The sequence below is a fragment of the Mesorhizobium sp. M0174 genome, from assembly GCF_040322275.1.
In the GTDB taxonomy this organism is placed as follows: Bacteria; Pseudomonadota; Alphaproteobacteria; order Rhizobiales; family Rhizobiaceae; genus Mesorhizobium.
The window spans coordinates 1-57,553 of the sequence record NZ_JAMYTB010000006.1 but is presented as its reverse complement, the minus strand read 5'-3'; the positions used below and the strand labels follow the sequence as shown (position 1 = coordinate 57,553).

The window sequence follows — 57,553 nt, the reverse complement described above, 5'->3', positions numbered from 1 at the left end:
CGCCAGGATGTCGCGGTTCTGGCTCTGTCCGAAAAGGCCGTGGGGGGTGGTCGGCATGACAGCCCTCGTCGTAATCGCGCACAGGCGCAAGCCATCGCCGATTTGAGCCGAAGCCGGAATTGGCGGTATGCTAAACGAACGGTTAACCGCGAGCGCGGTAGTTCTGAATGACAGGCAGGTGGAGGTCCGGAGGGATGACGGGCGCACATTGCAAGCTGACGCGGGCAGCCGCGCTGCTCGGCGTCCTGCTACTGTGCGGCATTGCCGTCACTCAGTCGCAGGCCGCTTCGCGCCTCTGCCGCCAGCTTGAAGCCGATCTTGCCGCCGCTTCTCGTGGTGGCGGCGGCAAGCCGGCCCTGCTCAGGAAATATGACGACGCGATCGTCCGGCAGCGCCAGCAGATTTCAAAAGCCGTCAGCCAGTCCAGCAGCGCCGGCTGCGGCTTCTCGCTGTCTCGCCGCAACGCCAACGCATGCGCGGCACTCGACGCCACCATCGATCGCATGGCTGCCAATCTCGACGCCTTGCAGGCCAAGCGCACTGAGCTTGCCGGCGGTGGTTCGCGACGCGATCGCGCGCGCATATTGGCCTCGCTTGACGCCAATGGCTGCCGCGATGATGCGGCGTCGACGCCCACACCGGTCCGCGAAGCCAGCCGTGAAAACGGCAACCGAAGCCTGCTCGACCAGCTTTTGGGCAGTGAACCTGGTGCGCCCGACCAGCCCGAAGAGCTCGACCAGGCTGAAGAGCTAAGTCAGCCGCGCAACATCCGCAGCATCCTCAACAACGCCGACGAGTTGGGCCAGCCGCGACGCGAATTCCGCACCATGTGCGTGCGGACCTGCGACGGCTATTTCTTCCCGATGTCGAATGCTGCCTCGCTGGGCGATTTCGAGCGCGACCAGAAGAATTGCGAATCGAGCTGCCCCGGCACCGAGATGCAGGTTTTCTACACGCGCGGCATGAACGACGATTCGGCGTCGATGACGTCTTCAGTGACCGGCAGGCCTTATATCGAACTGTCGACGGCCTACCTCTACAAGCAATCCGACACGCCCCGGCCGCCGACCTGCGGCTGCAATGCCGTGCAGAATTTCCAGATTATCGCCGGCAACCCGCCAACCCCGGCACAATCCGAGGCGAGCGTGGAGACCACCCCGTTCATTCCGCTGCCGGTTGCCAAGCCTGATCCGGGCGCCGACCCGGAGACCTTGGCCAATTCGCAAGGCGGCCTCGACCGTGAGGCGATCAGACGGCTTGCCGCCAAACCTGTGCCCTCGCCGACATCGCTGCCGCCGCCGGAGCAGCGCAAGGTCAGGGTCGTCGGGCCAACGTTCCTTCCCGACCCAGCAGCGGCAACAGATCTGCAAGCTCCGGACCGGAAGACTGTCCCGTAAGCGCCAGCCTGAGCGGCATGAACAGGGCCTTGCCCTTGCGGCCGCTCGCCGCTCGGATCTTGCCCGTCCAGTCCTTCCAGACGGTGCCGTTCCAAGGCTCTTCCGGCAGCAGCTCGAATGCCTGGCGAAGAAAGTCGCGGTCCTCGTCGGAAAACTCCGCCGGCTCCTCTGGACCGTCTCGAAGCGTACGCCACCAGATCGCCGCATCGGCCAGTCTGTCGAGATTGCCGCGCACCGCCAGCCAGAAAGGCTCGGCCTGTTCGCCGGAGATGCCGAGCACGATCAGCCGGTCGCGCGCCTCTGAAAACGGCATGTGGTGCAGCAGCGTGCGGTTGAGCACGAAGAGCTCGTCTGAGTCGAATTTGGCGGCGGATTTCGATGTTGCAGCCGGATCGAAGCGCTCGGCTAGCTCGGCCATCGTTGGCACCGCTACGACGTTTTCCGAGGTACCGACGAGCACCGCCAGCGAAGCCACCGCTATCGGCTCGATGCCGCTCTCACGCAGGCTCTGAATGGACAGCGCGCCGGTGCGCTTCGAAAGTCCCTCGCCTGATGCCGTTGTCAGGAGATTGTGGTGGCCGAACGCCGGCGGCTCCGCGCCAAGTGCTTGGAACAGGGCTATCTGGACGCCGGTATTGGTGACGTGGTCGTCGCCGCGAATGACATGGCTGACGCCCATGTCGATGTCGTCGACGACCGAAGGTAATGTATAGAGGTAGGTGCCGTCCTCACGCCGCAGAACCGGGTCTGAAAGCGAGGCGAGGTCGACGGTTTCTTCGCCGCGCACCAGGTCGTTCCAGTGGATTTCGGTGCGCTCCGGCTGCAGCGGATCACTGGTGAAGTTGGGCAGCAGAAAGCGCCAGTGCGGCCGCCGCCCATCGGCCTCATATTCCGCCACCTGCTCAGCTGTCAGCGTCAACGCCTCACGGCCATAGACTGGCGGCAGGCCACGCGTGCGGCGCACCTTGCGCCTCAGGTCGAGCTCTTCGGGCGTCTCATAGCAAGCATAGACGAGGCGCGCCTCCTTCAGCTTCTCCAGTGCGGCATCGTAGATTTCCACGCGCCGCGACTGGTACTCCGTGGCGTCGGGGAAGATGCCCAGCCAATGCAGGTCATACAGGATAGCGTCGGAAAACTCCTGCGTCGAACGGGCAACGTCGGTGTCGTCGAAGCGCTGGATGAAGCGGCCTTTGTTCTTGATGGCGAACAGCCAATTGAACAAAGCGGTGCGCGCATTGCCGATATGGATGCGGCCGGTCGGTGATGGGGCGAAACGGACGGTAACTGTCATGAGCGGGGCGTACCGGATGGTTTTGCTGTTGACAAGACGCGCCCCCGCGCTCGGCGGCAGACATAGAACATGACAAAGGCGAAGAAAAGACTGCAGCGCTGCACGTCTATCAAGACGTGCGGCGCCGTAACCGTCAGATCACCAGGCCTTTGGTCAGTTCAAGCGCCTGGCGTTCGAACAGCCGGCGGTAGATGCCGCCTTGCAGCCGGATCAGCTGGTCATGCGAGCCCTCTTCGACGATGCGGCCGCGATCGAACACCAAAAGCCTGTCCAGCGCCCGCACCGTCGACAGCCGGTGGGCAATTACCAGCGTCGTGCGGCCGACCATCAAGCGCTCCATCGCCTGCTGGATCAGCACCTCCGATTCCGAATCGAGGCTCGACGTTGCCTCATCCAGGATGAGAATGCGCGCATCGGCAAGGAAGGCGCGTGCGATTGCAACACGCTGACGCTCGCCGCCCGACAGCTTTACGCCGCGCTCGCCGACCAGCGTGCCATAGCCTTTCGGCAAATTGGCGATGAAGTCATGCGCGCTGGCCAACCGCGCCGCGTGCTCGATCTCGGCCTGCGTGGCGGCCGGCCGGGCATAGGCGATGTTTTCGGCCAGCGACCGGTGAAACAGGATCGGCTCCTGCTGGACGATTGCGATCTGTGCGCGCAGCGACGCCTGCGCCACCTTGGCAATATCCTGGCCGTCGATCAGGATATTGCCCGCAGTCACGTCGTAGAGGCGCTGGATCAGCTTGACGAATGTCGTCTTGCCGGAGCCCGAATGGCCAACCAGCCCAACCCGTTCGCCCGGCGCGATGTCCACCGAAAAGTCGCGATAGAGCGGCAGGCGGTGGCTGCCATAATGGAACGTTACATTGTCGAAGGTGATACGGCCATCGGTGATCCGGATCGGTTTGGCTCCGGGCCGATCCTCGATGCCGAGTGGTACGGACTGGAAGTCGACCAGTTCCTCCATGTCGTTGATCGAGCGCTGCAGATTGCGGATATGCGTGCCGATGTCGCGCAGATAGCCTTGCAGCACGAAGAATGAGGTCAGCACGAAGGCGACATCGCCGGCGCTCGCCTGCCCCCACGACCACAAAAGCAGGGAGAAGCCGATGACCGCTGCCCTCAAAAGCAGCAGCATCGTCCCTTGCGTGGTGCCGTTGACGGTGCCGCGCATCCAGGTGCGGCGCGTGCGACCGCGCCATTTGGCGACGACCTCGGCAAGCCGCGTCTCCTCGCGTTCCTCGGCGCCAAAACCCTTGACCACGGCGTTGCAGCTCACCGCATCGGCCAGCGAGCCGCCAAGCCGTGTATCCCACGCATTTGCAAGCCTTGCCGCGGGCGCGACATAGCCAAGCGACAGCATCGTCGTCACCGCGATGAACAGAACCGAACCGATGGCGACGATCGCGCCCATCAGCGGCCAGAACCAGCCAAGCAGCAGCGTCGAGCCGACGAGCATGACGACCGACGGCAGCAGCGCGATCAGGATCGTGTCGTTGAGCAGGTCGAGCGCCCACATGCCGCGTGTTATCTTGCGCACCGTCGATCCGGCGAAGCTGTTGGCGTGCCAATCGGTGGAGAAGCGCTGGACGCGGTGGAAGGCGTCGGCGGCGATATCTGCCATCATCTTCAACGTCAGCTCGACAATGGCCATGAAGGCGAGATTGCGCAGCACGACACCGGTGAGCGCCAGGGCAACCAACATCGAAAAGGCCGCCATCGCCGCGTTCCACGCAACATCGTCGGCCGCAGCACTGCTGGCGACGGCATCCACCAGCCGGCCGGAATAGAGCGGCGTCAGCACGTCGGCCAAGGTCGACAGCAGGAACGTGCCCATAATGCCGGCAAGCCGCCACGGCTGACGCCGCCAATGGCTGAGCGTGAAGCCAAGAACGCTGCGAAAGGCGCCCGCGCGCAAATCTATTCGAAAACGAGCCATGATGTCATTCGGGCACAAACGAGCCCGATCCCACGAAAGTAGAAATTGAAAAACCGCGTTGGCGCCGTTTGGCGCCCGGAGATGCGGAGGTTTGGCGTATTTGGCGGCCCTGTAGAGGGCGGCGACCGGCAGCGGCAAAATACCTGCCTTGGTTCAGCCTTGCCGCGAGGCTATGTCGCGGCGCACTGACCAAGACTAGGCTTCGCGGCCTCGCATAACGATCTCAAATCCTGGCATTCGGTTCCTCCTGAAGGGGAATCGCGGAGAGGCGTTTATAGAGACGCCTCAACGCCGCGCCAAGTCAGTAGATAGCCCAAAGCACATCTGGTCCAAGCAGTGAGACGATTTTGCAACAACGGCCGGTTGTACGCCGCGTCTGTTCAAATTGCCGGCATACGGTCGAGGCGCATATAGCGGCCGTCGGTGGACGGCCTGAAGCCGAGCTTCTCGTAAACCGCATGGGCGTCGTTGGTCGACAGGCTCCAATGCGTGACAGTCTTGCAATCCGGATGATCGATAAGCGCCTGGACAAGCCGGGTTCCGATGCCTTGCCCGCGATACCCTGGCAGACAATGATGTCGGCGAGATAGGCAAATACCGTACGGTCGGTGATCGCCCGACCAAAGCCGACCTGATTGCCGCCGACATAGGCGCCGACGCACAGTGAATTGGCAAAGGCGCGGCGGTGCAGTTCATCGCTGCGGCCGCTGCCCCAATAACTCTCCTTCAAAATGTCGGATGTCGCCCGGAAGTCGATCTGCGACATGTCAAAGCTGATCTCATAGTTGGCCATGGCTAAACCGTTATGCAGCCAATCGCCTACCCGCCATCCCTGAACCGGTTGGTGATGGGATAGCGGCGGTCGCGGCCAAAATTCTTCCTGGTGATCTTCACGCCGGGCGCCGCCTGCCGGCGCTTGTATTCGGCGACGTAAAGCAGGTGCTCGACGCGCGTCACCGTCGCCCGCTCATGGCCGCGCGCAACGATCTCGTCGACGCCCATCTCGTTCTCGACCAGGCACTCCAATATGTCATCGAGCACCGGATAGGGCGGCAGCGAATCCTGGTCGGTCTGGTTCTCTCGCAGTTCCGCCGAGGGCGCCTTGTCGATGATATTATTCGGGATCACCTCGCCGGACGGACCGAGCGCACCCGGCGGCACATGCGCGTTGCGCCAGCGCGCCAGCGCATAGACCTGCATCTTGTAGAGGTCCTTTATCGGGTTGAAGCCGCCATTCATGTCGCCATAGAGCGTAGCGTAGCCGACCGACATCTCGCTCTTGTTGCCGGTAGTGACCACCATCGAACCGAACTTGTTGGAAATCGCCATCAGGATGGTGCCGCGGGCGCGGCTCTGCAGGTTTTCCTCGGTGATGCCTTCCTTGGTGCCCTCGAAAAGCTGCGTCAGTGTGTGCAGGAAGCCCTCGACCGGCTCGAAGATCGGCACGATATCGTAGCGGCAGCCGAGCGCGCGGGCGCAGTCCTCGGCGTCCTTGAGCGAGTCCTTCGAAGTGTAGCGGTAAGGCATCATCACGGCGCGCAGCCGTTCCTCGCCCAGCGCATCGACGGCAAGTGCCGCGCAGATCGCCGAATCGATGCCGCCGGAAAGGCCGAGCACGACATTCTTGAAGCCGTTCTTGTTGACGTAGTCGCGCAAGCCCAACATGCAGGCGCGATAGTCGGCCTCCTCCTTTTCAGGGATTTTCGACATCGGTCCGTCATAGCAGACCCAGATGTCATTCTTTCGCTTCCAGGTGGTGACGTTGACCGTCTCCTCGAACTGGCTCATCTGGAAGGCCAGCGTCTTGTCAGAACCTATGGCAAACGATGCGCCGTCGAAGACCAGTTCGTCCTGGCCGCCAAGCTGGTTGGCATAGATGATCGGCAGTCCGCATTCGATGACCTGGCGGATGACGATCTGGTGGCGGACATCGACCTTGCCGCGATAGTAGGGCGAGCCGTTGGGCACCAGCAGGATTTCCGCGCCGCTTTCGGCCAGCGTCTCGCAGACGGCAACTTCGCCCCAGATGTCTTCGCAGATAGGCACTCCCACGCGCACGCCGCGGAAATTGACCGGCCCCTGGATCTCGGGGCCGGCCTGGAAGACGCGCTTCTCGTCGAACTCACCGTAATTCGGCAGATCGAGCTTGTAGCGTTCGGCAAGGATTTTGCCACCATCAGCAAAGATGATCGAATTGTGCGTGCCGGTCTTGCGCTTCAACGGCGTGCCGATGATGAAGCCCGGGCCGCCGTCGGCGGTATCGCCGGCGAAATCCTCCGCCGCCCGCTCGCAGGCCTTCAGGAATGCCGGCTTCAACACCAGATCCTCAGGCGGATAGCCGGCAAGGAAAAGCTCGGTGAACAGCACGAGGTCGGCGCCTTGGCGGGCGGCATCCGCCCTCGCCTCGCGCGCCTTGGCGAGATTGCCGGCGACGTCGCCGACCGTCGGATTGAGCTGGGCGACGGCGATGCGCAATATGTCTGGAGCGGTCCTGTCTGTCATGCCCGTGGGTTTAGCGCGGCAAAATTCGTCGGGCAATGGCGTTCGTTTGGACCAAACAGTCGATCCTATTCGCTCATATATTCGCGCAAGGCTTCCGGCGGATGGTTCTCGCCGATCGACATTGCCAGAATGCGCGAAATGTGTCGGCGCGGCAGCCCGGTTTCCGCCGCCCAGGCGTTGATCTGCGCCTGGATCCTGCCCAAATCCCTCTTCGAGGTCGGGCTCTCCGCGATGTTGAGTCCAGCATCGCGCAGTGCGGCCGCCATATCGGCCGAGACAACAAAAGCGTCCCACTCAAGCCAGCGCAGAAAATACTGGCCGGTATTGCCGCCGAGCCGGCTGCCGTGCTTGCCGAGATAGGCCATCAACCCGACCTGGTCATCCGCCGGCCAATCGGCCAGGAACTTGCCGAAGCCGCCGTGCTCCTTCGACACACGCTCGACGAAGGCCGCGTTGTCGCGTACGGATTTGATCTTCTGCGGATTGCGCACGATGCGCTTGTCGGCGGTGAGATCGTGCCAGAAATCGTCAGGCTGGAACAGCAGCCGCTTCGGTTCGAAGCCAAGAAATGCTTCCTCGAAACCCGGCCATTTCTGCTCGATGACGCGCCAGACGAAGCCGGCGGCAAAGACCCGCTCGGCCATGGTCGACAGGATCCGGTCATCCGCAATCTTTGCCACCGCGGCATTGTCAGGCATTGGACCCAGCAGCGACGTAAGGGCTGCCTCACCGCCTTTGCGTTTCGCTGCACGGGCGCGAATTTTCTGAAAATCCACCATTGTTTCCTGACCCCATCGCGTCAATCTACCACTTCTCGTATGAACCGGCAGCTTCTACCTCATCGCTGACGACGGAGGCGACGATGAACAAAACGATCGAGGACCTGGCAAGCCGCTGGCTGAAGCGAAAGCCGGACGGCCTCAGCGCGCTCGAAAGCCGGGTACTGCAATCTACGCTCGAGCGCACCACGATTTCCAAGGACACCAACAAGGCCGTCGCCTTTCACCAGACGTTTGGAGATCGCCTGGCCGACACCATCGCCCGGATCGGCGGCTCGTGGTCCTTCATCCTGGCATTCATTGGCTTCCTGATCCTGTGGACGGCAGGCAATGTCTGGCTCTTGTCGAGCGCCGCCTTCGATCCCTATCCATTCATCTTCCTCAATCTCGTGCTTTCCATGGTTGCCGCCCTGCAGGCGCCAGTGATCATGATGGCGCAGAACCGCCAGACCGAGCGCGATCGAATCGACGCCGCCCACGACTATGAGGTTAACCTCAAGGCCGAGATCGAGATCATGGCGTTACACGAAAAGCTCGACGAACTGCGCCACAGCCAGATCATCGGCATGCGAGACGAGATCGCCCGGCTGGCCGAGCAGGTGAAGCGCATCGACGGCATTCTGTCGAAGCAGCGAACGTCTTCATGACGGAAGCCATCCATCGTCTCATTGAGCAATATGGGTTGGTCGCGGTTTTCCTGGGCTGCGTGGCCGAAGGCGAAAGCGCCGCCATCCTTGGCGGTTTCTTCGCGCATCAGCATGTTTTCGTCCTGTGGCAGGCTTTCCTCGCGGCAGCGCTCGGCGCTTTCGGTGGCGACACGTTCTTCTTCATCTTGGGGCGGAGCTTCGCCGACCATAAATTCGTGATCAGGCTCCGTGCCCGGCCGGGCTTCAGCCACGCCTATCGCCTCGTCACCTCTCATCCCAACATCTTCGTGCTGTCGAACCGCTACATCTATGGCCTGCGCCTGGTCGGTGGTATCGCGGCGGGGCTGTCCGGCATCGCCGCGGCGCGTTTCGTCATCCTCAATGCCATCTCATCGGTGGTCTGGGCGGCGCTGTTCTGCACGGTCGGTTATGTGTTCGGGCTGGGCGCCGAGCGCATCGTCGGCCAGACGCTGGCCCGCCACGAGCGGCTGCTGATCGCTCTGGCAATTGGCCTCGTCGTGGCTATCCTCGGCTGGCTGGCGTCGCACTTCCTCGCCAAGAAGGAGCTTCGCAAGGGAAGCTGATCGTCAATCTATGCCGAGCGCACGGTCGCCCTTTTCCAGGATCAGCGGGATGATCAGGTCTTCCTCGTCGGCAAGATGCCTGGTCAGCATGGCGATCAGCCGGCTGTTCTCGTCGGCATAGGTGTCGGCGGCGAAGCGCTGCTTGACCTCGCTCTCCTGAAGCGTGCGGATGAAGGCATTTGCCACCTCGGCATTGCGCTCCAGTCCCTCATGGATTGTGCGGTGATCGGCATCGAGAATCTCGAAGCCGCGCTTCAGACGGGTCTCGGCCCTGGCGAAGACCGGGAAATAATGATGGTCCTCGACATTGTGATGGCCGTCGAGATTGCCGAGGAAATGGTTGAGGCGCGGCGCGAACCAGCGCGCGAATTCCGGCGCGTTCAGCCTACCTTCTCGATAATCGCCGATACCACTGGTGAGCTTGTCGCCAAGCTCGCGGAACATATTGTGCCGCTGCAGCCACATATTGGCCACGCCGTGGACGTTGGCATGCGCCTGCCAGATCTCGCGCGGATATTTTTCGGCCAGCCAGCGCAGATCGTCCGGCAGGCCCTCACGTTCAAGCAGCAGAAATCCGGCGGTATCGGTCATGTCGGTCCCCTCAGACCATGATCCCGAAAAGTGGTACCGGTTTTTCGGAAAAGATCATGGTCAAAACGAGAAGTGCAGTGACGGCATGTAATGTTTGAAACGTCAGATCGGTACCCCGAGGATCCGCTCGACGATGGCGACGCCCCAGACGCCTGCAGCGATTACCACCGAAATAAGCACCGCCAGCGAACCGCAATCCTTGGCCAGCTGGATATCGATGTTGAATTCACGGCTGAACGCGTCGCATGCCGCCTCGATGCCGGTGTTCAGCACCTCGGTCATAATCATAAGCAGCACCGCGCCGATCAGCAGCGCATAGCCGCGCCACGATTCCGAAAGGAACCAGCCGAGCGGCAAGGCAAGCACAAGCAGCGTCAGCTCCAGCTGGAAGGCCTCCTCGCTGGCGGCCAGTTTGCGAAATGCCCGCACCGAGTTGTAAAAAGCGTCGATCAGCCGCTGCATGCCAAAACCCTTCGGAATCACCGGCAGGGGATTAGCGCAATGGCTGGACCAAGGGAATAAGGCGACCTCTTCAAAAATCAGTCGCCTGCCACCTTGATCGACGGCGTTGACTTCTCGAATTGCGGCAGCCCGTCGTCGACCTCGTAATAGTCGCCCTTGTCGCCGACGAAGATGTGACATTCCCCTCGAAGTCCGGTTGGCGCGTCAAACAGCCCGGCCAGGACTGAAACATAGCCATCATCTGTCGGCTTCCAGAACAGCAGCGAGCCGCATGTCTTGCAAAAACCCCGTCTGGCAAACGAAGATGCCTCGTACCAGGTGATGCTGTCCGCGCCCGTGATCGTGATGTCGCGGTCGGCAACATTGGTCGCCGCATAAAAATGCCCGCTCTGCTTCCGGCACTGCGAGCAATGGCAGTAGATAACACCGCGCAGCGGTCCTCGTGTCTGGAACCGCACTGCCCCGCACAAGCATGATCCGGTGTGACTGTCAGCCATATCGGCCTCCCGATGCAATTGCCGTCGCTTCGCAGGATTCCAGTTTTGCGTGCGTTAGGCACGAGCAAATGCGACACCCGCCGGACGCGTTTCGCTGACCACCTCGATGATCGAATACGTTCTAATCAGCCGTTGACGGCCTGCTTGTGCTGGACCGGATGGCTCTTCTTGAGCAGATCGGACACCAGGAACGCCAATTCGATCGCCTGGTCGGCGTTGAGCCGCGGATCGCAATGGGTGTGGTAGCGATCCTGCAATTCTTCGGCGGTGATGGCGCGGGCACCACCGGTGCATTCGGTGACGTTCTTGCCTGTCATCTCGATGTGTATGCCGCCGGGATGCGTGCCTTCGGCGCGGTGCACCTCGAAGAACGTCTGCACCTCCTTCAGGATGCGGTCAAACGGCCGTGTCTTGTAGCCGGCGGCCTCGATCGTATTGCCATGCATCGGATCGGAAGACCACACCACACTGCGGCCTTCCTTCTGTACCGCTCGCACCAGCCTCGGCAGATGGTCGGCAACCTTATCGGAGCCGAAACGAGCGATCAGCGTCAGCCGGCCGGGCTCGTTCTCCGGATTGAGCAGATCGATGAGTTGCAACAGGCCGTCCGGCGTCAGCGACGGCCCGCATTTCAGCCCCAGCGGGTTCTTGATGCCGCGGCAATATTCGACATGCGCATGGTCGGGTTGGCGCGTGCGATCGCCGATCCAGATCATGTGGCCAGAGGTGGCGTACCAGTCGCCCGAGGTCGAATCGACGCGGGTCAGCGCCTCTTCATAACCGAGCAGCAGCGCCTCATGGCTGGTATAGAAATCGGTCTCGCGCAGCGCATAATTGGTCTCCGAGGTGATGCCGACGGCCTTCATGAAGTCCATCGTCTCGGTGATGCGGTTGGCGAGCGACTCGTATTTCTCGCCCTGCGGGCTGTCGGAGACGAACCCGAGCATCCATTGATGCACGTTCTCCAGGCTGGCGTAGCCGCCCTGGGCGAAGGCGCGCAAAAGGTTGAGCGTCGCCGCCGACTGGCGGTACGCCATCTCCTGTCTTGCAGGATCGGGAATGCGCGACTTGGCATCGAACTCGATGCCGTTGATGATGTCGCCGCGATAGCTGGGCAGCGTCACACCGCCCTTGGTCTCATTGTCGGACGAGCGCGGCTTGGCGAACTGGCCGGCGACACGGCCGACCTTCACCACCGGTTGAGCGCCAGCGAAGGTCAGCACCACCGACATCTGCAGGAAGACGCGGAAGAAGTCGCGGATATTGTCCGCGCCATGTTCGGCGAAGCTCTCGGCGCAATCGCCACCTTGCAGAAGGAATGCGTCACCGGCAGCGACGGCTGCAAGCTGCTTCTTCAGCTTGCGTGCCTCACCTGCAAAAACCAGCGGCGGAAAGGTGGCGAGCTGGGCTTCCGTGTTCCTCAGCGCGGCAAGGTCCGGATAGGCAGGAACCTGCTGGATCGGCTTAGCTCTCCACGAATTCGGCGACCATTTCGTCATCGAAGCACCTAACGCTCTTTTCACGCGGACGCCATCGCCCGCCAATCCGCCCCATATGGGGTCGCGGCTGCATACACGAAGCCGATTTCCTATTCTAGACCGGAATCTCAGCGCTGGCGAATGGCACGGCAGGGCGAAAGTACCAGCGCCGTCATGGTCCAGAGCACCAGCGATACCCTGCTACGCCGCCGCCTTCTCCACCAGCCGTGCCAGCTGCGTCATGACAACCGCTGAGCCTGCCAGCCGCTTTTCGGGCGTCGGCCAGTCGCGGCTGAAGACGACGCTCTGGTCCGGCCGGATCTTGGCCAGCGAACCCTGTTCGCCGATGAGCTTGACCAGCCCGACCGGATTGGGGAATTCGCGCTTGCGGAAATGGATGACGACGCCTTTCGGTCCGGCATCGAGTTTTTCGACATTGGCCTTGCGGCAAAGTGCCTTGATGAAGACGATCTTCAATAAATGCTTCACCTCTTCCGGCAGCGGCCCGAAACGGTCGATAAGCTCGGCGCCAAAAGCGTCGATCTCTTCAGTGTTTTCGAGATCGCCAAGGCGGCGATAGAGCGCCAACCTGAGCTGCAGATCCGGGACATAGCTTTCCGGGATCATCACCGCTGTGCCGACGGCGATCTGCGGCGACCAGCCGCCGTCCTGCACCTCGCCGGAATCCTTCACTTCGGCCACTGCCTCCTCCAGCATCTGCTGGTAGAGCTCGAAGCCGACCTCCTTGATGTGGCCCGACTGCTCTTCGCCAAGCAGATTGCCGGCGCCGCGAATGTCGAGGTCGTGGCTGGCCAGCTGGAAACCGGCGCCTAGCGTATCGAGCGACTGCAGCACTTTCAGCCGGCGCTCGGCTGTATCGGTGAGCTTGCGGTTGGCGGGCAGCGTGAACAGCGCGTAGGCGCGCACCTTAGAGCGGCCGACGCGCCCGCGCAGCTGATAGAGCTGAGACAGGCCGAACATATCGGCGCGGTGTACGATCAGCGTATTGGCAGTCGGAATATCGAGGCCGGATTCGACGATTGTGGTCGACAAAAGCACATCGTACTGGCCGTCATAGAAGGCGTTCATGATGTCGTCGAGTTCGCCGGGCGGCATCTGACCATGGGCCACGGCCACTTTCAGCTCAGGCACGGATTCGCGCAGGAAATCATGGATTTCCGCGAGATCGCTGATGCGCGGTACGACATAGAAAGAATGGCCGCCACGGTAGCGCTCGCGCAGCAGCGTCTCGCGGATGACCAGCGGATCGAAAGGGGAGATGAAGGTGCGCACGGCCATGCGATCGACCGGCGGCGTGGCGATCAGCGACAACTCACGCACCCCGGTCAAGGCAAGCTGCAGCGTTCGCGGGATCGGCGTCGCCGATAGCGTCAGAACGTGGACGTCGGTCTTGAGATCCTTCAGCCGCTCCTTGTGCTTGACGCCGAAATGCTGCTCCTCGTCGATGATCAGCAGGCCGAGATTCTTGAACGAGATCGAGGAGCCGAGCAGTGCGTGCGTGCCGATGACAATGTCGACTTGGCCTTCGGCGACGCCCTTCTTGGTCTCGGCCAGTTCCTTGGCGCCGACCAGCCGCGAGGCCTGGGCGACGCGGATCGGCAGGCCGGAGAAGCGCTGCGAGAAGGTCTTGAAATGCTGGCGCGACAACAATGTCGTCGGCACCACCACCGCGACCTGAAAGCCTTCCATCGCCGCGATGAAGGCAGCACGAAGCGCGACTTCGGTCTTGCCGAAGCCGACATCGCCGCAGATCAGCCGGTCCATCGGCTTTCCAGCGCCCAGATCATCCCTGACCGAATCGATCGCCGTTTGCTGGTCGTCGGTTTCCTCATAGGGGAAACGCGCTGCAAACTCGCCATAGAGGCCTTCCGCCGGCAGCAGCGCCGGTGCGGCCCGCATTTGTCGCTCGGCGGCGATGCGGATCAACTGCCCGGCCATGTCGAGCAGGCGTTTCTTCAGCCGTGCCTTGCGCGACTGCCAGGCGCCGCCGCCAAGCTTGTCGAGTGTCGCCTCGGCCGAATCCGAGCCATAGCGCGACAGCAACTCGATGTTTTCCACCGGCAAGAACAGCCGATCGTCGCCGGCATAGTGGATTTCGAGGCAATCGTGCGGCGCACCGAGCGCCTCGATGGTGCGCAGCCCGATGAAGCGGCCAATGCCATGGTCGGCATGGACGACGATATCGCCTGAGGACAATGCCGAAGCCTCGGCGATGAAGTCGGACGCGCGCTTCTTGCGCTTCGAACGCCGGATCAGTCGGTCGCCGAGAATGTCCTGCTCGGCGATGACGACCAGTTTCTCCGTCTCGAAGCCGGATTCGAGCGGCAGCACGGCCAGTCCCGCTTGCCCAGGCTCAAGCTTTTCGGCTTCGGCAAGCGTCGCCACCGGTTTCAGATTGCCAAGATGATGCTCGGCCAGGATTTGGCCGAGCCGGTCGAGCGAACCTTCAGTCCAGCCGGCGACGAGGACACGGCGGCCTACAGCGCGCTCGTCGGAAATGTGTTTTACGACGACGTCGAAGACGTTGGCGTTAGGGTCGGCGCGCTCCTCGACGAAGCTGCGACCATGGCGCGAGCCAGCATGGAAAACCTTTTTCGCACCGGCATCGGGCGCATCGAAGGACGTGAAGTCTATCGCTTCGCGTGGGCCAAGCGAGGCAATCAGGTTTTCGGGCGACAGATAAAGCAAATCCGGCGACACCGGCTTGTAGGGCACGGCATCCTTCAAGGCGCCGTCGGCCTGTTTTTTGCGCGCCTCATAATGATCGAGGATCAGCGCATGGCGCTCGGCCAGTGCCTCATGCGCCAGATGATCAAACACCACCGGCGCATCCGGCAAATAATCGAACACGGTTTCCAACCGCTCATAGAAGAACGGCAGCCAGTGCTCCATGCCGGCAAACCGCCTGCCCTCGCTGACCGCCGCATAGAGTCCATCTTCGCGCGAGGGCGCGCCAAAGGCTTCGATGTAGGCGCGGCGGAAGCGGCTGATCGTCTCTGGCGTCAGCGCCACCTCGCTCATCGCCTGTAGCGCCATCGACTTGCGCTGGCCGGTGGTGCGCTGTGTTGCGGTATCGAAGACGCGGATCGATTCCAGCGTATCGCCGAAGAAATCGAGGCGCAGCGCCTCAGTCCAGCCGGGCGCGAGGAGATCGAGAATGCCGCCGCGCACCGCGAATTCGCCGATACCGCGCACCGTCGGCACTCGCTCGAAGCCGGAATTCTCCAGCCGCGACACCAGCACGTTCATGTCTATCTGGTTGCCCGGTTTGGCGTGGAAGATCTGCGCCTCGACGAGTTCAGCCGGCGGAATGCGTTGCAACAGCGCATTCGCGGTGGTGAGGACGACGGCGCGGTGGGGCTTCTTCGCCAGCGCAATCATTGCAGCCAGTGCATCGAGCCGCCTTGCGGCGGCATCGGCGCCGGGCGAGACACGGTCATAAGGCAGGCAATCCCAGGCCGGCAGTTCCAGCACCGGGAGGCCCGGCGCGGCAAAGGCAAGCGCCTCGACGATCGCCGGCAGGCGCTGGCCGTCGCGGGCCACGAACAGCACCGGCTTGTCGGGGGCGATCTCGTGCGCAGCCTGCACCAGGGCAAAGGCTTCGTAGCCGTCGGCGACGCCATCGACAATGAACTGGCCGGCGCGGCCTTTCGGCAGACCGATCGTAGGGATAAGGCTCATGGCTACACGTTGTTCAGAAGGTCATCTCCCGGCGCGAAGCCAGGATTTTTTGCAGGACGGCACAGTCGACATCCGCCGGAACCGGGCGTTCGCCAGTGACGAGAGGCAGGAATTCGGTGTCGGGAATATCGAGGAGCCTCTCATATTGGTCGATTTCGTCGCCGGTCAAGGCGCCGATCTCGGCGTCGGCGAAGCTGCCGAGTATAAGGTCCATCTCGCGCATGCCGCGGTGCCACGAACGAAACAAAAGCTTGCGGCGGCGGGCATCGAGGCCCTCGCTTGATCGTTTCGTTCCGGTCATCTTGCAACATCCTTGCCTAGGCGGCGCATATAGCGTGGATAGAAGGCGGTGTCAGCCTTGCGCTACAGTCGCCGCAACATAAGCTGACATCATGCGTCCTTCCCTCCTCGATCCGCTGTTTGTCCCGATCACCTCGCTTGCCGGCGTCGGGCCGAAAGTTGGCGCCCTGATCGAAAAAGTCGTAGCAGCCGACCTCGGCGACCGGGCCGCGCGCGCCGGCGACCTCTTGTTCGTGCTGCCGCATACTGTCATCGACCGCCGCAACCGCCCGGGCATCGCCGGTTCGGCCGAGGGCGCCATTGTCACACTCGACGTACGCATCGACCGCCACCAGCCGCCGCCACGCGGCAACAGGTCGGTCCCGTACCGGGTCTACGCCCATGACGACACCGGCGAGATCGCGCTGACCTTCTTCCATGCCCATGCTGCCTATCTCGAAAAAGCAATGCCCGTAGGCGAGCATGTCGTCGTCTCAGGCCGCATGGAATGGTTCAACGGCCGCCCGACCATGGTTCACCCCGACCATATCGCACTTGCCGGCGACGCGGAAAACCTGCCGCTGGTCGAGCCGGTCTATCCGCTGACCGCCGGGCTCTCGGGCAAGGTGCTGCGCCGGGCCATCGGCCAGGCGCTGGCCCGCCTGCCGGTGCTGCCCGAATGGCAGGACGGCGAGTTCCGGCGCCGCCATGCCTTTCCTGCTTTCACCGATGCGCTCAACCGCATCCACAATCCTGCCGACCCGATCGACGTCTCGGTCGACGGCGCAGCATGGCGGCGCCTTGCCTATGACGAGTTCTTGGCCGGCCAGGTATCGCTGGCGCTGGTGCGGGCCAAGGTCCGCCGATTATCGGGCCGGCCACTCGTCGGCGACGGCCGCATAGTCGAGCAACTTCGCGTGGCACTACCCTATTCGCTGACCATGTCGCAGGAAATGGCGCTTGCCGAAATCAACGCCGATCTCGGCGACCCCGAACGCATGCTGCGCCTTTTGCAGGGCGATGTCGGCTCCGGCAAGACGGTGATCGCGCTGCTTGCCATGGCGCGTGCCGTCGAGGCCGGCGGCCAGGCGGCATTGATGGCACCGACCGAAATCCTGGCGCGCCAGCATCTTGCAACGATTGCGCCGTTGGCGGAACGGGCCGGGCTGCGTGTCGCCGTCCTCACCGGTCGCGAAAAGGGCCGCGAGCGTGCCGACACGCTGACCGGGCTGGCCAATGGTGACATCGACATCGTCGTCGGCACTCATGCGCTGTTCCAGGAAACGGTTACGTTCCATGACCTCGTGTTCGCCGTCGTCGACGAGCAGCACCGTTTCGGCGTCCACCAGCGCCTTGCGATCACCGCCAAGGGCGACGCGCCCGACATGCTGGTGATGACGGCAACGCCGATACCGCGAACGCTGGTGCTGACTGCATTCGGCGACATGGATGTGTCGAAGCTGACGGAAAAGCCGGCCGGCCGCCAGCCAATCCGCACCGTCACCTTGCCGCTTGAACGGCTCGACGAACTGATCGGACGCATGCTCGACGCCGTCGCCGATGACCAGAAAATCTACTGGATCTGTCCGCTGGTCGAGGAATCCGAGGAAATCAAACTGATGTCGGCCGAGGACCGTTTTGCCTCGCTGAAGCCACTGTTCGGCGACCGCATTGGCCTGGTGCACGGCCGCATGAAAGGCACCGACAAAGACGAGGCGATGCGCGCCTTTAAACAGGGCGACACCCGTATCCTGATCGCCACCACCGTCATCGAGGTCGGCGTCGATGTGCCTGATGCGACGATCATGGTCATCGAGCATGCCGAGCGCTTTGGCCTCGCCCAGTTGCACCAATTGCGCGGCCGGGTCGGGCGTGGCGACAAGCCTTCATCCTGCGTGCTGCTCTACAAGGACCCGCTTGGCGAGACGGCAAAACGCCGTTTGTCGGTGATGCGGGAGACCGAGGACGGTTTCCGTATCGCCGAAGAGGATCTGAAGCTACGCGGCGAAGGCGAGTTGCTCGGCACCCGCCAGTCCGGCACGCCGGGCTTCCAGGTGGCGCGCATCGAGGTGCATGCCGACCTGCTCGAGGCCGCTCGCGACGATGCGCGGCTGATCCTGTCGCGCGATCCGGAACTGCAGTCCGAACGCGGCACGGCGCTACGCCTGTTGCTCTATCTGTTCGGCCGCGACGAGGCCGTGCGGCTCCTGCGTGCCGGCTGAGGCATCGTGTCGAGCGGAGGATTGGCAAGCGCGCCGTGGATCTGCTCGCCGTTCACCGTCATCATTTTGACAGCTGGCGCCACCAGGCCGGCCGACACGATCAGCTTGGCTCCGTCCTCGATCGTCATGTCGAGCGATACGATGTCGGATTTCGGCACATACATCAGAAAGCCTGTCGTCGGGTTGGGCGTACACGGCATGAACACGGCAATCAGCGGATCGCCTTCCCGGTCGAGCTTCTGGTTGATCTCGGTTTCCTTCTCGCTGGCGACGAAGACAAGCGACCAGACCCCTTTGCGCGGATATTCTACCAACCCGACCTGGCGGAACATGTCGCCCTTGTTCGACAGCACCGTCTCGAAAATCTGCTTCAGCGAACGGTAGATGCCGCGCACCAGCGGCATGCGACCAAGCAGGCGCTCGCCGAAGTTGACGATGGCGCGGCCAACGATATTGGCGGTCATAAAGCCGATGAAAGTGATGAGGATCAGGGCAACGATCAGCCCAAAACCCGGCACTGGAAACGGCAGGTAGGTGTCCGGATTGTAGCGTACCGGAATGTAGGGTTTGACCCAGGAATCGACCCAGCCGATAAGCGACCAGGCAATGTAGGCGGTAATCGCGAGCGGCGCGCAAACGACGAAGCCGGTCAGGAAATAGTTTCTCAGCCGGGTCATGCCTGAGGTCTTGAGAGCGTCCGACATGGTTCACCGCAGCGTGTGTTTGCAGCGCGACACTACTGAACCGGAAGGCGCTTTGGAATGGCGAAGTTTTTAAACGAGACCTATTCCACCGTTACCGATTTCGCCAGGTTGCGAGGCTGGTCGACGTCCGTACCCATGAACACGGCGGTGAAGTAGGCGAGCATCTGGATCGGCAGCGCGTAGATGATCGGCGAGATGATTTCCGGCACGTCCGGCAAAACGATCGTCTCCATCGTCTTCACCGTAGCGTGCGCCGCGCCCTTGCCGTCAGTGATCAGGATGATCTTGCCGCCGCGCGCGGCCACCTCCTGCATGTTCGACACGGTCTTTTCGAAGATGCGGTCATGCGGGGCGATGACGATGACGGGCATGTTCTCGTCGATCAGCGCGATCGGGCCGTGTTTCAGCTCGCCGGCAGCATAGCCTTCGGCATGGATATAGGAGATCTCCTTGAGCTTCAGCGCACCTTCCATGGCCAGCGGAAAATTGGTGTCCCGGCCGAGATAAAGCACATTCTTGTAGTGCGAGAGGTCGCGCGCGATCTTTTCGATCTGCCCGTCGAGCTTTAGCACCTGGTTCGCATAACGCGGCGCTTCCGACAGCTCGCGTATCAGCGTTTTCTCGTGCTCATGCGAAATCGTTCCGCGCGCCACGCCGGCCCGCACCGCCAGCGAGGCCAGCACGGAAAGTTGGCAGGTGAACGCCTTGGTCGAGGCAACGCCGATCTCCGGGCCGGCCAATGTCGGCAGGATGACGTCGGATTCGCGCGCCATGGTCGATTCGCGCACATTGACGACCGCGCCGATCTTCATGCCAGCCTTGCGGCAGTAGCGCAGCGATGCCAGCGTGTCGGCGGTCTCACCCGATTGCGAGATGAAGAAAGCGGCATCGTTCTTCGACAGCGGCATCTCGCGGTAGCGGAACTCCGAAGCGACATCGATGTCGACCGGCAGCCGCGCATAGCGCTCGAACCAGTATTTGCTGATCAGCCCGGCGAGATAGGCGGTGCCGCAGGCCGAAATCGCCAGCCGGTCGATCTTGGCGAAATCGAACGGCAGAGCGAGCGGCTTCGAGGCGCCACCGACGAAATCGACATAATGCGCCAGCGTGTGCGAGATCACTTCCGGCTGCTCATGGATTTCCTTTTCCATGAAATGGCGGCGGTTGCCTTTGTCGACCATGAAGCTCGTGCTGAGCGACTGTTGGCGTTTGCGGTCGACCTTGTTGCCGCCCATGTCGAAAATATCGACCTCGTTGCGGCGCACTACCGCCCAGTCGCCGTCTTCCAGATAGGTGATCGAATTGGTGAACGGGGCAAGCGCGATGGCGTCGGAGCCAAGGAACATCTGGCCGTCGCCGTGACCGACGGCGAGCGGCGGGCCATTGCGCGCGCCGACGATCAAATCCTCGTCGCCCTTGAACATGATGGCGAGCGCAAAGGCGCCTTCTAGCCGCTTCAGCGCCTTATGCGCCGCCTCGACCGGCTTCAGCCCCCTGGCCAGTTCGCGCGCCACCAGATGCGCGACGACTTCGGTATCGGTCTGTGAGGCGAAGCTGTAGCCGTCGCGCATCAGCTCGTCGCGCAATTCGGCGAAATTCTCGATTATGCCGTTATGGACGATTGCGACGCCGTCGGAAAAATGCGGATGCGCATTGCTCTCGTTCGGAACGCCATGCGTGGCCCAGCGCGTGTGGCCGATGCCGATCATGCCGTCGAGCGGTTCATCCTTCAGCCGGCGCTCGAGATTGACCAGCTTGCCCTCGGCGCGGCGGCGGTCAAGCCTGCCGTGCTCGATCGTGGCGACGCCGGCCGAGTCATAGCCGCGATATTCGAGCCTTTTCAACGCATCGACGATAAGCGGCGCGACCGGCGAGTTACCGACAATTCCAACGATACCGCACATCGCGCCTGCCCCCGATTCCGACCTCAAACCCGGCGCCATTTAGAGACTGCCGGGCTGTCGCGAAAAATCACATTCCATTTCGTCCGGTATCAGCCGGACTATCCTGCACAGATGCACCATGACAGGGCGCACTTGCAATCCGGTTACTGCAATTGCTCAGTTTCTCCGCTTCTGTATCCTATCTCGGCCCAACGGCTCCAGAAATCAGTCAAAGACATGATCCCGCTCGTCGCGCCTACCCTTTTTTGCGGGCCGCCGCGGCCGAAGCAAACCGTTCGCGCAACTCCTTGCCCTTGCCGGGTAGAGTCCGCTGACGGGCGCGACCGAAGGCCAGCGCATCGTCGGGTACGCTTTCGGTGATGACGCTGCCTGAGGCGATGTAGCCGTCCTTGCCGATCGACACCGGTGCCACCAGCGAGGAGTTCGAGCCGATGAAGGCACCCTCGCCGATATCGGTGAAGAATTTCGAATAACCGTCATAATTGCACGTGATGGTGCCGGCGCCAATATTGGCGCCTGCGCCGATGCGGGCATCGCCGATATAGGTCAGATGGTTGACCTTGGCGCCCTCCTCGACGATCGCCTGCTTCACCTCGCAGAAATTGCCGACCTTGGCTTTGTTTCTCAGATCGGCCCCGGGCCGCAGCCGCGCGAACGGCCCGACATCGCAATTCGACGCGATAGTGGCGCCTTCGATATGGCTGAAGGCATGGATCTTGGCGCCCGTCGCGATTTTCACGCCTGGGCCGAACCAAACATTGGGCTCGACAATCGTGTCGGCGCCGATCTCGGTGTCGTGCGAGAAGAACACGGTTTCGGGCGCAACCAGTGTCACCCCGGAAAGCATCGCTTCCTGCCGTCGACGCGCCTGCCAGATACCTTCCGCCTGGGCAAGCTCGGCACGGTTGTTGATGCCGAGCGCATTCTCGAAACTGGCTTCGGTGGCTACGACATCAAGTCCCTGCGCAGCGGCGATCTCGACGATGTCGGTGAGATAATACTCACCCTTGGCGTTCTTGCTGCCGACTTGATCGAGCAGCTTCAGCGCGTGCCTGCCGGCGACCGCCATCAGCCCGCCATTGCAGAAGGTGATTTTCTTCTCCTCGTCCGAGCAGTCCTTCTCCTCGCGGATGGCCACGAGCTTGCCGGCCTTTTCGATAAGCCGGCCGTAGCCCGAAGGATTTTCCGTACGGAAGCCGACCACGACGACGGCCGTACCTTCGGCCAGCTTCAGCCGCGCCGCCGCGAGCGCTTCTGGATCGATCAACGGCGTGTCGCCAAACATCACCAGGATGTCGTCATACCCCTTTGATATTGCTGCGCGCGCGGCAAGCACGGCGTGCGCGGTGCCAAGACGTTTCTCCTGGACGAAAGCTTCGGCCTTGGGCGCAAACTTGAGTGCGGCCTTGCGCATGTCATCGGCGCCATGGCCGATCACCAGCGCCACATCGCCGCTGCCGGCGGCTTCGGCCGCCTTGACGACATGGGCAACCATTGGCAGGCCGGCGATTGTGTGCAGCACTTTCGGCACGGCACTCTTCATGCGCGTGCCTTCGCCGGCAGCGAGGATGATGGACAGGCAGGATCTCTGGCTCATGGGGACAGCAACCGTTGAAAGGGATCTGGAATCGGAGCGTTAGTAGCACCGGCGCCATGCTGCACCAATGCGGTTAAATTCCGGTGAGACGGTGGAACCTCCAACCCGCGGCACGCTCAGGCCGATCGGCTCAGGCGGCTTCCGCCTCGTTGCGTGATGCGAAGCTGGGGGCTCGGCCACGGCCGTATTGCCGTGGCGAACAGTTCATGACCCGCTTGAAAGCAGTGCTGAAGGCGCTTTCGGATTCGTAGCCGAGCGACAGCGCGATGACGGCGACGGGATCGCTGGAATTCGTCAGCCGATCCCCGGCCAGCAGCATTCGCCAGCGCGTCAAATAGTCCATCGGCGACGCGCCGACCGTCTCCTTGAATCTGAGCGCAAAGGTCGATCGCGACATGCCGGCCCGTTCCGCCAGTTCCTGTAACGTCCAGCCATGCGCCGGATTCTCATGCATGGCGCTGATCGCCGCGCCCATCTGTTTGTCCGAGAGGGCAAAGAGCCAGCCGACGCCACCTTTCAATCCTTCTGAAAGATGCAGCCGCAACGCCTGAACCAGCATCATGTGAGCAAGGTGCTGGATCACCAGAAAGCCGCCCGGTTGTGGCTCGCGCAGCTCCTGCATCATCCGCTCCACCGACCAGCGCAGGGCCGACTTGTCCGACTCTTTGCGGATATGCACAATGGCTGGCAGCATCCGCAACAGGATGCCGGCATGATTGCCGCCAAGCGCGAAGCGGCTGCTGACCAGAAAGAAATCACCGCCGCCATTGTGGGTCACAACACCGCCGGCTCGCGCAGGCGGAAAAATCTTGACGGCTTCAACAGGCGACAAACTCATGTCGCTTGCAAGGCGGAAAGGCCGCCCACTCGGCAACAGGAAGCAGTCCCCCGTCTCAAGGCGCACTGCGTCGGCAACGCCCTCTACTGACAGCCAGCACCGGCCGGAGACCACCGCTCCGGTCTTAATGCTTTGCTGCTGGTCGGGGAACTGGATCGACCATTCACCACCTGCATCGAAGCCGGCCGACATATAGTTTCGCGGCTTCAGCAGCGAGAGCACATCTGAAAGAGGATCCACGTGTCATTCCGGACGATTGCGAAGATAATTCGGACTTACCGCATAGATCGTATTTTCTCAAGCGCCTATCACGACGTCACCGGGCCGCGAAAATGGTCGTGGTCAGAAACGAACAAGGACAAGTCGTGATGCGTGTTTTCGTTACCGGAGCGACCGGATTCGTCGGTTCTGCCGTCGTTCAAGAACTCATCGGCGCCGGCCATCAGGTGCTCGGCCTCGCCCGCTCGGAGGCATCGGCCAAGTCGCTCGCCGCCACTGGAGCCGAGGTGCATCGAGGCGACCTCGAAGACGTGGAGAGCCTGCGCAGGGGCGCGGCAGCCGCCGATGCGGTTATCCACACCGGGTTCAACCATGACTTCTCGAAGTTCGCGCAAAACTGCGAGATGGACCGGCGTGCCATCGAGGTGATGGGCGGAGCGCTCGAAGGCTCCGAGCGCCTCCTGCTCGTCACCTCGGGGACCGCGCTCCAGGCGCGGGCCCGTATCGCGACGGAGCAAGATGCGCCTGTCCCCTCGTCCGCTTCCTATCCCCGCGCCTCCGAAGCGACAGCCGCCGCGCTGGCGGCACGCGGGGTGCGCGCATCGGTTGTCCGCCTTCCTCCGTCGGTCCATGGCCAGGGCGACCACGCCTTTGTTCCTATTCTCATCGACCTCGCTCGTAGGAAGGGCGTGTCGGCCTATATCGGCGAAGGGCTCAATCGCTGGCCTGCCGTGCATCGGTTCGATGCCGCCCGCGTCTACCGGCTTGCGCTCGAGCATGGAGCCGGTGGCGGGCGATATCACGCGATCGCCGAAGAAGGCGTGCCGTTCAAGGACATCGCCGGCGTGATCGGCCGGCGCCTGAACGTGCCGGTCCTCGCCAAGTCTGCGGAAGAAGCCGCCGATCATTTTGGCTGGTTCGCGATGTTCGCGGCGATGGATGTCCCGACCTCGAGCGAACGGACTCGCGCGCTGCTGGGGTGGCAGCCGAGCGGACCTGGGCTGATCGCTGATATCGACCAGCCGGGCTATTTCGAAGGCTGAACAGACCACGTCGGGCTACAAACCTAGCCCAATTGCCCCAGCACCGGAAAATTCTCGAGCAGCCAATATGACATCGTCTGCACGCCGCCGGTCAGGAAAAACACGCCGGCGACCACCAGCAGCGCGCCGATGGCTTTTTCGACGCGGCCGAGATGGAGGCGGAATTTCGAGAGAAAGCGCATGAAGGCGCCGGAAAACAGCGCAGCGATCAGGAACGGAATACCGAGGCCGAGCGAGTAGGCGGCAAGCAGCAACGCGCCCTCGCCCACCGTCTCGCGGCCGCCGGCAAGCGTCAGGATCGGCCCCAGCACCGGGCCGATACAGGGTGTCCAGCCAAAGGCGAAGGCCAAGCCCATGACGTAAGCGGCGATCAAGCTGGCCGGCTTGCCTTGCGACTGGAAGCGCGCCTCGCGTGAAAGCAAAGGGATACGCAGTACGCCGAGGAAATTCAGCCCCATCAGGATGATCAGCACACCGGCCACCATTGCCAGCGGCTCCTGCCAGACCCGTAACAAATGGCCGATGGTCGAGGCGCCAGCGCCAAGCGCGACGAAGACGGTCGAGAAGCCGAGCACGAAGGCGATGGAGGAATTAACCAGCGCGCCTCGCACACCGGCCTTTGCCGTAATGCCGGCTTCGCCGCGGAAATCGTCGACGGACACGCCGGCCATATAGCACAGGTAAGGCGGCACCAGTGGCAGCACGCAGGGGGACAGGAACGAAATTGCTCCCGCCCCGATCGCACTGACATAGCCGACGTCCAACGCCATTTCCATCTCCAGATGACTGCGCAGCCATATAGCCGCGACAACGTCCGTCCGCCAATCACCATCGCGTGGCCCCCATCAGATTGGGTAGCAAGTCGACGCCGTCGCCTGGATCAATGGAGAACAGCGCGGGAAGAAAGGGCAGCCGGGCAGCGTTGATCAGAAGAAGTCGCGGTTCCGCGCGCTTTTCGAACATTCAGGGAGAAGTCCATGAAAACGATCGCAATTGGCATGGCGGCGCTTTTGCTCGGCACTGCCGGATCCTTAGCCGCCGAGGCGTGGAAGGAAGCGGAGGTCGGCGGCACCAAGATCTACACCGACGCCAGCGGCATGACGCTCTACACCTACGACAAGGACGAGGCCGGCAAGTCGAACTGTTACGACAAATGCGCCGCCAATTGGCCGCCGCTGAAGGCTGACGCCAACGCCAAGGCCGAGGGCGAATGGACGATCGTCGACCGCACCGACGGCACCAGGATGTGGGCCTACGAAGGCAAGCCGCTCTACACGTTCATCAAGGACAAGAAGGCCGGCGACGTCACCGGCGAGGGCGTCGGCGGCGTCTGGCATATCGCCAAGGCCGACTAAGCCTTGAGCTTCTGATCCGCTGTAACAGGCGGTAACACGGCTGGTCGCTGGGAGCTTGACCCAACCGCCCCGGCGGCCGACTTTTCAGCACGCCAATTCCTTGCAACTATCCGGGCAAATGCCGGGCTACCGATTGCGCGCTTCACAGCATCTGTTCAAGCGGGGCTGGCGCGTGCTCGATGTTTCTCTTATATCCGCGGGAGAGTTTGTCCCGTTCTCCAGGATCAATTGCCGGGTGTTGTCCAGCGATAGGCTGCTCATTTCCCTTGTCCAGGATTGCGGAAATCGCATGGCGCGCCGCTGGGTTGCGCATTCGGTGCAGGGCCGCATTTTGACTGCTTGGCCTTGACCGGATGCAAAAGCGCGGCCATGTGAGCGACACATTGAACGAGATTTCGTCGCGCGCAGCGGAATTCTTCTGCCGCATCACAACTGATATGAGACCGTATGGACGTCGTCGTCGTCGAATCGCCGGCCAAGGCGAAGACAATCAACAAGTACCTCGGCAAGAACTACAAGGTTCTGGCTTCGTTCGGCCATGTCCGCGATCTGCCGGCCAAGGATGGCTCGGTGCGTCCGGATGAGGACTTTGCCATGTCCTGGGCCGTCGACACCGCGTCTGGAAAGCGTCTCGCCGATATCGCCAAGGCGGTCAAGGACGCCGACGGGCTGATCCTCGCCACCGATCCGGACCGCGAGGGCGAAGCGATCTCCTGGCATGTCCTGGAAGTGCTGAAGCAAAAGCGCGCGTTGAAGGACAAGCCGGTCAGCCGCGTCGTCTTCAACGCCATTACCAAGGCGTCGGTGCTGGAGGCGATGGCCAATCCGCGCCAGATCGATGCGCCGCTGGTCGATGCCTATCTCGCCCGCCGTGCGCTCGACTATCTGGTCGGCTTCACGCTGTCGCCCGTGCTGTGGCGCAAACTGCCCGGCGCCCGGTCCGCCGGCCGTGTCCAGTCGGTGGCGCTGCGTCTGGTCTGCGACCGCGAATCCGAGATCGAACGCTTCGTCCGCGAGGAATACTGGCAGGTCGCCGCCATTCTCGGCACGCCGCGCAAGGAAAATTTCGAGGCGCGGCTGACCACCTTCGAGCGCAAGAAGCTGCAAAAGCTCGACATTTCCAACAAGGCGCAGGCCGACGACATCAAGGCGATGCTCGAAGGCGCCAGCTTCAAGGCGGCGTCGGTCGAAGCCAAGCCGACCAAGCGCAATCCCGGGCCGCCCTTCACCACCTCGACGCTGCAGCAGGCAGCCTCGTCGGGTCTCGGCTTTTCGGCCAACCGCACCATGCAGGTGGCGCAGCGGCTCTATGAGGGCATGGAGATCGGCGGTGAGACCACCGGCCTGATCACCTATATGCGGACCGACGGCGTGCAGATGGCACCCGAGGCGATCTCTGCCGCACGCGATGCGATCGCCAAGGAATTCGGTGCCAAATACCTGCCTGAAAAGCCGCGCTATTATTCCGCCAAGGCCAAGAATGCCCAGGAGGCGCACGAAGCGATCCGTCCGACCGATTTCATGCGCACGCCGGCTTCCGTCAGGCAGTATCTCGACGCCGACCAGGCGCGGCTTTACGAGATGATCTGGAAACGCGCCATCGCCAGCCAGATGCAGCCGGCCGAGATAGAGCGCACCACGGTCGAGATCGAGGCCATCAACGGTTCGCGTACCGCCGAGCTTCGTGCTGTCGGTTCCGTTGTTCGCTTCGACGGCTTCCTTGCTGCCTACATCGAGCAAAAGGAAGAAGATTCGGAAGACGAGGAAAGCCGCCGCCTGCCCGAGATCCGTGCCGGCGAGCAGCTCACACGCGAGGCGATCAACGCCACCCAGCACACCACCGAGCCGCCGCCGCGTTATTCGGAAGCTTCGCTGATCAAGAAGCTGGAAGAGCTGGGCATCGGCCGGCCGTCGACCTATACGGCGATCCTGAAGACGCTCGAGGATCGCGATTACGTCACCATCGACAAGCGCAAGCTGGTGCCACAGCCCAAGGGCCGGCTATTGTCAGCCTTCCTCGAAAGCTTCTTCGAGCGTTATGTCGAGTACGACTTCACCGCTTCGCTCGAGGAGAAACTCGATGAAATCTCCGACGGCAAGCTCGCCTGGAAGGACGTGCTGCGCGATTTCTGGAAGGATTTTTCCGGCGCCGTCGCCGACATCAAGGAGCTGCGGGTCACCGACGTCCTCGATGCGTTGAACGAGGAACTGGCGCCGCTGGTGTTTCCCGCGCGCGAAGACGGTTCGAACCCGCGCATCTGTCCGAAATGCGGCACCGGCAACCTGTCGCTGAAGCTCGGCAAGTTCGGCGCCTTCGTCGGCTGTTCGAACTATCCCGAATGCTCCTTCACCCGCCAGCTTGGCGACGCCGCCAATCCCAATGGTGAGAACGGCGGTGGCGAAGACGGCACCAAATTGCTCGGCAAGGACCCCTATACCGCCGAGGAGATCACGCTGCGCAATGGCCGGTTCGGCCCCTATATCCAGCGCGGCGACGGTAAGGATGCCAAGCGCTCCAGCCTGCCCAAGGGCTGGACTGCCGATTCGATCGATCATGAAAAGGCGCTCGCCTTGTTGTCGCTGCCGCGCGACGTCGGCAAGCATCCGGAATCCGGCAAGATGATTTCGGCCGGGCTGGGGCGCTACGGGCCGTTCGTGCTGCATGACGGCACCTACGCCAATCTCGACAGCATCGAGGACGTGTTCTCGATCGGCCTCAATCGCGCCGTCTCGGTGATCGCCGAGAAGCAATTGAAGGGCAAAAGTGGCCGCAATGGCGGCACAGCCGCTGCGCTCAAGGAACTTGGCGAGCATCCTTCCGGCGGCGGCAAGATCGTCGTGCGCGACGGCAAATACGGCCCCTATGTGAATTTCGGCAAGGTGAATGCGACGCTGCCGAAGGGCAAGGATCCGCAATCGGTGACGATCGACGATGCCGTTGCGCTCATTGCGGAAAAGGAAGCCAAGGGCGGCAATGGCGCCAGGAAGCCCTTCCGCAAAGCGGCCGCGCCTGCCAAGAAACCGGCTGCAGCCAAAAAACCGGCGGCCAGGAAAAAGGGATAGGACAGGTTGGCGCGCAAAGTCTCCGGAAGAAGCCACGGCGATCTGCGCACCGCCGATACCCGCGCCAAGGTCAGGGACAATTACCGGCCGTCACGCGACGAGATACTGCGTTACATCGCCGAAAATCCGGGCCGCGCCGGAAAACGCGACATCGCCAAGGCGTTTGCGCTACGCGGCGAAGACCGTATCTGGCTGAAGGACGTCTTGCGCGACCTGCAGGATGAAGGCCTGCTGACCAAGGAGCGCAAGCGGCTCGCCCGTGTCGGCGCCCTGCCCCACGCCGCGGTGCTCGACATCTTCGGCCGTGACGCCGACGGTGTGCTGCTGGCGCACCCGACCGAAGCGATCGGCAATGGCGAACCTCCGGTCATAGCGATCCGCGTGTCGCGCGGCGGCAATGGGCCGACGCCTGGTATCGGCGACCGCGTGCTGGCCAAGACCTTTCCGACCGACGACCCGGCAGGCCCCGCCTATACCGGCCGGGTTATGAAGATATTCGAGAAGCGCACCGATGCGGTTCTCGGCGTTTTTCGCGTGCTGAAGGACGGCACGTTCCGCATCGAGCCGGTGGAAAGGCGCCAACCGGAGCTGGTCGTCGACAAGGAATTCCAGAACGGCGCCAAGAACGGCGACCTGGTCGAGGTCGAGCCGGCGCGGGCCTCCCGCTACGGGCTGCCGAGAGCCAAGGTTCTGGCGGTGTTGGGCTCGCTGACTAGCGAAAAGGCGGTCTCGATGATCGCCATTCACGCACACGACATTCCGCATATTTTTCCCGCCGACGTCATCGCCGAGGCGGAGGCGGTCAAGCCGGCGACGCTTGCCGGCCGCGAGGATTGGCGCGAGCTGCCGCTGCTCACCATCGATCCGGCCGACGCCAAGGATCATGATGACGCGGTGTTCGCCATGCCCGACACCGACGAGAAGAACGCCGGCGGCGTGGTTGTCACCGTCGCCATTGCCGACGTCGCTGCATACGTGCGCTATGGCACGGCGCTCGATCGCGAAGCGCTGAAGCGCGGCAATTCGGTCTATTTCCCCGACCGCGTCGTGCCGATGCTGCCGGAGCGCATCTCGAACGACCTCTGTTCACTGCGCGAGGGCCAGGATCGTCCGGCGATAGCGGTGCGTATGACTTTTTCGGCCGACGGCCACAAACTCAGACACTCGTTCCATCGCGTCATGATGAAGTCGGCGGCGAAACTCGCCTATCAGCAGGCGCAAGCGGCGATCGACGGCGCACCGGACGACACGACTGGCCCGATTCTCGATTCGGTGCTGAAGCCGCTATGGGACGCCTACGGGATCCTGAAGCGCGGCCGCGACACGCGCCAGCCGCTTGAACTCGATCTGCCCGAGCGCAAGATCCTGCTCAAGCAGGACGGCACCGTCGACAAGGTCGTCGTGCCGGAGCGGCTCGACGCGCACAAGCTGATCGAAGAGTTCATGATCCAGGCCAATGTCGCCGCCGCCGAGACACTCGAGGCGAAGCGGCAGGCGCTGGTCTATCGCATCCACGACGCGCCTTCGCTCGCCAAGCAGGAATCGCTGCGTGAATTCCTGCAGACGCTCGGCCTGTCGCTGGCGCGCGGCGCGCAGATGCGGCCGAACCAGTTCAACGGCATCCTCGCTCGCGTGCGCGGCGCCGACAATGAGGGACTGGTCAACGAAGTGGTGCTGCGCTCGCAGAGCCAGGCCGAATATTCGCCCGCCAATATCGGCCATTTCGGCCTCAACCTGAAGCGCTACGCGCATTTCACCTCGCCGATCCGTCGCTATGCCGACCTGATCGTGCATCGCGGGCTGATTGCCGCACTCGGCCTTGGTCCGGGGGGCCTGACGCAGGACGAGGCGGAGCGGCTGGAAGAGGTCTCGGCGCTGATTTCGGCGACCGAGCGGCGCGCGATGGCTGCCGAGCGCGACACGGTCGACCGGCTGATCGCCGCCTATCTCGCCGAGCGCATCGACGACCGTTTCGACGCCCGTATTTCGGGCGTCACCAAATCGGGCCTGTTTGTCCAATTGCCGCAGTATGGCGCGGATGGCTTCATTCCGGTTTCAACCCTGGGCGGCGACTACTATATATACGACGAAACTGCTCGATCGCTTTTCGGAGAACGCACCGGCAAGGGCTATCAGCTTGCTGATCGCGTCGAGGTTCGCCTGATCGAGGTGGCGCCGATGGCCGGCGCGATGCGTTTCGAGATGCTGACCGAGCCAAAGCCGCTGCCCGGCTCCAAACGGTCGTTTCACAAGGCCAAAGGCCGCGCCCGGGCGTCGCAATCGCGTCCAGGCTCCCGCGGCAGGAGACGGTAATGCCAACAGAACTGCAGGTGGAAGAACGGGTTTTCGGCGGCGAACATCACTCGGGCCGGACCGCCCGGCCGCTATGGACGGCAATGAAGCGCGGCATGCTCGGCCGCTGCCCGCATTGCGGCGAGGGCAAGCTGTTTCGCGCCTTCGTCAAGACCGTCGACAAATGCGGTCGTTGCGGCGAGGAGCTCCACCACCATCGCGCCGACGACCTGCCGGCCTATCTTGTGGTGGTCATTGTCGGCCACATCGTGCTTGGCGCTTTCATGGGTGTGGAGGCGACCTCGACGCTGTCGACCTGGCAGCACATCGCCATCTGGGTGCCATTGACCATCATTCTCGCCGTCGTCCTGCTGCAGCCAGTCAAGGGCGCTGTCATCGGCTTGCAATGGGCGTTTTATATGCACGGCTTTGGCGGTGACGAAGATCTGATCGAGTCGCATCCCGAGGCTTGAAACCGAGGCTGGCGCAATCGGCATGGCTGGACGCCACTTTCGCATCGGAGAAGATTCCGCTAGGTCGAGCGCATGGACGTTGTGACCAAGGCGGAAGTCGACAAGGTTGAGCGGGTCGCGCTCGACGCCAAGCCTATACGCCCGCGCGACGCCGCGACGCTGATCCTGCTCGACGGCAAGGGCGACGAGATCCTGGTGCTGATGGGCCGCCGCCACGCCCGTCATGCCTTCATGCCGGGAAAATTCGTGTTTCCGGGCGGCCGCACCGATCCGGCCGACAGCCACATCCCGACAGCCACCGCACTTCATCCCGACGAAGAAGCGAGATTGACCGCTGGCATCGGCCGCACCAGCCCGGCCCGCGCCCGCGCCATTGCCCTGTCGGCAATCCGCGAAACCTATGAGGAGGCCGGCCTGCTGATCGGCCAAAAAGGGGTCTTCGCAACCGCCAAGCGCGACTGGAAGGGCTTTGTCGAGCACGGCGTCATCCCATCACTGCAAGCGCTGCGCTTCGTCGCACGCGCCATCACCCCGCCCAACCGGGTGCGCCGGTTCGATACGCGCTTTCTCGCCGCATGGCGCGACGATGTCGCCGTGGAACTGCCGGATGGCGGTCCGACCAACGAATTGGAGGACGTCGTTTGGCTGCCGCTGGCCAAGGCCAGGCAAGCAGATATCCCAGACATCACGCGCACGGTCCTGGAGGGACTGGAAATCCGCCTCGCCCAGGATCCGCTGCTGAGCCCCGGCGGTCGCGTGCCGTTCTACCGGCTTGTCCGCAATCGCTTCGTCCGCGAAATTCTCTAGAGCAGCCAGGCATTCCATGACAGTCGACATCCAGCCGCAGGGCAAGGAACGCGTACACTGGCTGCCGATGGTCGCGGCGATCTCGTCGATCAGCGTCGTCGGCATTGCCATCGGGCTCGGCATGCCGCTGCTCAGCGTGATCCTTGAAACACGCGGCCACTCCGCGTCGATGATCGGCCTCAACACCGCGGTCGCCGGCCTCGCCTCGATCGCCGGCGCGCCGCTCGCCACTCCGCTTGCCATGCGGTTCGGGGTCGCCTGGACAATGCTTGCCATGATTGCGGCCGGAGCGCTGGCCTTTGTCGGTTTCCATTTCGCGCCAGCTTTCTGGATGTGGTTTCCGCTGCGGGTCCTGCTGCATATCGCGCTGACGGTGCTGTTCATCCTCTCGGAATTCTGGATCAGCACCTCGGCGCCGCCACACCGGCGCGGACTGGTCCTCGGCATCTATGCCACCGTGCTGTCTCTCGGCTTTGCTGCCGGGCCTTGGCTGTTCGCCCACCTTGGCAGCAGCGGTTTCCTCCCTTTCGGCGTCACCATCGCGCTGGTTACGCTGGCTGCCATACCGGTGCTGGCGGCACGCAACGAGAGCCCGACGATCGTCTCGGACGGCGAAACCAGCAATTTCCTGCGTTATATCTGGCTGGTGCCGACGGCGACCGCCGCCGTGCTGGTATTCGGCGCGGTCGAGACCGGCGGCTTTGCGCTGTTCCCCGTCTATGGTAGCCGCATCGGCTACTCAGAGGCGGACGCAGCCCTTTTGCTCACCATGATCGGCCTCGGCAACGTGCTGCTGCAGATCCCGATCGGCATGATCAGCGACCGCGTCAGCGACCGCCGCTATCTGCTGATGGCCTGTGCCACCGTCGGGCTTGCCGGCACAATCTTCATGCCGTTCTTCGCGCAGAACTGGCATTTGATGGCAGCGCTTCTGTTCGTCTGGGGCGGTGTGGTCGCTGCCATGTACACAATCGGCCTGGCGCATCTCGGCTCGCAGCTTTCCGGCCACGAATTGGCCTCCGCCAACGCCGCTTTCGTGCTCTGCTACGGCGTCGGCATGGTGCTTGGCCCGCAGGCAATCGGCATCGGCATGGACGCTTTCGGGCCGTCGGGCTTCGGTTGGGCGCTCGGCCTGTTCTTCGCGTGCTATATCGTGCTGGTCGGCACCAGGCTGCTCCGCAAAATCCTCTGAGTCGGTCCAGCTTCCGACATCGCTCCCACTGCTGACCAACTACTGACACAACCGTGTCAGGAGGGCTCGAGTATATGCTCCCCCAAGTGCATAAGCAGGGAGACCTCGGATGATCGATAGTGGCTTCGAAACGAAATCGCTGCGGATGGAATTGCTGCTGCTGGTGACCTTTCAGGCACCGGCAGCTGATGTCGATCGCATCATGGAAGCTGTGGTCGCGATCGCGCCGCTCAGAATGGGCAAATATGACAGCAATGCCTTTCAGTCGGCGGACGGCATCGAACGCTACCGGCCGCTTGAAGGTGCCGCCGCCGGCGCCGAGACCGAATTGCGCAGGCGGCCTGGGACTGTCGAGGTGTCGTTCGAACTGCCAGATGATCAGAAGCTCGCCGCTCGCGTCGTCGAAGCGATTTACCAGGTTCACAGCTATCAGGAGCCGGTGATCCGCATTCAGCCACTGCTTGCCAGCCGCTCCAAGGGTCTCGACGATCGCGCCAACCCGAACCGCTGGTGGAACACGACGGGAGATTGGAAGAAGGTGTTGCCAGTCACGGAAGACGCATGAACCTGGACAAGGGTTGACTTTCCGGGCGCGTTCTTTATGTGTCGCGGCAAGTTTCCCGCGTCCGGGTGTTTCCCGTGCTCCAGCGGCCAAAACTCCACGAACATTAACGGACGAACATCATGGCCAAAGCCGCAAACATCAAGATCAAGCTTCTGTCGACCGCTGACACCGGTTTCTTCTACGTGACCAGCAAGAACAGCCGCACCAAGACGGACAAGCTGTCGTTCCGCAAATATGACCCGGTCGCCAAGAAGCACGTCGAATTCAAGGAAACCAAGATCAAGTAATCGGGTTTCTCTCGCAGTACCGAAACGCCGCCTTCCGGGCGGCGTTTTTCGTTTCGGGAATTCAGGACTAGAGCATTTTGCAGCCAAATGGAATCATTTGGCGTCCGCATAAATGCGGCAAAACAGATAATTAGAGCGAGTTACCGGTTCCAAGAGAACCGGAACCGCTCTAGTCGATGCGATCGCCGCTTGCCGGATCGAACAGATGCAGCGACGCCGGATCAGCCGACAGGCGCACGCCCTCACCCGGCTTCACGCTGGCCCGGCCCATGGCAAACACGCAGACCTGCTGGCCGGCAAGCCTGGTATAGAACTGGGTCGACAAGCCGAGCGGCTCCACCACGCCCACCTCGCCTTTCAGCGCGCCATTGTCGGCGAGCCGGATATGCTCGGGCCGCAAGCCGACGGTGATCGCATCGCCATCCCTGAGCGGCAGGCCGTCGGGCAGCCTCAGCTTCTGGCCGTCGGCCAGGATGGCATCCGGCCCGGCGCCCTTTTCAACCACGGCAGGCAGAAAATTCATGCCGGGCGAGCCGATGAACCCGGCGACGAACATGTTGACCGGCCGGTCGTACAGATCGAGCGGCGCGCCGACCTGCTGGACGAGGCCGTCATGCATGACGACGATACGGTCGGCCATTGTCATCGCTTCGGTCTGGTCATGGGTGACATAGACCGAAGTGGTCTTCAATTGCTGGTGCAGCGCCTTTATCTCGGCACGCATGTGGACGCGCAGCTTGGCGTCGAGGTTCGAAAGCGGCTCGTCGAAGAGAAAGACCTTCGGGTCGCGCACGATGGCCCGTCCCATGGCGACGCGCTGGCGCTGGCCGCCGGACAATTGCCGCGGCAGGCGTTGCAGAAGGGCATCGAGCCCGAGCCGCTTGGCGGCGGCGTCCACCCTTGCTTCGATGGCTGGCTTGCCGGCCTTCCTCAACATCAGGCTGAAGCCCATGTTCTTCGACACGTCCATATGCGGATAGAGCGCGTATGACTGAAACACCATGGCGATGTCGCGGTCCTTTGGCGCGATGTCGTTAACCAGGCGCTCGCCAATATGGATCTCGCCGCCGGAGACCTCCTCCAGCCCGGCGATCATGCGCAGCAGGGTCGATTTCCCGCAGCCGGACGGGCCGACCAGGACCACGAACTCGCCGTTGGCGATTTCGAGATCGACCGCGTGCAGGACGCGCACGGCTCCATAGTCTTTGCGGACTTTGTCGAGTGTGACGGAGGCCATCGATCTATCCCTTGACGGCGCCGGCGGTAAGGCCGGTGACGAGGTAACGTTGCAGGAAGGCAAAGAAGACGCAGACGGGGATCAGCGCCAGGATGGAAGCCGCCATCATTTGTCCCCAGTCGACCGCGAATTTGCCGATGTAGGTGAGCAAGCCGACCGCGAAAGTCTTCTGCTCGTCGCTGGAAATCAGCATCAGCGCAAACAGCAACTCGCTCCACGCGGCGGTAAAGACGAAGCCAAGCGTCGCCCCCATGCCGGGCAGCGTCAGCGGCACGATCACCTTGCGCATCGCCTGCAGGCGCGTGCAGCCGTCGATCATCGCTGCCTCTTCCAGGTCTCGCGGGATGCCGTCGAAGAACGACTGCATCAGGAAGGTTGCAAAGGCTGTATTGAAGGCGGTGTAGATGATGACGAGGCCGGTCAGGCTGTTGATGAGACCGATCTGCCCCATGATGCGGTAGATCGGTGGAATGACCATCACCAGCGGAAAAGTCTGGGTGAGCAAAAGCAGGATGGCCAGGGTCGCCTTGCCGCGGAACGAAAAACGCGACATGGCATAGCCGGCAAGCGTGGCAATGACCGTTACGAAGGCGGCCGTCGACACCGAAACGATAACGCTGTTTAGGAAATAGCGCGGAAAATCGGTGGCTTCGAGCACGGTGACGAAGTTCTGCAGCGTCGTTTGCGACGGCCAGAAAGTGATGCCTTCGGAATAGAGCAGCCGCTCCGGCGTGACCGAGATCTTCAACGTCCAGAAGATCGGGAACAGCGCGAAGGCCATATAGGCGCCGATCGCGCCGTAAAGGCCGATGCCGCCGAGAACGCGCGAGGAGACGGAGCGTCCGGCAATCATCAGACGTGCCTTACCAGCGAACGGCGGATGCCAATCAGCGCAACCGCATAGACGATGAGCAGCACGAGCAGCAGCACCGCCACAGCGGAGGCATAGCCCTTGTCTAGCGACTTGAACGCGCTGACGTAGATGTAGACCGGCACCGTGGCCGTCGAACCGGCAGGCCCGCCTTCGGTCATGACGAAGATCAGGTCGGCGAAGGTGGCGATCCATATCGTGCGCAGCATGACGGTAATGACGATGGTCGGCGCCAGGAACGGCAGCGTCACCTTGGTAAAGCGTTGCCACGGCGAGGCGCCGTCGATGGCCGCCGCCTCATGCAGTTCTGACGGGATCGACTTCAACGCCGCCAAAAGCGTGATGGCAAAAAAGGGAATGCCGAACCAGACATTGGCGACGATCGGTCCCCACATGGCTGTCGAGGGATCGGAGAGCACGTTGGTTGGCTCGATCTTCAGCCCCGAGGCGTAGAGCCAATGCGGCAGCGGCCCGATGATCGGGTTGAACAGCCAGGCCCAGGTCAGGCCCGAGAGGAAGGACGGTACCGCCCAGGGCAGGAACACCACCGCCTGCACGATCTTTCTGCCCCGGAACGGCGTGTCTAGCAGCAGCGCCAGGCCAAGGCCGAGGAAGAACTGGAAGAACAGGCTGGCTGCCGTCCACCACAGCGTGTTGACGAGCGCCTGCCCGAGCACGGGATCCGACAGCATCGCCTGATACTGCCCAAGCCCGACATATTCGGATTTGAAAGCGGAGAATTTGCGGAACGAGTAACCGACACCGATAACCAGCGGCACCAGCAGCACGACGACCAGCAGCACGATCGCCGGGCTGAGATAGAGCCAGGGCTCGATCGCGGCATGGGATAGCCGCTTTTTTCGCGGCCTGCCGACGGATCGTATTTCGGACACGGCGTAGGTCATGGGTGCTGGATTGTCTCCTGGGGCAAGCATGGGGTGGCGACAGCGCCTTTCCCGTTTACGGGGAGATGCCGGTCCACCCTCCGCAGCTGCTGCGGAGGACGGGCAGGCAGAATGAGAGGCAACACGAGCGACGACGGGTTGGCGCCGCCCCTCATCCGTCACTTTGTGACACCTTCTCCGCGTGAACGGGGAGAAGCGAGGAAAGCTATTTCTTGTTCTTGGCCATCCAGTCCTGCTGTTCCTTGGTCAGGAACGTGGCCCATTCGTCGGCCACGTCCTTTGCCGCCTTCTGACCAAGCAGCACTTCCTGAAAATTCTTGATCGCCACCTGGTCGACGAAATTGCCGAGATTTTCCAGATGCGTCGGAGGCGTCACCATCTCGTATTTGTCGCCGTTGTTCAGTTCCTCGAACCAGCCTTTGAACTGCTCGGTCCTGAAGTGAGCGTCCTGGTCGGCGCCGTTGTGGATTGGAATGACGCCGACTTCCTTTGCCCATTCCAGATTGTCCTTGGGCGACAAAAGCGTTGCCATCAGCTTCCAGGCATCGTCCTTGTGCTGGGAATTGGCGAACATCGCCCAGCCGGCATAACCGAGCGTCGGATAGGATTTGCCGCTCGGCCCGACTGGCATCGGCGCCACGGCGAAGTCGTCGGCGCTCATCTTGTCGGCGATGCCGAGCAGCGCGTCGGGATCTTGGTTCAGCATGGCGCAGGTGCCGCTATAGAACCCGGTGACGGTCTCGTTAAAACCCCAGCTCACCGCGTCCTTCGGCGCCAGGCCGTTCTTGTACATGTCGGCGAGCATCTGCAGGCCCTTGACCGAGCCTTCCTCGTTGATGGTCGAGGTGCCGTCCTCGTTGAAATAGCCGCCCTTGCCGGCGGCAATGTTCATGAACATGTGCATCCCGTTGAAGGCGCCAGGGCCGCCGCGCAGGCAGTAGCCGTATTTGCCCGGTATCGCGGAGATCTTCTTGGAGTCCTCGACGAACTCGTCGAGCGTCGCCGGCGGACCGTCCAGACCAGCCTCCTTGAACAGCTTCTTGTTCCAGAACAGCGCGTTCAGGTAATAGCCATAAGGGATCATGTACTGCTTGTTGTCGACCGTCGAGCCGAACTGCTTGGCACGCTCGCCCAGCGTTTTGGCATCATCCCATTTGGCCATGTATGGCCCGAGATCCTCGAGCTGGCCGTTGGTCGCATAAAGACCCATCCAGCGTTCCGGCATCTCGACGATGTCGGGCGTGTCGCCGGCCTGCACCATGGTAAGGAACTTCTCGAACGCCTGGCCCCAGGGCAGCGATACCAGCTCGACCTTGACACCCGGATTGGCCGCCTCGAACTCGGCGATCTGTTTCTTGAGGAATTCGGTACGCGGCGGGCTGGTGATGACCTCGACCATCTTGACCGTGGAATCGGCCAGCACGCTGCCGGCGGAAATAGCCAGACCCGCGACGGCACCCAGAAGGATGCTCAGTTTTTTCATGTTCAGCACTCCCATTTTGAACGGCTCCTTTATCTTTTTGCTCTGTCGAAGGCCTGGGCAACATCCGCCCACAGGTCTTCGACACTTTCCAATCCGACACTGAAGCGGATGGTTCGCGGGCTGACGCCGAAGCGCGCCATCGAATTCAGGCCCGGCGTCTGCTCGAGCGAGGCCTTTGCTGGAACGACCAGGCTCTCATGGCCGCCCCAGCTGACGCCGATGCGAAAGAGTTTCAGCGCATCGACGAAAGCCGGGATGTCGACGTCTTCCGTCACCTCGAATGAGAACAGCCCGGCATAGCCGGCAAGCGTCGCCTTGCCCGGATGGTTGGAATAGGCCGGGTGGTTGACCCGCTCGACATGGCCATGCGCTTTCAGCCGCTCGGCGATGGTCAGCCCGCTCTTCATGTGATGCGGCAACCGCAGAGGCAATGTGCGCAGGCCACGCAGCAACAGCCAGGCCTCGAAAGGCGAAAGTTTGGCGCCGAGATAGGAATAGGTCTGCTCGTTGATATGTCGGATATGGGCAGCCGAACCGGCCACCACACCGGCGACGGTATCGCTGTGGCCGCCGAGATATTTCGAGGCCGAATGCAGCACCAGGTCGACACCGTGCGAAATCGGCTTCTGGAACACCGGCGTCGCCCAGGAATTGTCGATTGTGGTGATGACGCCCTGCTCTTTGGCCAGCCGCGCCAGGTGGGTTATGTCCTGGAGCTCGAACATCATCGACGTCGGGCTTTCCAGGTAGAGCAGCTTGGCGCCGGGAAGTGCTGCCGCGACCGCGTCCGGATCGGAACCGTCGACATAATCGACCTTGATGTCGAGCCGTGGCAAAAGCCGTTCAAACAGACGGTAGGCATCGCCGTAGCAATTGCGCACGACAACCATGCGCTCGCCGGCACCGACGAAAGCAAGCACCGTGGCGCTGATCGCCGCCATGCCGCTGGAAAAGCCGCGCGCGGCCTCCGCGCCTTCGAGAGCGGCGACACGCGCCTCGAACTCCATGACCGTCGGGTTGTCGCCGCGCGAATAGATCGGCTGGCGTCGCCTGCCGGCGAATGTATCGGCCATCTCCGTATAATTGGAGAAGGTGAAGAGCGAAGTCTGGTAGATCGGCGGCACTACCGCGCCGCCGGGGAAAGGCTCGTCATGGGCGAGAAGCGTCGCTGCCTCGGCGAGATAGTCGTTTTCGAAACCGGCGGGATGATCGCTCATTTCTGGCCTGAAAATTCGAGTTTGGCCGCGCCGCGCTTCAGATCGTCCTCGACGGTGGCGATCAGCTTGAGCGCCTCGGCCCGGGCCCCCTCCGGATCGTGCGCGGCAATGCGTTCGTAGATGGTGCGGTGGTAAGGAAAGCTGGCGTGGCCGAAATCACGCACGCCGAGCGGATGTTCCCAGAAACGGTGGAACAGTTCGTGCATGGCGGCGATGATCTGCTCGAAGAGCGGATTGCCGGAACTGCGGTAGATCGACTGGTGGAATTCCCAGTCCTCCTCCGCCGACATGCCGGCGCGCATGTGGAAGGCCTGCTCCATAATGTCGAGCTTGCGCCCGATCTCGGCGATCTCGGCCTGGTCCGCGCGAACGGCGCACAGGGCGGCGGCTTCCGCTTCCAGTGCCCGGCGGATTTCCAGCGTCTGCATCAGGCTGGTGAAATCATTGCCGCCGGCCAGTGTCAGCGGCATGTGCAGCATGTCCAGCGAGACCACTCCCTTGAGATAGGTGCCGCTGCCTTGCCGCCGTTCGACCAGGCCGAGCCCTTCCCAGCGCGTCAGCGCCTCGCGCACGGTGTTGCGGCTCACCTTGAGGCGCTCGGCCAGGATGCGTTCGGTCGGCAGTCTCTGGCCGGGCCCCAGAGCTTCCCGCATTACAAAGCCGGCCAGCGCCTTGAGCACCGCGTCGTCGCGAGCAGTTGCCTGTATGGGGGAAAGGCCGAATTCGGTCATGCCAACGGGTCACCAAATGGCTCAATGGTCCAACCAATTTCTGCATAGAAGACAGGCCCTGTCAACCGACTGCGGGCGCATACGCTCTGCCCAGCCGGCTATTTCAAAGGGCGCTGTCGCTGCCGCAACAAAACCAAAGCGTTTTCCGGGTTTTGGCGCAGAATCCTGATGTGTTTTGAAAATTGGGGGCCGGCCGGCGTTTGGCAGCGGTACGAGGAGGCCACTATGTGCCAGCGCCGGCCAGCCGACCCCACGGACCCAGGAGATGCGGCGGACCTGAGCATCATGGGGTATTCTTTGGGTCGAACCGGCGATCTAGACCTCGTGCCGGTTACGTCTAAGGGCTGCACATTTGCGCAACAACTTATGAAAATCAACAGTTTCTTAACCAAGCCTCGCAACTCGCTTGGATTAAGGTAAATTCGTAACCTTGTCGGGTTGACCGGCTAATTCGTCTATGGTGCTACGCCGCCTTGGCGACGACGCGATTGCGGCCGCCGCTCTTGGCCTCATAGAGCGCGAGGTCGGCTCGTTTCATCAGCGCCGCGACCGTGTCCACGCCTTTCAGCACCGACGACACGCCGACGCTGACGGTGACTTCGATCGCTTTGCCCTCGCTGCCAACGGCAAACGGCAGTTGGGCGATTTCGGCGCGAATGCGTTCGGCTACCTTTTCGGCTACCGCGCCGTCCGTGTCCGGCATCACCACAACGAACTCCTCGCCACCGAAGCGGCAGGCTAGATCGATGCCGCGCACGTTCTTGCGCAGCCGCCGCGCGAATTCGCGCAGCACGTCGTCGCCGCCGTCATGGCCATGCGCGTCGTTGATGCTCTTGAAGCGGTCCAGATCGGTGATCATCACCGACAGCGGCCGGCGCCGTGCCACGGCGCGGTCGAACAGCGTCTGCAGATGGCTGTCGAGATAGCGGCGGTTGTGCAGGCCGGTCAGGGCATCGGTCACCGCCATCTCGATGGTCTGGGTGACGCTGGCGCGAAGCTGGTCGTTGTAGCGCTTGCGGCGCACCTGCGTGCGCAGCCGTGCCGTCAGCTCCTGCTGGTCGATCGGCCGCATCAGATAGTCGTTGATGCCGAGTTCGAGGCCGCGGATGATACGCCCCTCCTCGCCCTCGTCCGCCAGAAGGATGATCGGCAGGAAACGGGTGCGATCGAGCGAGCGCAATTGCGAGCAGAGCCTCAGCGGGTCGAAATCGGCGAAGGCCGTCGAGATCATCACGCATTCATACGGCAGCTCGGCGGCCTGGAAGAAGCCGGCATGCGGATCGTTGGCGACGTCGAGAGCGGCACTGCCGCGCAGCATCTTCTGGATGCGCTCGAACGAGGATTTGCGCTCGTCGACCAGCAGCACCTTCGGCACCGCGTCATCGGTAGCGAAGTTGCGGCTCAAAAGCTCCTCGATGCCGATATTGCGTGTCGTCGAGGCGCGCAGCCGCAGCTCGTCGGTCAGCGACTTCAGCCTGACCAGGCTCTTCACGCGCGTCATCAGCTGCAGATCGTTGACCGGCTTGGTCAAAAAATCGTCGGCGCCGGCCTCGAGGCCACGCACCCGGTCCGAAACCTGGTCGAGCGCGGTGATCATCACGACCGGGATGTGCGATGTCGCCGGGTCGCCCTTCAGCCGCCGGCAGACCTCGAACCCGTCCATGTCGGGCATCATCACGTCGAGCAGCACGACATCGACCTTGCCGTTCTCGCAGATCTCGATCGCATCCGGCCCGTTGGTGGCGGTCAGAACCTCGAAATATTCGGCGAGCAGCCGGACCTCCAGCAGCCTGACATTGGCTGGGATGTCGTCGACGACGAGGATCCGCGCGGTCATTTCACAAAAGCTCCGGCTCGGCTGGAAAAATACATCAGGCATCGCCCAGGTAGGATTTGATGGTTTCGATGAAACGCGGCACCGAGATCGGTTTGGAGATATAGGCTTCGCAGCCCCCCTGGCGGATGCGTTCCTCATCGCCCTTCATGGCGAAGGCGGTGACCGCAATGACCGGGATGACGTGGAGATCATCGTCCTCCTTCAGCCATTTGGTGACCTCGAGGCCCGACACTTCCGGCAGCTGGATGTCCATCAGGATGAGGTCCGGCCTGTGCTGCCGCGCCAGATCCAGCGCTTCCAGGCCGTTGCGTGTGCGCACCGTCTCGTAGCCGCTCGCTTCGATGAGGTCGCGAAAGAGCTTCATGTTGAGCTCGTTGTCTTCGACGATCATAACCTTCTTTGGCATCGATTTCCCGTCCCGGCTGGCCTTCCACTCGAAGGGTGCCGTCATGCGCCCCTTTGTCGGCACGCACCAAACCTGTTCCCACTATACGGCAATATGATTGACGAAACGGAAACCGGCCGCCCCAAAAAGCTTTCGGATTCCAGGTCGGCGAGCTTGCTGCCGGCGACACTTGCCACTACTGCGAAAACAGAACGATTCCGCCCACGAAGGAAGGTAGCGATGGCAAACGCAGCGTCAATGCGCGAGGAAGCGGAAACGATTGCCGTAAAGGCGCTGGGCTTCGTCGCCGCCGATCCGGAACTTCTCCCCCGCTTCCTGGCGATCACCGGCATCGAAGCTCATTCCATCCGCCAGGCGGCGGGTGAACCGGGATTCCTGGCCGGCGTGCTGCAGTTCATCCTTGCCCACGAGCCGACGCTGATGCGTTTTTCCGAGGAGACCGGAACGCCGCCCGCCGCAATCGGCAAGGCATTGCGGGCGCTGCCGCTCGGCGACGACAATCATGAGCGTTCGATATAAGGGACGATCCCGAGACAGATCGCCGCGCCGAAAATCGTGAGTGCACTCGGCTTTGACGCCAGCCGCGTGGAGAGCAATTCCAGGAAAGCGTGAAACGGTTTTCCGTCTGGAATTGCGCAAAAACAAAGACATGGAGCGGATCGGCGTTTTCGTGAAACGATGAACCGCTCCAACCTCGGCATTTAGGGTTTCAACTTCGCCCCTGCCCCGCCATCGTCATTCTCGCCCGAGCCATGATCCGGAACGGTAACATCGCTTGGGTCCATGATGGGGTTGTCCTGAACGGCATCGGCCGGCTTCAGCATGGCGCCGTTGACCGTGACCGAGCCGTCTGCCTTGGCATTGATGATCCATTCCAGTCGACCATCCGGCAGTGCCTTGCCGAACCCTTTGACGGCGAGTGCGAACGGAAAATACTGTGCCGCTTCCGGTTCGGTCTTGGCCGCCGTCTGCAGAGCCTCCACGATCTTGTCATAGCCCGCGACATCGATGGTCATGCTCGTCTCGGGCTTCTTGCCGGGGAACGTCATTTCACCTTCCATCGCAATCTCGATATTGCCGTTCTTGATCGTGCTGTGTCCGAGAGTGGCCTTTGGCGTCTTGGCCAGGAAATCGGCGAAGATCTGCTTGCCGAAATCTGCCGGCAGCGGTGGATCCTTGCTGAAATCAAGGGTTTCGATGGTTTTCTTCGCCATGCTGTCCAGATCGATGTTGGTGCCGCCGAAGTTGAGGGCGATATCGGTCGGCAGCAACGCAACGCTCCAGCTGGGCAGCACCTGCTGTGGCATTGTCAGGCCGGAAACCTTGAACGCGTAGTTGATCTTGCCGTCCTTGGCGATGCCGTCCATGCCGACGGCGGTATTCAGTTGCGTCGCACCGAACTTGCCTACCGGGCTCTCGACCACAAAGTCCTTGAAGCCGTAGGTGCCGTCGATCCGCTCCCACAATGGCAGTGCTGCCGTCAGAAGCGATTTGAACTCCGCCTCATCCGCCTTGAATTTGGCTGTATCATCAGTCGCCACGATGAAAGCAAGCAGGTCGAGCAGCGGCTTTGTCCGCAAACCCTTGCCGGTCGCGTCCACGGAAAGTTCAGGCGCTTTTACAGCAGCCGGAAAACTCAACCCATTTTTGGGACCGTTGACTTTGATCGTTTCGGCGAAGTTCGTTATTTTTTCCGTCACCGTGAAATCGATGCCGCCATTTGCGGATTTGGTCGAAACTATTGCGGCAGTGCCAGCGCCGACCGTGACATCCGCCTGCTGCTTAGGCTCTCGGGTGGTCATCGTCATGCCAGCCATCGAACCGGTTGCGCTCGCGAAAGCGGCCAGGTCAGGGTCATAAACTCCGGTGAACTTGTTGTCCGACACGGAGAAGTCGATGTGCTGCGCCCCCTCAGGGCCAACGAAATCGATAGACCCCTTCGGGGACACGTCCGCTGAAACGTCCCAGTGTCCATCCTTGCGTGGCTTGACCAAGATGAAGTAAGGCGTGACGTCGAACTTGAAGGCCTGCTGCTTTGCCATCAAATCCGTGACCGGCTTGAAGTCGAAAGCGAGCTTGTAGGCATCGCCGTCGACTGAAATTTTCACGAACCCAATGTCGAACGGCTTCTTGCCGATATAGTGCGCCAGATCGTCGGAAAGCTGCTTCGCGCCTTGCCTGTCGACCGCTTGGCCGAAGGCCGGTGCGCTGCAGGCAAGAAGTAAAACAACTGGCAAAACGCGGTTCATGTCGATCCTCACTTAGTCGCGGCCCTCAAGCCGCTCTGTCACTGGTAGGCAAATACCATCGCCGCCGCAAGAGAAGGCCTATGTGTTGCGGCGGCTGCTAAAGCACCAGCCGCACCAGCGGTCGGCCCGGCTTGCGTTCGACCAACCGCTGGAACCCGGCCTTTTCGAAGACCCGCGACGAGCCGACGAACAGCCCGATCGACCGCGAATCCTTCGACAGGTCGATGGGGCAGGCCTCGATCAGGCGCGCGCCGTTCTGGCGGGCGAACTCGATGCCGCCTTGGACCAGGCGGTGCGACAGGCCCCTGCCGCGTGCCTTGGTGCGGATGAAGAAGCAGGAGATCGCCCAGACGCCCGGATCGGCGGCGTCGGCGGGGTCGATCGGCGCCGACCCCCTGCCCTGGTTGTTCCATTCGGGCACGTCGGCACGCGGGCCGATCTGCATCCAGCCGACCGCCTGGCCACCCTCGAAAGCCAACAGGCCGGGCGGCGGCCCGGCCTCGATTCGCGCCTTGATGTGGTCCTTGTTGCGCTCGCGATTGCTCGCGCGGCGCACCGCAGGCGCTAACCGGAAATGCGTACACCAGCAGCCGTAACAGGCGCCCTGCTTGCCGAAAAGATCCTCGAAATCCGCCCAAAGCTCAGGCACTAGCGGCGCTATGGTCGTATTCATGAGCTCTCTCCCGGCCCACCGCCTTGTCGTGGCGTCCGTCCTGACGTACCATTGCATTTGTTCTCTTTATGTTCGCAGCGATGGCGGCTCCTGTCAACAACCCCGAACACGGTTTTTGCCGCGACTGCCTGAATTTTCAGCGCAGCGAGGCACGCCGTTGCGAGCGCTGCGGCAGTCCAAGGCTCGCGCGCCATCCGGAGCTCTACCGGTTGCGCCTTGCCCATATCGACTGCGACGCGTTCTACGCGGCGGTCGAAAAGCGCGACAACCCGGCGTTGAAGGACCGGCCATTGATCATCGGCGGCGGCAAGCGTGGCGTCGTATCCACCGCCTGCTACATCGCCCGGATCCATGGCGTTCGCTCGGCAATGCCGATGTTCAAGGCGCTCGAAGCCTGTCCCGAAGCGGTGGTCCTCCCGCCGGACATGGAAAAATACGTGCGCGTCGGCCGCGAGGTGCGCGCCATGATGCAGGCGCTGACGCCGCTGGTCGAGCCGCTCTCGATCGACGAGGCCTTTCTCGACCTCGCCGGCACCGAGCGCTTGCATGGCCTGCCGCCTGCGGTGGTGCTGGCGCGCTTCGCACTCGGCGTGGAAAAGGAGATCGGCATCACCGTTTCAGCTGGCCTTTCCTACTGCAAGTTCCTGGCCAAGGTGGCATCGGACTTCCGCAAGCCGCGCGGCTTTTCGGTGATCGGCGAGACCGAGGCTATCGGCTTCCTGGCCGAGCAGCCGGTGACGCTGATCTGGGGGGTCGGCAAGGCCTTTGCCGTCACGCTCGAGCGCGACGGCATCCGCACCATCGGCCAGCTGCAGCGCATGGAGCGCGGCGATCTGATGCGCCGCTACGGCGTTATGGGTGACCGGCTCTACCGGCTCTCGCGCGGCGAGGACGACCGTCGCGTCGTTCCCGACCAGGACGCGAAAAGCGTCTCGGCGGAAACCACTTTCGACACCGACATCGCCTCCGTCGACGACCTGGTTTCGGTGCTGAGGGCGCTGTCGGAAAAAGTCTCGGCCCGGCTGAAAAAGTCCGGCATTGCCGGACGCACCGTCGTCCTCAAGCTGAAGACCCAGGATTTCAAGATCCGTACGCGCAATCGCCAGCTCGGCGATCCGACCCGGCTGGCCGACCGCATCTTTCAGACCGGGCTCGAACTGCTGCGCAAGGAGGCCGACGGCACGAAATACCGGCTGCTCGGCATTGGCGTCAGCGACCTCTCCGACGATGACCGGGCGGACCCGCCCGATCTGGTCGACGTCCAGTCACGCAAGCGCGCCATGGCCGAAGGCGCTATCGATACGCTGCGCGGCAAGTTCGGCCGCAGGGCGGTGGAAACCGGCTATACCTTCGGCAAGGGCCGCGATGCCCATCCGCCCGAACCGGTCGAGGAGTGATAGTCAGGTGCGCCGCAGATCGATCCTGCTGGTCACCACACTCTTGCCGGTTTTCGGATCGGTATCGATAACGGTCAGCCGCATGCCGTCCTCGCCGGTTTTCTCAACAGTCATTTGCGCCCTGCGGTCGCCATTGACCTCCTTGGCCCAACGAATGCCGAGATTGATCGCGTTGCCGGAGCGGCTGCCGCTCAATTGCGCCGGCCCGGTGCGCGATCCGACATAGGTGCCGGTGTATTTCGTCCCGCTCGATTTGAGATCGGCGCTGATGGCGCGCGTCACCACGATAAGACCGCGGCAGCTGCCGTCGAGCGATAGCGAGCTCGACGTTGCGTCGGAATTGAAATGACAGGAGACATTCACCGTCGGCGCATCGGTGGTGACCTTGACGGTGCCTTTGCCGGCGAAATTCCCCTGGAATGAGCGAAGAAAATCCGGATCGTCGGCATGCGCTGCGCCGGCCCCGGCCGTCAGGCACCCGGCAAGTACAAATCGTGCAAGTGATTTCATCGGACCGCTCCTCGTTGGTATCCAAAACACAGCACGCAAACACTGAGGGACCAACGCTTCCCTCAGCAGCGGGTTCCGGCTTCAACATCACTGTTTGCAACGCTTCACGGCTGGCCCAGTCGAATGCGCCGGCTAGCGGTTGCGATGAAAGCGCCGGCTTGCGACATAGCGCCCATGGCACCCGCACCCTCGATCCCCAAGGCCGCGTTCTGGATGGCGCTGTCGATCGCCTCGTTCCTGGCGATGTCGGTGGCCGGCCGCGCCACGACGGCAGAACTCAACGTCTTCCAGGTGCTCGAGCTGCGCTCGGTGATCGGCTTTTTCATCCTGCTGCCGCTGGTCATGATGTCAGGCGGTTTTCCGGCGATGCGCACCGGACGCCCGTTGGCCCATCTCGCCCGCAACGTCGTCCATTATACCGGCCAGGCTGCCTGGCTTTATGCCTTGACGCTGATCCCGCTTGCGGTGCTGATCTCGATCGAATTCACGACGCCGATCTGGACTGCGCTGCTGGCGGTAGCTTTCCTCGGCGAAAGGCTCTCCCGGCCAAGGCTGGCGGCGATCGTGCTGGGGCTGATCGGCGTGGTGATCATCGTGCGTCCGGGCGTCGGCGCGGTCAATCCGGGGCATGTTATCGTGCTGGGAGCAGCGGTCTGCTTCGGCGTCTCGGTGGTTCTCGTCAAGTCGCTGACGCGGACGGACAGCGTCGTGCGCATCATCTTCTGGATGCTGATCATCCAGTCGGTGCTTGGCCTCGTCCCGGCGCTTTACGAATGGCGCAACCCGTCGCTCGAGCTCTGGCCGTGGATCCTGCTGATCGCGTTTACCGGCATGTCGTCGCATTTCTGCATGGCCCTCGCACTTGTCTATGCCGATGCGACGGTCATCTCGCCAATGGACTTTTTGCGCGTACCGCTGTCGGCGATGATCGGATGGCTGCTTTATCGCGAGCAGATCGACGCCTTCACCGCCGGCGGCGCCCTGCTGATCCTGCTTGGCAATCTGCTCAATCTGCAGAAAAAAGCCGCCAAACCTGCGGAAGTGGCGGCAGCGTAGCCCTGCGTTTCAATCGCCGTCGTCGGGTATGTTCAGAACGTGCCCACAGGCCTTGCAATGAACGGCGTCGGGCTCGTGCCGCTGCAGCCCGCATTGCGGGCAAGGAAAGAACACGTTGGTGGGACGGAAGAGCGCCTGTGCAAGCCGGACGAACAGCGATATGCCAATGATCATGGTGGCGATCGCGGTGAGCTTGCCGGCCACACCGGGCAGGACGATGTCACCGAAACCGGTCGTGGTGACCGTGGCGACCGTGAAATACAGCGCATCGACATAGCCCTCGAGACCACCCACGGTGCGGAAGAAGAAGGTGTAGACGAAACCCGTGATGACAAAGAGGAATGTCAGGAAATTGATGACCGCACGGCTCGCCTCGCGCCATCGCCTGAAACGCGCATCTCGAGAAATCGCCACAGCGCGCCGCTACGCGACAGCGACCACAGCCGCAGGATGCGCAAAAAACCGAGATTGGCCAGCGCCGTAGGCATCAGCAGAGTCAGCAGGATGAAGGCATCAATCCACGACGCCGGCTGTTTCATCAGGCGCAGCATGTCGTTGGAGGCAAGCAGCCGGGCAATCATGTCGGCGGCGACAAGTGCTGCCACGGAGTAGTCCAGCCAGAGGAACGAAGACGACTTCTGGATCACCGGCGTGGCGATGAAAAAGGCAATGATGGCAAGGTCGATGACAACAGCCGCAAGCTGAAACCGGAACGCCGCCGCTGTGCGCCCGTGATACAGCTTGCGCAACATGTCGCGCAGCCGGGCCAAGGCTGAAATATCTTGGGCTCCGTTCTTGTCAGCTACCTTCATGACGATCGCGATAGCCTTCGCTGCGACAGACGTCCAGTGGACAGCGCAGGCGGAAGCTTGCGCCATCCGACCGATCCCGGCGGTTGCGGCAAATGGCTTCAGCCGCGATCAAACCGGCCTTGCCTCTACAACGCTGATGCGTGGCCCTGCCTGGATGATCTCGGTCACCTCGAAGCCACCCTTTGCCAGCAGCGACTTGAATTCATCGGCCGTCCGCTCCTGGCCATCGGGCGCGACCAGCATGTTGAGGTCGGAGAATTTGGCATTCGCCCCCTGATTGGGCGGCTCAAGCACGGCCTCAAAAACCAGCAACTTGCCGCCCGCACGGATCGCCTGGCGACAGTTTTGCAGGATCGCGACGTTGGTCTCGTCGTCCCAGTCATGCAAAATCCATTTGAGCAGCAGCGCGTCGGCCGCCACGGGCAGCTCGGCAAAGAAATCGCCTCCGACGATCTCACAGCGATCGGCGACACCTTTCGCCGCCAGCACCGAGGCGGCCGGCGCTACCACATGCGGCTGGTCGAAAAGGATGCCGCGGCTGCCCGGGGTCGCGGCCAGGACTTCGGCAAGCAGCGCGCCCTGGCCACCGCCGACGTCCATGATGACCGGAAACGACGAAAAATCATACGCCGCCAGGATGGCTGCCGCCACGCCGCGCGAATTCGCTGCCATGGCGCGATCGAAGATAGCGGACTCCTCTGGATGCTCTGCCCGGTATTCCCAGACGCCCTTGCCATGCGCGTGGCGAAATGCGTTCTTGCCGGTTTGGATGCTGTAGAGCAGTTCGCTCCACGCTTGCCGGTAATAGGGCCTTCCGACGAAGGCGGCCCAAGGTGCAGCGGAAAACTCAGCATCGGAGCGCAAGGCGGCGCCAAGCGGCGTTAGCGAGAACTGCCCGTCCTCTGCCTCGTGAAATATGCCGACCGCCGCAAGCGCCCGCAGCAACCGATAGAGCGCGCGCGGATGTGTGTCGGTCAGGCTTGCAAGATCTGCTGCCGAGCGCTTGCCGCCCTTGATGTGGTCGGCGATGCCGAGCGTCGCGGCGACCGAGATCGCCTGCGAGACGCGGTACCCGTTGACCATCCGTGTTAGTTCGAAAGCGGCTGCGCGTTCATCCATGGCGCCCCCCAATCGCCAAAACCCGAAGGTTTCGGTATCTTAAACCAGCTCCACTTCAACCACGCCCGGCACCGCGCGCATGGCTGACGCGATCTGAGGCGAGATACGATAACGACTGGGCAATTCGATCTCGACCTCCCCCTGGCCGTCGTCCTTTATCAGCACAAAGCTTACCTGTCCCTCGCCCTTGACGGCAAGCTGGCCGGCAAGCGTGCCGATCGGTGCTGCGTCGCGCACGAAGATGCGTAGCGCTTTCTGGACGCGGCTTGCCTCGTCTTCCAGCGACTGCACGGTCTGGATGCGCAGATTGACGCCTTCCGGCCTGTCCTCGGCCGAAACGGTGATGACCACCGAGCGGCCGGGCTCGAGCAGGTCGCGATATTGCGCCAGTCCCTCGGAAAACAGCACCGCTTCATACTGGCCGGACGTGTCGGAAAACTGCACGACGCCCATCTTGTTGCCGGTGCGCGTCTTGCGTTCCTGCTTGGTGGTCACCGTCCCGGCGAGCCGGCCGGCGGCCGCACCGCGTTTGACGGCGGCCGAGAATTCGGCCCAGGTCTGCACCCGCATTTTCTGCAGCGCCGCCTTGTATTCGTCGAGCGGATGCGCCGAGAGATAGAACCCGACCACCTGGAATTCACGGTGCAGGCGGTCGGCGGCGAGCCAGGGGTCGGTCGCCGGCAAGTTGAGTGCCTGCGACTGTGCGCCCAGCGAGGCGCCAAAGATGTCGTGCTGGCCGGTGACGGCATTCTGCTGCGCCAAGGACGCCAGCCCCATCATCCGCTCGACGCCGGCCATCATCGCCGCCCGGTCGAGACCGAAGCAGTCGAGCGCGCCGGCCATGATCAGGCTCTCGAAGACGCGTTTGCCGACGATCTTCGGATCGACCCTTTCGCAGAAATCGGCGAGGCTCTTGAACGGTTTTTCGCCGCGCGTGGCGACGATGTGCTCGACTGCGGCGTCGCCGACGCCCTTGAGCGCGGCCAGCGAATAGAAGATGCGATTCTCGCCGACCTCGAAATCCCGGAACGACGTCATCACCGACGGCGCCACCACTTCGATGCCGAGGCGCAGCGCATCCTGGCGGAAATCGGCGAGCTTGTCCGTATTGCCCATGTCGAGCGTCATCGATGCCGCCAGGAATTCGACGGGGTAATGCGCCTTCAGATAGGCGGTCTGGTAAGAGACGACGGCATAGGCGGCGGCATGCGATTTGTTGAAACCGTAGTCGGCAAACTTTGCCAGCAGGTCGAAGATGAAGTCGGCTTGCGGCTTGCCGACGCCGCGCTCGACCGCGCCCGAAACAAAGCGCTCGCGCTGCTTGTCCATCTCGGCGCGGATCTTCTTGCCCATGGCGCGGCGCAGCAGATCGGCTTCGCCCAGCGAATAGCCGGAGAGCTCCTGCGCAATCTGCATCACTTGTTCCTGGTAGACGATGACGCCTTGCGTCTCCTTGACGAGATGGTCGATCTTCGGGTGGATCGACGCCATCTCCTCCTCGCCGTGCTTTCTGGCGTTGTAGGTCGGGATGTTCTCCATCGGTCCCGGCCGGTAGAGCGCAACCAGCGCGATGATGTCCTCGATACAGTCGGGCCGCATGCCGATCAGCGCCTTGCGCATGCCGGCACTTTCCACCTGGAACACGCCGACCACTTCGCCGCGCGACAGCATGGCGTAGGTTTCCGGGTCGTCGAGCGGAATGTGGGCGAGATCGATCTCGATGCCGCGGCGGCGGATCAGCTTGACCGCCCTGTCCAGCACGGTCAGCGTCTTCAGGCCAAGGAAGTCGAACTTCACCAGCCCGGCCTGCTCGACATACTTCATGTTGAACTGGGTGACCGGCATGTCCGAGCGCGGATCGCGGTACATCGGCACCAGTTCTGACAGCGGCCGGTCGCCGATGACGATGCCGGCGGCATGAGTCGAGGCGTGACGGTACAGACCTTCCAGCTTCTGCGCCGTGTCGAGCAGCGTCTGTACGATCGGCTCGCGCTCGGCCTCCTCGGCAAAGCGCGGCTCGTTGGCGATGGCGTCGGCGAGCTTGACCGGATTGGCCGGGTTCGACGGCACCATCTTGCTCAGCTTGTCGACCTGTCCGTAAGGCATCTGCAGCACGCGGCCGACGTCGCGCAGCACGGCGCGCGCCTGCAGGGTACCGAAGGTGATGATCTGGCCGACCTGGTCGCGGCCGTATTTCTGCTGGACGTAGCGGATGACCTCCTCGCGCCGGTCCTGGCAGAAGTCGATGTCGAAGTCGGGCATCGACACGCGATCGGGATTGAGGAAGCGCTCGAACAGCAGCGAAAAACGCAGCGGATCGATGTCGGTGATGGTCGTCGAATACGCGACCAGCGAGCCGGCGCCTGATCCGCGGCCCGGGCCGACCGGAATGCCTTGCGCCTTGGCCCATTTGATGAAGTCGGCAACGATCAGGAAATAGCCGGGATATTTCATCTTCTCGATGACCCCGAGCTCGAAATCCAGCCTCTCGCGATATTGCTCGACTGTATAGCCGGGCGTCGGCCCGTGCGCCGCCAGCCGCGCCGCCAGCCCTTCATGCGCCTGCCTGGCAAGCTCCTGCGCCTCCGCCTTGACCGCCGCATCGGCATCGGCGACATCGCGGCCGGCAAAGCGCGGCAGGATCGGGTTTCGTGTCTGCGGATAGTAGGAGCAGCGCAGTGCGATCTCGACGGTGTTGTCGATCGCTTCCGGCAGGTCGGCGAACAGCCTCGCCATGTCGGCCTGGCTTCTCAGGAAATTGTCGGGCGACAGGCGGCGGCGATTATCGGCCGCAACCACGGAACCTTCGGCGATGGCGATCAGGGCGTCATGGGCCTCATAGTCTTCACGAGAGAAGAAAAACGCTTCGTTGGTGGCAACCAGCGGCAGATCGTGGCGGTAGGCGAGATCGACCGACGACTGCTCGATCGCGCGGTCGTAGCCGGAGACCCGTTCCAGTTCGACATAGAGCCGGTCGCCGAACAGACCCTTGAGCGCCAGCAGCCGGGTCTCGGCGAGTTCACGGCGGTCCTCTTTCAAGGCATTGCCGATCGGACCGCGCGGCCCGCCGGTAAGGCAGATCAGACCGTCGGAATTTCTCTGCAGCATCTCGCTCGTCAGATGCACCGCCTCGCCGGGCGGTGTCTCAAGGTAGACGCGGCTGACCAGCCTGACCAGATTGCCGTAGCCGGCCTCGGTGGCGGCGATCAGGACCACCGGCCGCATCTCCGGCCCCTGCCGCCTGCGGTCGCGCTGGCTGTCGTTCGCCTCACCGGAAAAGGCGAGGTCGATCTGGCAGCCGATGATCGGCTGTATGCCGTCCTTCACTGCCTTTTGCGCGAATTCCAGCGCACCGAACAGGTTGTTGGTGTCGGTGACGGCGATTGCCGGGCATTCGTCCTGCACCGCATGGCCGACGATCTTGCCGAGCTGCAAGGCACCTTCGAGTAGCGAATAGGCCGAATGCACGCGCAGATGAATGAACCGACGCGCCTCCGCCTCTGCCCGCGATGCCTTTGCATAGGCCTCGCGCAGCAAGGGATCGCGTGGAAGTCTCTCATCCGCCATGGTTTTTTCGCGCCGCCTCACAGGGACTCAGTCGATCAAGATGTATTGTCCGGCAGCAGATAACATGAGTCCAGCAGAAGCGATTGGAGCTTTGGACGTTTAGAGCAACCGCCGAAGCTGCCGATCTCCCCCCTCGTGGGGGAGATGTCCGGCAGGACAGAGAGGGGCGCAGTCCCGCCAACCTCAGGCCGGAAACACAAAACCCGCCACAGCGGGCGGGTGTTGGGGCCATTTAGCACCATATCCAAATTAGTAGCATAGCTGCCGGCACAAAGCAAGAACAAAATACGTTGTGAGGGCAAAAAAAGCGAATTCCGCACGCCCCTCGCCTTGTCCCTCCTCAAGCGAGCGTGCTCAACCAATTGCAGGATCGCGTTCCTTCGCTCCCCTTTGTCCCACCAACCTCAAGCAGATTACAGCCTCACGCGAATTCCATGATCACCGCATCGACGGCAAGGCTGTCGCCGGGCTTGGCGTTGAGCTTCGAGACGATGAGGTCGCGCTCGGCGCGCAGCACGTTCTCCATCTTCATCGCTTCGACCACGGCAAGCGTCTCGCCGGCCTTGACCTCCTGCCCCTCGGCAACGGCGATCGACACGACGAGGCCGGGCATCGGGCAAAGCAGCATCTTCGAGGTATCCGGCGCCACTTTTTCCGGCATCAGCCTTTCGAGCTCGGCAGTGCGCGGCAGCATGGCGCGGGCTGTCACCGAGATGCCTTTCCAGGCGATGCGGAACCCGTTCAGCACCGGCCTGACCTGCGCCGCGACCTTGCGGCCGCCGACCGTGCCGCGCCAGATGAGATCGCCCGGCCGCCAGTCGGATGCCACGGTCAGTGCCTTGCCACCGTCGATTGTGAGGTCGAGCTCCATCGGAATGGAAATCATCCCTTCGACGATGGCAACCGAAAGATAATCCCGGCCGATCTTCACCACCCAGTCGCGTTTCAAGGCGCCCGAATGCGGCGCCAGCCGCCCGCCCAGCCGGTCGAGCCGGTCGCGGCGCAGCAGTTCGACCGCGGTTGCGATCGCGGCCAGCACCGCGTTTTCTTCGCTGTTCGGCACAATGGGCGCGAAGCCGTCGGGATACTCCTCGGCGATGAACGCCGTCGATAGCCGCCCTTCCCGCCAGCGCGGATGCTGCATCAGCGCCGCCAGGAACGGTATGTTGTGCTCGATGCCGTCGACGACGAAACTGTCCAGCGCTTCCGACATCGCATCAATCGCCGCCAGCCGCGTCGGCGCCCAGGTGCACAACTTGGCGACCATCGGGTCGTAGAACATCGAGATTTCCGAGCCCTCGGTAACGCCGGTATCGTTGCGGATGACGATTTCGCCGAATTTTCCCTCTTTCGGCGGCCGGTATTTCGTCAGCCTGCCGATCGACGGCAGAAAGTTGCGATACGGATCTTCGGCATAGAGGCGGCTTTCCACCGCCCAGCCGTTCAGCTTGACGTCGCTCTGCTTGATGGCGAGCTTTTCGCCTGCCGCCACGCGGATCATCTGCTCGACCAGGTCGATGCCGGTGATGAGCTCCGTCACCGGATGCTCGACCTGCAGCCGCGTGTTCATTTCCAGAAAATAGAAGTTCTTGTCGCTGTCGACGATGAACTCGACCGTGCCGGCGCTCTGGTAGTCGACGGCCTTGGCCAGCGCCACCGACTGCTCGCCCATGGCTTTGCGGGTCTTGGCGTCGAGGAACGGCGACGGCGCCTCCTCCACGACCTTCTGGTTGCGGCGCTGAATCGAGCATTCGCGCTCGCCGAGATAGAGCGTGTTGCCATGCGCGTCGGCGAGCACCTGGATTTCGATATGGCGCGGATCGACGATGAACTTTTCGATGAAGACGCGGTCATCGCCGAACGAGCTTTTGGCCTCCGACCGCGCCCGGTCGAAGCCGTCGCGCACCTCTGCCTTGCTCCAGGCGATGCGCATGCCCTTGCCACCGCCGCCGGCCGAAGCCTTGATCATCACGGGATAGCTGATTTCGCCGGCTATTCTTTCCGCATGGGCGGCGTTCTCGACGACGCCGAGCCAGCCGGGCACCGTCGACACCTTGGCCGTATTGGCGAACTTCTTCGATTCGATCTTGTCGCCCATCGCCTTGATGGCCTTAGGCTTCGGGCCAATAAAGACGATGCCTTCCTGCTCCAACGCTTCGCAGAAGGATGCCCGCTCGGACAGGAAACCGTAGCCGGGATGCACGGCCTCTGCTCCTGTGGCCTTGCAGGCGGCGATGATCTTTTCCGGGACCAGATAACTTTGCGCGGCCGGCGAAGGCCCGATATGCACCGCCTCGTCGGCCATTTCGACATGCACGGCGTCGCGGTCGGCATCGGAATAGACCGCGACGGTGACGATGCCCATCTTGCGCGCCGTCTTGATCACGCGGCAGGCGATCTCGCCACGGTTGGCGACCAGGATCTTTGTGAACATGCAGGCCTCGTCCCTCGGCTGCCCTTTTTTTACGGGCTTCCCGTTTTATGGGCTTCAGAAGGGCGGTCAAGGCAAAGTCGGAGCCTATCCCGCATGCAGATCGGCGGGCGCTGACGAAAATCCGGGGTCGGAACGTCGCTTCGTGCATAGCGCGAAGCTGAATGGTAAGTTAAATCTAACTTGGATTGCAGACTGTCTTGGGAGGATTGCCTGATGAAAACGCGCGCCGCTGTTGCCGTCGCCGCCGGAAAGCCGCTGGAGATCATGGAGGTCGACCTCGAGGGTCCTCGCGATGGCGAGGTGCTGGTCGAGATCAAGGCAACCGGCATCTGCCACACCG

At 62.5% G+C, this 57,553-nt stretch carries 47 protein-coding genes and 2 pseudogenes; 17 read left to right on the top strand and 32 right to left on the bottom strand.

Translation table 11 applies throughout. From position 1 onward, the window contains the following. The first annotated feature begins 194 nt into the window (after positions 1-194). On the top strand, positions 195-1,397 hold the full coding sequence (locus NKJ13_RS14405; RefSeq protein WP_352736620.1) for a DUF2865 domain-containing protein: 1,203 nt from the start codon (positions 195-197) through the stop codon (positions 1,395-1,397). Here the strand turns inward: NKJ13_RS14405 and gltX are convergent. The 5 genes from gltX to NKJ13_RS14380 all read right to left on the bottom strand — a co-directional run bounded on the left by gltX (position 1,315) and on the right by NKJ13_RS14380 (position 7,908). Then, positions 1,315-2,688, bottom strand: a complete 1,374-nt coding sequence (gene gltX, locus NKJ13_RS14400; protein ID WP_352736622.1) for a glutamate--tRNA ligase — start codon at positions 2,686-2,688, stop codon at positions 1,315-1,317. The genes NKJ13_RS14405 and gltX overlap by 83 nt on opposite strands. Positions 2,689-2,821: 133 nt before the next feature. Then, positions 2,822-4,627, bottom strand: coding sequence for an ABC transporter ATP-binding protein (locus tag NKJ13_RS14395; RefSeq protein WP_352736623.1), 1,806 nt, complete (start codon positions 4,625-4,627; stop codon positions 2,822-2,824). A gap of 301 nt (positions 4,628-4,928) precedes the next feature. Continuing rightward, positions 4,929-5,420, bottom strand: a complete 492-nt coding sequence (locus NKJ13_RS31590) for a hypothetical protein (RefSeq protein WP_502899808.1) — start codon at positions 5,418-5,420, stop codon at positions 4,929-4,931. A 26-nt stretch (positions 5,421-5,446) separates the two neighbouring features. Continuing rightward, the gene (locus NKJ13_RS14385; protein WP_352706623.1) at positions 5,447-7,129 is read right to left on the bottom strand and encodes an NAD+ synthase; all 1,683 of its coding nucleotides are present in this window, start codon (positions 7,127-7,129) and stop codon (positions 5,447-5,449) included. 65 nt (positions 7,130-7,194) lie between these two features. Beyond that, complete coding sequence (locus NKJ13_RS14380) at positions 7,195-7,908, bottom strand: DNA-3-methyladenine glycosylase I (RefSeq protein WP_352706621.1); 714 nt, start codon at positions 7,906-7,908, stop codon at positions 7,195-7,197. Between the two features lie 83 nt (positions 7,909-7,991). On the opposite strand from NKJ13_RS14380, the gene NKJ13_RS14375 reads away from it, so the two are divergent. Together NKJ13_RS14375 and NKJ13_RS14370 are read left to right on the top strand one after the other, a co-directional pair. Further along, on the top strand, positions 7,992-8,555 hold the full coding sequence (locus NKJ13_RS14375; protein WP_352479010.1) for a DUF1003 domain-containing protein: 564 nt from the start codon (positions 7,992-7,994) through the stop codon (positions 8,553-8,555). After that, positions 8,552-9,139, top strand: a complete 588-nt coding sequence (locus tag NKJ13_RS14370; RefSeq protein WP_352736632.1) for a DedA family protein — start codon at positions 8,552-8,554, stop codon at positions 9,137-9,139. Before NKJ13_RS14375 ends, NKJ13_RS14370 begins: the two co-directional genes overlap by 4 nt. 3 nt (positions 9,140-9,142) lie before the next feature. Here the strand turns inward: NKJ13_RS14370 and NKJ13_RS14365 are convergent, their stop codons facing one another. From NKJ13_RS14365 to NKJ13_RS14340, 6 genes are all read right to left on the bottom strand, one after another. Next, on the bottom strand, positions 9,143-9,730 hold the full coding sequence (locus tag NKJ13_RS14365; RefSeq protein ID WP_352736634.1) for a hemerythrin domain-containing protein: 588 nt from the start codon (positions 9,728-9,730) through the stop codon (positions 9,143-9,145). 102 nt (positions 9,731-9,832) lie between these two features. Then, a complete protein-coding gene (locus NKJ13_RS14360; RefSeq protein WP_352736636.1) occupies positions 9,833-10,192 on the bottom strand; it encodes a diacylglycerol kinase in 360 nt (119 codons plus the stop codon). A 77-nt stretch (positions 10,193-10,269) separates the two neighbouring features. Then, positions 10,270-10,689 (bottom strand): GFA family protein, encoded by a 420-nt coding sequence (locus NKJ13_RS14355; protein ID WP_352736638.1) that lies wholly within the window; start codon positions 10,687-10,689, stop codon positions 10,270-10,272. A 125-nt stretch (positions 10,690-10,814) separates the two neighbouring features. Beyond that, positions 10,815-12,188: a class II 3-deoxy-7-phosphoheptulonate synthase gene (locus tag NKJ13_RS14350; protein WP_352508814.1), complete on the bottom strand. Its 1,374-nt coding sequence runs from the start codon at positions 12,186-12,188 to the stop codon at positions 10,815-10,817. Positions 12,189-12,368: 180 nt separating this feature from the next. Further along, positions 12,369-15,869, bottom strand: a complete 3,501-nt coding sequence (gene mfd / locus NKJ13_RS14345) for a transcription-repair coupling factor (RefSeq protein WP_352508815.1) — start codon at positions 15,867-15,869, stop codon at positions 12,369-12,371. Between the two features lie 13 nt (positions 15,870-15,882). Beyond that, positions 15,883-16,170 (bottom strand): FAD assembly factor SdhE, encoded by a 288-nt coding sequence (locus NKJ13_RS14340; RefSeq protein WP_352491635.1) that lies wholly within the window; start codon positions 16,168-16,170, stop codon positions 15,883-15,885. Between the two features lie 91 nt (positions 16,171-16,261). Between NKJ13_RS14340 and recG the strand changes: the two genes are divergently transcribed. Next, positions 16,262-18,370: an ATP-dependent DNA helicase RecG gene (recG, locus tag NKJ13_RS14335; RefSeq protein ID WP_352691101.1), complete on the top strand. Its 2,109-nt coding sequence runs from the start codon at positions 16,262-16,264 to the stop codon at positions 18,368-18,370. Here recG and NKJ13_RS14330 read toward each other — a convergent pair. The 4 genes from NKJ13_RS14330 to NKJ13_RS14315 form a co-directional block, all read right to left on the bottom strand. Beyond that, the gene (locus tag NKJ13_RS14330; protein WP_352479017.1) at positions 18,322-19,074 is read right to left on the bottom strand and encodes a DUF502 domain-containing protein; all 753 of its coding nucleotides are present in this window, start codon (positions 19,072-19,074) and stop codon (positions 18,322-18,324) included. The two genes, recG and NKJ13_RS14330, sit on opposite strands and share 49 nt — an antisense overlap. An 80-nt stretch (positions 19,075-19,154) precedes the next feature. Then, complete coding sequence (glmS, locus tag NKJ13_RS14325) at positions 19,155-20,978, bottom strand: glutamine--fructose-6-phosphate transaminase (isomerizing) (RefSeq protein ID WP_254820154.1); 1,824 nt, start codon at positions 20,976-20,978, stop codon at positions 19,155-19,157. Between the two features lie 235 nt (positions 20,979-21,213). Further along, positions 21,214-22,575 carry a bifunctional UDP-N-acetylglucosamine diphosphorylase/glucosamine-1-phosphate N-acetyltransferase GlmU gene (glmU, locus tag NKJ13_RS14320; protein WP_352691099.1) on the bottom strand — a complete coding sequence of 454 codons (1,362 nt, stop codon included), beginning with the start codon at positions 22,573-22,575 and terminating at the stop codon, positions 21,214-21,216. Between the two features lie 130 nt (positions 22,576-22,705). Beyond that, complete coding sequence (locus NKJ13_RS14315) at positions 22,706-23,653, bottom strand: AraC family transcriptional regulator (protein ID WP_352508818.1); 948 nt, start codon at positions 23,651-23,653, stop codon at positions 22,706-22,708. A gap of 128 nt (positions 23,654-23,781) precedes the next feature. Here NKJ13_RS14315 and NKJ13_RS14310 point away from each other — a divergent pair, with 128 nt between their 5' ends. Then, positions 23,782-24,675: an SDR family oxidoreductase gene (locus NKJ13_RS14310; RefSeq protein WP_352691096.1), complete on the top strand. Its 894-nt coding sequence runs from the start codon at positions 23,782-23,784 to the stop codon at positions 24,673-24,675. A gap of 23 nt (positions 24,676-24,698) precedes the next feature. On the opposite strand, the gene NKJ13_RS14305 is transcribed toward NKJ13_RS14310, so the two are convergent. Both NKJ13_RS14305 and NKJ13_RS14300 read right to left on the bottom strand, forming a co-directional pair. Then, positions 24,699-25,445, bottom strand: a complete 747-nt coding sequence (locus NKJ13_RS14305) for a cytochrome c biogenesis CcdA family protein (RefSeq protein WP_352508820.1) — start codon at positions 25,443-25,445, stop codon at positions 24,699-24,701. A 55-nt stretch (positions 25,446-25,500) separates the two neighbouring features. Further along, positions 25,501-25,638 (bottom strand): hypothetical protein, encoded by a 138-nt coding sequence (locus NKJ13_RS14300; RefSeq protein WP_352508821.1) that lies wholly within the window; start codon positions 25,636-25,638, stop codon positions 25,501-25,503. Between the two features lie 14 nt (positions 25,639-25,652). On the opposite strand from NKJ13_RS14300, the gene NKJ13_RS14295 reads away from it, so the two are divergent. The 8 genes from NKJ13_RS14295 to rpmG all read left to right on the top strand — a co-directional run bounded on the left by NKJ13_RS14295 (position 25,653) and on the right by rpmG (position 34,709). Continuing rightward, complete coding sequence (locus NKJ13_RS14295; RefSeq protein ID WP_352508822.1) at positions 25,653-26,030, top strand: COG4315 family predicted lipoprotein; 378 nt, start codon at positions 25,653-25,655, stop codon at positions 26,028-26,030. A gap of 447 nt (positions 26,031-26,477) precedes the next feature. Further along, positions 26,478-29,093, top strand: coding sequence for a type I DNA topoisomerase (topA, locus tag NKJ13_RS14290; protein ID WP_352736642.1), 2,616 nt, complete (start codon positions 26,478-26,480; stop codon positions 29,091-29,093). Between the two features lie 6 nt (positions 29,094-29,099). After that, positions 29,100-31,406, top strand: coding sequence for a ribonuclease R (gene rnr / locus NKJ13_RS14285; RefSeq protein WP_502899809.1), 2,307 nt, complete (start codon positions 29,100-29,102; stop codon positions 31,404-31,406). Further along, positions 31,406-31,858 carry a DUF983 domain-containing protein gene (locus tag NKJ13_RS14280; protein ID WP_352706603.1) on the top strand — a complete coding sequence of 151 codons (453 nt, stop codon included), beginning with the start codon at positions 31,406-31,408 and terminating at the stop codon, positions 31,856-31,858. The genes rnr and NKJ13_RS14280 overlap by 1 nt, the downstream gene beginning before the upstream one ends. 72 nt (positions 31,859-31,930) lie before the next feature. After that, positions 31,931-32,665: an NUDIX hydrolase gene (locus NKJ13_RS14275; protein WP_352777849.1), complete on the top strand. Its 735-nt coding sequence runs from the start codon at positions 31,931-31,933 to the stop codon at positions 32,663-32,665. 16 nt (positions 32,666-32,681) lie between these two features. Then, on the top strand, positions 32,682-33,857 hold the full coding sequence (locus NKJ13_RS14270) for an MFS transporter (RefSeq protein ID WP_254820145.1): 1,176 nt from the start codon (positions 32,682-32,684) through the stop codon (positions 33,855-33,857). 109 nt (positions 33,858-33,966) lie between these two features. Next, the gene (locus NKJ13_RS14265) at positions 33,967-34,422 is read left to right on the top strand and encodes a YqfO family protein (protein ID WP_352650484.1); all 456 of its coding nucleotides are present in this window, start codon (positions 33,967-33,969) and stop codon (positions 34,420-34,422) included. Between the two features lie 119 nt (positions 34,423-34,541). Then, positions 34,542-34,709, top strand: coding sequence for a 50S ribosomal protein L33 (rpmG, locus tag NKJ13_RS14260; RefSeq protein ID WP_006201775.1), 168 nt, complete (start codon positions 34,542-34,544; stop codon positions 34,707-34,709). 169 nt (positions 34,710-34,878) lie between these two features. Here rpmG and NKJ13_RS14255 read toward each other — a convergent pair whose 3' ends face one another. The 8 genes from NKJ13_RS14255 to NKJ13_RS14220 form a co-directional block, all read right to left on the bottom strand. Continuing rightward, positions 34,879-35,946: an ABC transporter ATP-binding protein gene (locus NKJ13_RS14255; protein WP_352736644.1), complete on the bottom strand. Its 1,068-nt coding sequence runs from the start codon at positions 35,944-35,946 to the stop codon at positions 34,879-34,881. A 4-nt stretch (positions 35,947-35,950) separates the two neighbouring features. After that, positions 35,951-36,799 carry a carbohydrate ABC transporter permease gene (locus NKJ13_RS14250; RefSeq protein WP_352508829.1) on the bottom strand — a complete coding sequence of 283 codons (849 nt, stop codon included), beginning with the start codon at positions 36,797-36,799 and terminating at the stop codon, positions 35,951-35,953. Next, positions 36,799-37,722, bottom strand: coding sequence for a carbohydrate ABC transporter permease (locus NKJ13_RS14245; protein WP_352736646.1), 924 nt, complete (start codon positions 37,720-37,722; stop codon positions 36,799-36,801). The genes NKJ13_RS14250 and NKJ13_RS14245 overlap by 1 nt, the downstream gene beginning before the upstream one ends. A 205-nt stretch (positions 37,723-37,927) precedes the next feature. Next, positions 37,928-39,205: an ABC transporter substrate-binding protein gene (locus NKJ13_RS14240; protein ID WP_352736648.1), complete on the bottom strand. Its 1,278-nt coding sequence runs from the start codon at positions 39,203-39,205 to the stop codon at positions 37,928-37,930. A 29-nt stretch (positions 39,206-39,234) separates the two neighbouring features. After that, positions 39,235-40,422, bottom strand: coding sequence for a PLP-dependent transferase (locus tag NKJ13_RS14235; protein ID WP_352736649.1), 1,188 nt, complete (start codon positions 40,420-40,422; stop codon positions 39,235-39,237). Further along, a complete protein-coding gene (locus NKJ13_RS14230) occupies positions 40,419-41,153 on the bottom strand; it encodes a FadR/GntR family transcriptional regulator (protein WP_352736651.1) in 735 nt (244 codons plus the stop codon). Before NKJ13_RS14230 ends, NKJ13_RS14235 begins: the two co-directional genes overlap by 4 nt. Positions 41,154-41,616: 463 nt before the next feature. Then, entirely contained in the window at positions 41,617-42,990 is a 1,374-nt protein-coding gene (locus NKJ13_RS14225; protein WP_352650476.1) for a PleD family two-component system response regulator, read from the bottom strand. Between the two features lie 34 nt (positions 42,991-43,024). Next, positions 43,025-43,441: a response regulator gene (locus NKJ13_RS14220; protein ID WP_348625950.1), complete on the bottom strand. Its 417-nt coding sequence runs from the start codon at positions 43,439-43,441 to the stop codon at positions 43,025-43,027. A 174-nt stretch (positions 43,442-43,615) separates the two neighbouring features. Between NKJ13_RS14220 and NKJ13_RS14215 the strand changes: the two genes are divergently transcribed. After that, complete coding sequence (locus NKJ13_RS14215; protein WP_254820136.1) at positions 43,616-43,915, top strand: DUF3572 domain-containing protein; 300 nt, start codon at positions 43,616-43,618, stop codon at positions 43,913-43,915. Positions 43,916-44,097: 182 nt separating this feature from the next. On the opposite strand, the gene NKJ13_RS14210 is transcribed toward NKJ13_RS14215, so the two are convergent. Together NKJ13_RS14210 and NKJ13_RS14205 are read right to left on the bottom strand one after the other, a co-directional pair. Then, a complete protein-coding gene (locus NKJ13_RS14210) occupies positions 44,098-45,645 on the bottom strand; it encodes a hypothetical protein (protein WP_352736653.1) in 1,548 nt (515 codons plus the stop codon). Between the two features lie 97 nt (positions 45,646-45,742). Next, on the bottom strand, positions 45,743-46,318 hold the full coding sequence (locus tag NKJ13_RS14205) for a GNAT family N-acetyltransferase (protein WP_352508837.1): 576 nt from the start codon (positions 46,316-46,318) through the stop codon (positions 45,743-45,745). 68 nt (positions 46,319-46,386) lie between these two features. On the opposite strand from NKJ13_RS14205, the gene NKJ13_RS14200 reads away from it, so the two are divergent. Beyond that, positions 46,387-47,715, top strand: coding sequence for a DNA polymerase IV (locus NKJ13_RS14200; protein ID WP_352650470.1), 1,329 nt, complete (start codon positions 46,387-46,389; stop codon positions 47,713-47,715). Between the two features lie 3 nt (positions 47,716-47,718). Here NKJ13_RS14200 and NKJ13_RS14195 read toward each other — a convergent pair whose 3' ends face one another. Next, the gene (locus tag NKJ13_RS14195) at positions 47,719-48,225 is read right to left on the bottom strand and encodes a hypothetical protein (protein ID WP_352479038.1); all 507 of its coding nucleotides are present in this window, start codon (positions 48,223-48,225) and stop codon (positions 47,719-47,721) included. 174 nt (positions 48,226-48,399) lie between these two features. Between NKJ13_RS14195 and NKJ13_RS14190 the strand changes: the two genes are divergently transcribed. Continuing rightward, positions 48,400-49,281 (top strand): DMT family transporter, encoded by an 882-nt coding sequence (locus NKJ13_RS14190; RefSeq protein ID WP_352777847.1) that lies wholly within the window; start codon positions 48,400-48,402, stop codon positions 49,279-49,281. A 9-nt stretch (positions 49,282-49,290) separates the two neighbouring features. Here the strand turns inward: NKJ13_RS14190 and NKJ13_RS14185 are convergent. The 4 genes and pseudogenes from NKJ13_RS14185 to NKJ13_RS14170 form a co-directional block, all read right to left on the bottom strand. Further along, positions 49,291-50,093 (bottom strand): annotated as a pseudogene (locus tag NKJ13_RS14185) (ion channel). Positions 50,094-50,201: 108 nt separating this feature from the next. Then, positions 50,202-51,212: a methyltransferase gene (locus NKJ13_RS14180; protein ID WP_352691088.1), complete on the bottom strand. Its 1,011-nt coding sequence runs from the start codon at positions 51,210-51,212 to the stop codon at positions 50,202-50,204. A 39-nt stretch (positions 51,213-51,251) separates the two neighbouring features. Further along, complete coding sequence (gene dnaE / locus NKJ13_RS14175; protein WP_352736657.1) at positions 51,252-54,779, bottom strand: DNA polymerase III subunit alpha; 3,528 nt, start codon at positions 54,777-54,779, stop codon at positions 51,252-51,254. 421 nt (positions 54,780-55,200) lie between these two features. Further along, positions 55,201-57,213 (bottom strand): acetyl-CoA carboxylase biotin carboxylase subunit, encoded by a 2,013-nt coding sequence (locus NKJ13_RS14170; protein WP_352691085.1) that lies wholly within the window; start codon positions 57,211-57,213, stop codon positions 55,201-55,203. Positions 57,214-57,426: 213 nt separating this feature from the next. Here NKJ13_RS14170 and NKJ13_RS14165 point away from each other — a divergent pair. Further along, positions 57,427-57,553: pseudogene (locus NKJ13_RS14165) on the top strand (S-(hydroxymethyl)glutathione dehydrogenase); the annotation flags it as partial.

Excerpts from the sequence above, each read along its gene's own strand:
- NKJ13_RS14405 (WP_352736620.1), top strand. The coding sequence starts at position 195 with ATGACGGGCGCACATTGCAAGCTGACGCGGGCAGCCGCGCTGCTCGGC.
- gltX (WP_352736622.1), bottom strand. The coding sequence starts at position 2,688 with ATGACAGTTACCGTCCGTTTCGCCCCATCACCGACCGGCCGCATCCAT.
- NKJ13_RS14395 (WP_352736623.1), bottom strand. The coding sequence starts at position 4,627 with ATGGCTCGTTTTCGAATAGATTTGCGCGCGGGCGCCTTTCGCAGCGTT.
- NKJ13_RS31590 (WP_502899808.1), bottom strand. The coding sequence starts at position 5,420 with ATGGCCAACTATGAGATCAGCTTTGACATGTCGCAGATCGACTTCCGG.
- NKJ13_RS14385 (WP_352706623.1), bottom strand. The coding sequence starts at position 7,129 with ATGACAGACAGGACCGCTCCAGACATATTGCGCATCGCCGTCGCCCAG.
- NKJ13_RS14380 (WP_352706621.1), bottom strand. The coding sequence starts at position 7,908 with ATGGTGGATTTTCAGAAAATTCGCGCCCGTGCAGCGAAACGCAAAGGC.
- NKJ13_RS14375 (WP_352479010.1), top strand. The coding sequence starts at position 7,992 with ATGAACAAAACGATCGAGGACCTGGCAAGCCGCTGGCTGAAGCGAAAG.
- NKJ13_RS14370 (WP_352736632.1), top strand. The coding sequence starts at position 8,552 with ATGACGGAAGCCATCCATCGTCTCATTGAGCAATATGGGTTGGTCGCG.
- NKJ13_RS14365 (WP_352736634.1), bottom strand. The coding sequence starts at position 9,730 with ATGACCGATACCGCCGGATTTCTGCTGCTTGAACGTGAGGGCCTGCCG.
- NKJ13_RS14360 (WP_352736636.1), bottom strand. The coding sequence starts at position 10,192 with ATGCAGCGGCTGATCGACGCTTTTTACAACTCGGTGCGGGCATTTCGC.
- NKJ13_RS14355 (WP_352736638.1), bottom strand. The coding sequence starts at position 10,689 with ATGGCTGACAGTCACACCGGATCATGCTTGTGCGGGGCAGTGCGGTTC.
- NKJ13_RS14350 (WP_352508814.1), bottom strand. The coding sequence starts at position 12,188 with ATGACGAAATGGTCGCCGAATTCGTGGAGAGCTAAGCCGATCCAGCAG.
- mfd (WP_352508815.1), bottom strand. The coding sequence starts at position 15,869 with ATGAGCCTTATCCCTACGATCGGTCTGCCGAAAGGCCGCGCCGGCCAG.
- NKJ13_RS14340 (WP_352491635.1), bottom strand. The coding sequence starts at position 16,170 with ATGACCGGAACGAAACGATCAAGCGAGGGCCTCGATGCCCGCCGCCGC.
- recG (WP_352691101.1), top strand. The coding sequence starts at position 16,262 with ATGCGTCCTTCCCTCCTCGATCCGCTGTTTGTCCCGATCACCTCGCTT.
- NKJ13_RS14330 (WP_352479017.1), bottom strand. The coding sequence starts at position 19,074 with ATGTCGGACGCTCTCAAGACCTCAGGCATGACCCGGCTGAGAAACTAT.
- glmS (WP_254820154.1), bottom strand. The coding sequence starts at position 20,978 with ATGTGCGGTATCGTTGGAATTGTCGGTAACTCGCCGGTCGCGCCGCTT.
- glmU (WP_352691099.1), bottom strand. The coding sequence starts at position 22,575 with ATGAGCCAGAGATCCTGCCTGTCCATCATCCTCGCTGCCGGCGAAGGC.
- NKJ13_RS14310 (WP_352691096.1), top strand. The coding sequence starts at position 23,782 with ATGCGTGTTTTCGTTACCGGAGCGACCGGATTCGTCGGTTCTGCCGTC.
- NKJ13_RS14305 (WP_352508820.1), bottom strand. The coding sequence starts at position 25,445 with ATGGCGTTGGACGTCGGCTATGTCAGTGCGATCGGGGCGGGAGCAATT.
- NKJ13_RS14300 (WP_352508821.1), bottom strand. The coding sequence starts at position 25,638 with ATGTTCGAAAAGCGCGCGGAACCGCGACTTCTTCTGATCAACGCTGCC.
- NKJ13_RS14295 (WP_352508822.1), top strand. The coding sequence starts at position 25,653 with ATGAAAACGATCGCAATTGGCATGGCGGCGCTTTTGCTCGGCACTGCC.
- topA (WP_352736642.1), top strand. The coding sequence starts at position 26,478 with ATGGACGTCGTCGTCGTCGAATCGCCGGCCAAGGCGAAGACAATCAAC.
- NKJ13_RS14280 (WP_352706603.1), top strand. The coding sequence starts at position 31,406 with ATGCCAACAGAACTGCAGGTGGAAGAACGGGTTTTCGGCGGCGAACAT.
- NKJ13_RS14275 (WP_352777849.1), top strand. The coding sequence starts at position 31,931 with ATGGACGTTGTGACCAAGGCGGAAGTCGACAAGGTTGAGCGGGTCGCG.
- NKJ13_RS14270 (WP_254820145.1), top strand. The coding sequence starts at position 32,682 with ATGACAGTCGACATCCAGCCGCAGGGCAAGGAACGCGTACACTGGCTG.
- NKJ13_RS14265 (WP_352650484.1), top strand. The coding sequence starts at position 33,967 with ATGATCGATAGTGGCTTCGAAACGAAATCGCTGCGGATGGAATTGCTG.
- rpmG (WP_006201775.1), top strand. The coding sequence starts at position 34,542 with ATGGCCAAAGCCGCAAACATCAAGATCAAGCTTCTGTCGACCGCTGAC.
- NKJ13_RS14255 (WP_352736644.1), bottom strand. The coding sequence starts at position 35,946 with ATGGCCTCCGTCACACTCGACAAAGTCCGCAAAGACTATGGAGCCGTG.
- NKJ13_RS14250 (WP_352508829.1), bottom strand. The coding sequence starts at position 36,799 with ATGATTGCCGGACGCTCCGTCTCCTCGCGCGTTCTCGGCGGCATCGGC.
- NKJ13_RS14245 (WP_352736646.1), bottom strand. The coding sequence starts at position 37,722 with ATGACCTACGCCGTGTCCGAAATACGATCCGTCGGCAGGCCGCGAAAA.
- NKJ13_RS14240 (WP_352736648.1), bottom strand. The coding sequence starts at position 39,205 with ATGAAAAAACTGAGCATCCTTCTGGGTGCCGTCGCGGGTCTGGCTATT.
- NKJ13_RS14235 (WP_352736649.1), bottom strand. The coding sequence starts at position 40,422 with ATGAGCGATCATCCCGCCGGTTTCGAAAACGACTATCTCGCCGAGGCA.
- NKJ13_RS14230 (WP_352736651.1), bottom strand. The coding sequence starts at position 41,153 with ATGACCGAATTCGGCCTTTCCCCCATACAGGCAACTGCTCGCGACGAC.
- NKJ13_RS14225 (WP_352650476.1), bottom strand. The coding sequence starts at position 42,990 with ATGACCGCGCGGATCCTCGTCGTCGACGACATCCCAGCCAATGTCAGG.
- NKJ13_RS14220 (WP_348625950.1), bottom strand. The coding sequence starts at position 43,441 with ATGACGGCACCCTTCGAGTGGAAGGCCAGCCGGGACGGGAAATCGATG.
- NKJ13_RS14215 (WP_254820136.1), top strand. The coding sequence starts at position 43,616 with ATGGCAAACGCAGCGTCAATGCGCGAGGAAGCGGAAACGATTGCCGTA.
- NKJ13_RS14210 (WP_352736653.1), bottom strand. The coding sequence starts at position 45,645 with ATGAACCGCGTTTTGCCAGTTGTTTTACTTCTTGCCTGCAGCGCACCG.
- NKJ13_RS14205 (WP_352508837.1), bottom strand. The coding sequence starts at position 46,318 with ATGAATACGACCATAGCGCCGCTAGTGCCTGAGCTTTGGGCGGATTTC.
- NKJ13_RS14200 (WP_352650470.1), top strand. The coding sequence starts at position 46,387 with ATGTTCGCAGCGATGGCGGCTCCTGTCAACAACCCCGAACACGGTTTT.
- NKJ13_RS14195 (WP_352479038.1), bottom strand. The coding sequence starts at position 48,225 with ATGAAATCACTTGCACGATTTGTACTTGCCGGGTGCCTGACGGCCGGG.
- NKJ13_RS14190 (WP_352777847.1), top strand. The coding sequence starts at position 48,400 with ATGGCACCCGCACCCTCGATCCCCAAGGCCGCGTTCTGGATGGCGCTG.
- NKJ13_RS14180 (WP_352691088.1), bottom strand. The coding sequence starts at position 51,212 with ATGGATGAACGCGCAGCCGCTTTCGAACTAACACGGATGGTCAACGGG.
- dnaE (WP_352736657.1), bottom strand. The coding sequence starts at position 54,779 with ATGGCGGATGAGAGACTTCCACGCGATCCCTTGCTGCGCGAGGCCTAT.
- NKJ13_RS14170 (WP_352691085.1), bottom strand. The coding sequence starts at position 57,213 with ATGTTCACAAAGATCCTGGTCGCCAACCGTGGCGAGATCGCCTGCCGC.